This window comes from Bradyrhizobium sp. MOS003 (assembly GCF_003020125.1).
Lineage (GTDB): Bacteria > Pseudomonadota > Alphaproteobacteria > Rhizobiales > Xanthobacteraceae > Bradyrhizobium.
Genome location: NZ_PYFW01000004.1, coordinates 111663 through 168247, shown reverse-complemented (window position 1 = coordinate 168247; position 56585 = coordinate 111663). Strand labels below are relative to the sequence as shown.

Annotated in this window: 51 protein-coding genes, 1 tRNA gene and 1 pseudogene (2 of these 53 cut by a window edge); 27 read left to right on the top strand and 26 right to left on the bottom strand. The window is 64.4% G+C overall.

The window, feature by feature from the left end:
- The 3 genes in view from pxpB to C7G42_RS19645 are tightly spaced (at most 26 nt apart) and all read left to right on the top strand, a layout consistent with a single transcriptional unit that may run on beyond the window.
- Positions 1 to 130, top strand: the end of a protein-coding gene (gene pxpB, locus C7G42_RS19655; RefSeq protein WP_106950621.1) for a 5-oxoprolinase subunit PxpB. Its footprint begins 602 nt before the window's first position; the window shows 130 of its 732 coding nt (coding positions 603–732); its start codon lies off the left edge, out of view; its stop codon occupies positions 128 to 130.
- Positions 127 to 1164 carry a 5-oxoprolinase subunit C family protein gene (locus tag C7G42_RS19650; protein ID WP_106950620.1) on the top strand — a complete coding sequence of 346 codons (1038 nt, stop codon included), beginning with the start codon at positions 127 to 129 and terminating at the stop codon, positions 1162 to 1164. The genes pxpB and C7G42_RS19650 overlap by 4 nt, the downstream gene beginning before the upstream one ends.
- Before the next feature lie 26 nt (positions 1165 to 1190).
- The gene (locus tag C7G42_RS19645) at positions 1191 to 1961 is read left to right on the top strand and encodes a LamB/YcsF family protein (protein WP_106950619.1); all 771 of its coding nucleotides are present in this window, start codon (positions 1191 to 1193) and stop codon (positions 1959 to 1961) included.
- Positions 1962 to 2084: 123 nt separating this feature from the next.
- On the opposite strand, the gene C7G42_RS19640 is transcribed toward C7G42_RS19645, so the two are convergent.
- The 5 genes from C7G42_RS19640 to C7G42_RS19620 all read right to left on the bottom strand — a co-directional run bounded on the left by C7G42_RS19640 (position 2085) and on the right by C7G42_RS19620 (position 7915).
- Positions 2085 to 2237, bottom strand: coding sequence for a hypothetical protein (locus tag C7G42_RS19640; RefSeq protein WP_199581007.1), 153 nt, complete (start codon positions 2235 to 2237; stop codon positions 2085 to 2087).
- Positions 2238 to 2440: 203 nt separating this feature from the next.
- Positions 2441 to 4048, bottom strand: coding sequence for a sulfite reductase subunit alpha (locus C7G42_RS19635; protein ID WP_106950617.1), 1608 nt, complete (start codon positions 4046 to 4048; stop codon positions 2441 to 2443).
- Entirely contained in the window at positions 4045 to 5826 is a 1782-nt protein-coding gene (locus C7G42_RS19630) for a NirA family protein (RefSeq protein ID WP_106950616.1), read from the bottom strand. The genes C7G42_RS19635 and C7G42_RS19630 overlap by 4 nt, the downstream gene beginning before the upstream one ends.
- A 338-nt stretch (positions 5827 to 6164) precedes the next feature.
- Complete coding sequence (locus C7G42_RS19625) at positions 6165 to 7328, bottom strand: CmpA/NrtA family ABC transporter substrate-binding protein (RefSeq protein WP_106950615.1); 1164 nt, start codon at positions 7326 to 7328, stop codon at positions 6165 to 6167.
- Complete coding sequence (locus tag C7G42_RS19620; RefSeq protein WP_106950614.1) at positions 7325 to 7915, bottom strand: ANTAR domain-containing response regulator; 591 nt, start codon at positions 7913 to 7915, stop codon at positions 7325 to 7327. Before C7G42_RS19620 ends, C7G42_RS19625 begins: the two co-directional genes overlap by 4 nt.
- 111 nt (positions 7916 to 8026) lie before the next feature.
- Between C7G42_RS19620 and rimO the strand changes: the two genes are divergently transcribed.
- Positions 8027 to 9352, top strand: a complete 1326-nt coding sequence (rimO, locus tag C7G42_RS19615; protein WP_106950613.1) for a 30S ribosomal protein S12 methylthiotransferase RimO — start codon at positions 8027 to 8029, stop codon at positions 9350 to 9352.
- An 11-nt stretch (positions 9353 to 9363) separates the two neighbouring features.
- On the opposite strand, the gene C7G42_RS19610 is transcribed toward rimO, so the two are convergent.
- The 3 genes from C7G42_RS19610 to C7G42_RS19600 form a co-directional block, all read right to left on the bottom strand.
- The gene (locus C7G42_RS19610; RefSeq protein WP_106950612.1) at positions 9364 to 9783 is read right to left on the bottom strand and encodes a carboxymuconolactone decarboxylase family protein; all 420 of its coding nucleotides are present in this window, start codon (positions 9781 to 9783) and stop codon (positions 9364 to 9366) included.
- On the bottom strand, positions 9716 to 10147 hold the full coding sequence (locus C7G42_RS19605; RefSeq protein WP_106950611.1) for a MerR family transcriptional regulator: 432 nt from the start codon (positions 10145 to 10147) through the stop codon (positions 9716 to 9718). Before C7G42_RS19605 ends, C7G42_RS19610 begins: the two co-directional genes overlap by 68 nt.
- A 139-nt stretch (positions 10148 to 10286) precedes the next feature.
- Positions 10287 to 11234, bottom strand: a complete 948-nt coding sequence (locus C7G42_RS19600; RefSeq protein ID WP_106950610.1) for a hypothetical protein — start codon at positions 11232 to 11234, stop codon at positions 10287 to 10289.
- A gap of 222 nt (positions 11235 to 11456) precedes the next feature.
- Here C7G42_RS19600 and C7G42_RS19595 point away from each other — a divergent pair, with 222 nt between their 5' ends.
- A complete protein-coding gene (locus C7G42_RS19595) occupies positions 11457 to 12098 on the top strand; it encodes a hypothetical protein (protein ID WP_106950609.1) in 642 nt (213 codons plus the stop codon).
- 271 nt (positions 12099 to 12369) lie between these two features.
- Entirely contained in the window at positions 12370 to 13560 is a 1191-nt protein-coding gene (locus C7G42_RS19590) for an acetylornithine transaminase (RefSeq protein ID WP_106950608.1), read from the top strand.
- Positions 13561 to 13713: 153 nt separating this feature from the next.
- On the opposite strand, the gene C7G42_RS19585 is transcribed toward C7G42_RS19590, so the two are convergent.
- The 3 genes from C7G42_RS19585 to pcsA all read right to left on the bottom strand — a co-directional run bounded on the left by C7G42_RS19585 (position 13714) and on the right by pcsA (position 16219).
- Positions 13714 to 14688, bottom strand: a complete 975-nt coding sequence (locus C7G42_RS19585; RefSeq protein WP_106950607.1) for a quinone oxidoreductase family protein — start codon at positions 14686 to 14688, stop codon at positions 13714 to 13716.
- A 74-nt stretch (positions 14689 to 14762) separates the two neighbouring features.
- Entirely contained in the window at positions 14763 to 15497 is a 735-nt protein-coding gene (locus C7G42_RS19580; protein ID WP_106950606.1) for a TerC family protein, read from the bottom strand.
- Complete coding sequence (gene pcsA / locus C7G42_RS19575) at positions 15494 to 16219, bottom strand: phosphatidylcholine synthase (protein ID WP_245427836.1); 726 nt, start codon at positions 16217 to 16219, stop codon at positions 15494 to 15496. The genes C7G42_RS19580 and pcsA overlap by 4 nt, the downstream gene beginning before the upstream one ends.
- Positions 16220 to 16348: 129 nt before the next feature.
- On the opposite strand from pcsA, the gene C7G42_RS19570 reads away from it, so the two are divergent.
- Entirely contained in the window at positions 16349 to 17533 is a 1185-nt protein-coding gene (locus tag C7G42_RS19570) for a UbiH/UbiF family hydroxylase (protein ID WP_106950604.1), read from the top strand.
- Between the two features lie 6 nt (positions 17534 to 17539).
- Here the strand turns inward: C7G42_RS19570 and C7G42_RS19565 are convergent, their stop codons facing one another.
- Entirely contained in the window at positions 17540 to 18493 is a 954-nt protein-coding gene (locus C7G42_RS19565; protein ID WP_106950603.1) for an AEC family transporter, read from the bottom strand.
- A gap of 106 nt (positions 18494 to 18599) precedes the next feature.
- On the opposite strand from C7G42_RS19565, the gene hspQ reads away from it, so the two are divergent.
- A complete protein-coding gene (gene hspQ / locus C7G42_RS19560) occupies positions 18600 to 18932 on the top strand; it encodes a heat shock protein HspQ (RefSeq protein WP_106950602.1) in 333 nt (110 codons plus the stop codon).
- Between the two features lie 78 nt (positions 18933 to 19010).
- On the opposite strand, the gene C7G42_RS19555 is transcribed toward hspQ, so the two are convergent.
- Positions 19011 to 19829, bottom strand: coding sequence for an invasion associated locus B family protein (locus C7G42_RS19555; protein WP_106950601.1), 819 nt, complete (start codon positions 19827 to 19829; stop codon positions 19011 to 19013).
- Positions 19830 to 20090: 261 nt separating this feature from the next.
- Here C7G42_RS19555 and C7G42_RS19550 point away from each other — a divergent pair, with 261 nt between their 5' ends.
- From C7G42_RS19550 to C7G42_RS19540, 3 genes are all read left to right on the top strand, one after another.
- Positions 20091 to 21935, top strand: coding sequence for an extracellular solute-binding protein (locus C7G42_RS19550; protein WP_199581059.1), 1845 nt, complete (start codon positions 20091 to 20093; stop codon positions 21933 to 21935).
- A gap of 4 nt (positions 21936 to 21939) precedes the next feature.
- Positions 21940 to 23442 (top strand): class I adenylate-forming enzyme family protein, encoded by a 1503-nt coding sequence (locus C7G42_RS19545; protein WP_106950600.1) that lies wholly within the window; start codon positions 21940 to 21942, stop codon positions 23440 to 23442.
- A gap of 86 nt (positions 23443 to 23528) precedes the next feature.
- Positions 23529 to 24752, top strand: coding sequence for a hypothetical protein (locus C7G42_RS19540; protein ID WP_106950599.1), 1224 nt, complete (start codon positions 23529 to 23531; stop codon positions 24750 to 24752).
- Positions 24753 to 24790: 38 nt separating this feature from the next.
- Here the strand turns inward: C7G42_RS19540 and C7G42_RS19535 are convergent, their stop codons facing one another.
- From C7G42_RS19535 to C7G42_RS19515, 5 genes are all read right to left on the bottom strand, one after another.
- Complete coding sequence (locus C7G42_RS19535; RefSeq protein WP_106950598.1) at positions 24791 to 25027, bottom strand: hypothetical protein; 237 nt, start codon at positions 25025 to 25027, stop codon at positions 24791 to 24793.
- Positions 25028 to 25045: 18 nt separating this feature from the next.
- On the bottom strand, positions 25046 to 25246 hold the full coding sequence (locus tag C7G42_RS19530; RefSeq protein WP_106950597.1) for a hypothetical protein: 201 nt from the start codon (positions 25244 to 25246) through the stop codon (positions 25046 to 25048).
- 160 nt (positions 25247 to 25406) lie between these two features.
- Entirely contained in the window at positions 25407 to 25616 is a 210-nt protein-coding gene (locus C7G42_RS19525) for a cold-shock protein (protein ID WP_158537604.1), read from the bottom strand.
- A 249-nt stretch (positions 25617 to 25865) separates the two neighbouring features.
- Entirely contained in the window at positions 25866 to 29384 is a 3519-nt protein-coding gene (gene mfd / locus C7G42_RS19520; RefSeq protein WP_106950596.1) for a transcription-repair coupling factor, read from the bottom strand.
- Entirely contained in the window at positions 29381 to 29671 is a 291-nt protein-coding gene (locus C7G42_RS19515) for an FAD assembly factor SdhE (protein WP_106950595.1), read from the bottom strand. Before C7G42_RS19515 ends, mfd begins: the two co-directional genes overlap by 4 nt.
- A gap of 192 nt (positions 29672 to 29863) precedes the next feature.
- Here C7G42_RS19515 and recG point away from each other — a divergent pair, with 192 nt between their 5' ends.
- Positions 29864 to 31972, top strand: a complete 2109-nt coding sequence (gene recG, locus C7G42_RS19510) for an ATP-dependent DNA helicase RecG (protein ID WP_106951054.1) — start codon at positions 29864 to 29866, stop codon at positions 31970 to 31972.
- 16 nt (positions 31973 to 31988) lie between these two features.
- Here the strand turns inward: recG and C7G42_RS19505 are convergent, their stop codons facing one another.
- From C7G42_RS19505 to glmS, 5 genes are all read right to left on the bottom strand, one after another.
- Entirely contained in the window at positions 31989 to 33002 is a 1014-nt protein-coding gene (locus tag C7G42_RS19505) for a hypothetical protein (protein ID WP_147250263.1), read from the bottom strand.
- A 44-nt stretch (positions 33003 to 33046) separates the two neighbouring features.
- Positions 33047 to 33982 (bottom strand): 2-dehydropantoate 2-reductase, encoded by a 936-nt coding sequence (gene panE / locus C7G42_RS19500; RefSeq protein WP_106950593.1) that lies wholly within the window; start codon positions 33980 to 33982, stop codon positions 33047 to 33049.
- A 61-nt stretch (positions 33983 to 34043) separates the two neighbouring features.
- Positions 34044 to 34901: an NAD(P)-dependent oxidoreductase gene (locus C7G42_RS19495; protein ID WP_106950592.1), complete on the bottom strand. Its 858-nt coding sequence runs from the start codon at positions 34899 to 34901 to the stop codon at positions 34044 to 34046.
- A 106-nt stretch (positions 34902 to 35007) separates the two neighbouring features.
- Positions 35008 to 35778: a DUF502 domain-containing protein gene (locus C7G42_RS19490; RefSeq protein ID WP_106950591.1), complete on the bottom strand. Its 771-nt coding sequence runs from the start codon at positions 35776 to 35778 to the stop codon at positions 35008 to 35010.
- Positions 35779 to 35867: 89 nt separating this feature from the next.
- Positions 35868 to 37694, bottom strand: coding sequence for a glutamine--fructose-6-phosphate transaminase (isomerizing) (gene glmS, locus C7G42_RS19485; protein WP_106950590.1), 1827 nt, complete (start codon positions 37692 to 37694; stop codon positions 35868 to 35870).
- A 216-nt stretch (positions 37695 to 37910) separates the two neighbouring features.
- On the opposite strand from glmS, the gene C7G42_RS19480 reads away from it, so the two are divergent.
- Positions 37911 to 38141 (top strand): hypothetical protein, encoded by a 231-nt coding sequence (locus C7G42_RS19480; protein WP_106951053.1) that lies wholly within the window; start codon positions 37911 to 37913, stop codon positions 38139 to 38141.
- A 5-nt stretch (positions 38142 to 38146) separates the two neighbouring features.
- Here the strand turns inward: C7G42_RS19480 and glmU are convergent, their stop codons facing one another.
- On the bottom strand, positions 38147 to 39502 hold the full coding sequence (glmU, locus tag C7G42_RS19475; protein WP_106950589.1) for a bifunctional UDP-N-acetylglucosamine diphosphorylase/glucosamine-1-phosphate N-acetyltransferase GlmU: 1356 nt from the start codon (positions 39500 to 39502) through the stop codon (positions 38147 to 38149).
- Between the two features lie 171 nt (positions 39503 to 39673).
- Between glmU and C7G42_RS19470 the strand changes: the two genes are divergently transcribed.
- From C7G42_RS19470 to C7G42_RS19465, 3 genes are all read left to right on the top strand, one after another.
- Entirely contained in the window at positions 39674 to 41032 is a 1359-nt protein-coding gene (locus C7G42_RS19470) for a hypothetical protein (RefSeq protein ID WP_106950588.1), read from the top strand.
- 205 nt (positions 41033 to 41237) lie between these two features.
- On the top strand, positions 41238 to 41393 hold the full coding sequence (locus C7G42_RS35340; RefSeq protein WP_199581006.1) for a hypothetical protein: 156 nt from the start codon (positions 41238 to 41240) through the stop codon (positions 41391 to 41393).
- 80 nt (positions 41394 to 41473) lie between these two features.
- Entirely contained in the window at positions 41474 to 41854 is a 381-nt protein-coding gene (locus C7G42_RS19465) for a hypothetical protein (protein WP_094973989.1), read from the top strand.
- On the opposite strand, the gene C7G42_RS19460 is transcribed toward C7G42_RS19465, so the two are convergent.
- A complete protein-coding gene (locus C7G42_RS19460; protein WP_245427832.1) occupies positions 41814 to 43373 on the bottom strand; it encodes a glycoside hydrolase family 17 protein in 1560 nt (519 codons plus the stop codon). The genes C7G42_RS19465 and C7G42_RS19460 overlap by 41 nt on opposite strands.
- A 329-nt stretch (positions 43374 to 43702) precedes the next feature.
- On the opposite strand from C7G42_RS19460, the gene C7G42_RS19455 reads away from it, so the two are divergent.
- The 3 genes from C7G42_RS19455 (at position 43703) to C7G42_RS19445 (ending at position 47690) form a co-directional block, all read left to right on the top strand.
- Positions 43703 to 44299 carry a beta-1-3, beta-1-6-glucan biosynthesis protein gene (locus tag C7G42_RS19455; protein WP_106950586.1) on the top strand — a complete coding sequence of 199 codons (597 nt, stop codon included), beginning with the start codon at positions 43703 to 43705 and terminating at the stop codon, positions 44297 to 44299.
- A gap of 217 nt (positions 44300 to 44516) precedes the next feature.
- Positions 44517 to 47192 (top strand): glycosyltransferase, encoded by a 2676-nt coding sequence (locus tag C7G42_RS19450; RefSeq protein ID WP_106950585.1) that lies wholly within the window; start codon positions 44517 to 44519, stop codon positions 47190 to 47192.
- Positions 47193 to 47614: 422 nt separating this feature from the next.
- Positions 47615 to 47690 (top strand) — tRNA-Lys (locus C7G42_RS19445).
- 905 nt (positions 47691 to 48595) lie between these two features.
- On the opposite strand, the gene C7G42_RS19440 is transcribed toward C7G42_RS19445, so the two are convergent.
- Positions 48596 to 49333: an IclR family transcriptional regulator gene (locus C7G42_RS19440; protein ID WP_245427830.1), complete on the bottom strand. Its 738-nt coding sequence runs from the start codon at positions 49331 to 49333 to the stop codon at positions 48596 to 48598.
- Between the two features lie 456 nt (positions 49334 to 49789).
- Between C7G42_RS19440 and C7G42_RS36130 the strand changes: the two are divergent.
- From C7G42_RS36130 to C7G42_RS19405, 8 genes and pseudogenes are all read left to right on the top strand, one after another.
- A pseudogene (locus C7G42_RS36130) lies at positions 49790 to 50098 on the top strand (amidohydrolase family protein); the annotation flags it as partial.
- Between the two features lie 19 nt (positions 50099 to 50117).
- Positions 50118 to 50636 (top strand): amidohydrolase family protein, encoded by a 519-nt coding sequence (locus tag C7G42_RS35865; protein ID WP_245427826.1) that lies wholly within the window; start codon positions 50118 to 50120, stop codon positions 50634 to 50636.
- A gap of 16 nt (positions 50637 to 50652) precedes the next feature.
- The gene (locus C7G42_RS19430; protein WP_106950583.1) at positions 50653 to 51864 is read left to right on the top strand and encodes a CaiB/BaiF CoA transferase family protein; all 1212 of its coding nucleotides are present in this window, start codon (positions 50653 to 50655) and stop codon (positions 51862 to 51864) included.
- Positions 51865 to 51915: 51 nt separating this feature from the next.
- Positions 51916 to 53088: an NADH:flavin oxidoreductase/NADH oxidase gene (locus tag C7G42_RS19425; protein ID WP_106950582.1), complete on the top strand. Its 1173-nt coding sequence runs from the start codon at positions 51916 to 51918 to the stop codon at positions 53086 to 53088.
- A 75-nt stretch (positions 53089 to 53163) separates the two neighbouring features.
- Entirely contained in the window at positions 53164 to 54375 is a 1212-nt protein-coding gene (locus C7G42_RS19420; RefSeq protein WP_106950581.1) for an ABC transporter substrate-binding protein, read from the top strand.
- Positions 54376 to 54555: 180 nt separating this feature from the next.
- Complete coding sequence (locus C7G42_RS19415) at positions 54556 to 54879, top strand: hypothetical protein (RefSeq protein WP_106950580.1); 324 nt, start codon at positions 54556 to 54558, stop codon at positions 54877 to 54879.
- A 150-nt stretch (positions 54880 to 55029) separates the two neighbouring features.
- On the top strand, positions 55030 to 56199 hold the full coding sequence (locus tag C7G42_RS19410; protein ID WP_106950579.1) for an NADH:flavin oxidoreductase/NADH oxidase: 1170 nt from the start codon (positions 55030 to 55032) through the stop codon (positions 56197 to 56199).
- A 107-nt stretch (positions 56200 to 56306) separates the two neighbouring features.
- On the top strand, positions 56307 to 56585 hold the 5' portion of the coding sequence (locus C7G42_RS19405; RefSeq protein ID WP_106950578.1) for a PaaI family thioesterase. Its footprint extends 177 nt past the window's final position; the window shows 279 of its 456 coding nt (coding positions 1–279); it begins with the start codon at positions 56307 to 56309; its stop codon lies beyond the right edge, outside the window.

The window sequence follows — 56585 nt, the reverse complement described above, 5'->3', positions numbered from 1 at the left end:
CCGGAATCCAACCTTCCTCACCGAACCCGGTGATCGCGTGACGTTTTTCGCCATCGACCACAAGGCGTTCGAAGAGCTGGATCGCGCTGCGGAAGCCGGCGAGATCGTCGCCGAGCAGGTGATCGCATGAGCCGGATCGTCGTCGCCAGCATCGGCCCGGCAAGCTCCGTGCAGGACGGCGGACGCCACGGTGCGCAGCGCTACGGCCTGACGGTCAGCGGCGCCATGGATCGGCTGTCGCTGGCCGCGGCGAATGCGCTGGTCGGCAACGAACCGTTCGCGGCCGCAGTCGAGATCGGCCCGTTCGCCGCCGCCTTCACCGCGCGGGATGGCGCCGTGCGCGTGGCGATATCAGGCGCGCCACGCAATGCGGACGTCGCCGGCAACCCGGTCGCGATGGATGCATCGGTGACCTTGAAGGACGGCGAGACGCTGACGCTGGGCTTTGCCCGCGGCGGCGCGTTCACCTATCTCGCGATCGAAGGCGCCATCAAGGGCGAGATGGTGTTCGGCAGCCTCGCGGTGAATGCCCGCGCCGGCCTTGGCAGCCCCTACCCGCGCCCGCTCCAGGCCGGCGACGAATTCAGCGTCGATGCCGCAAGCGGTGCGCCGGAGCTTCGGATCGAACTGCCCAAGCCGGCGAGCGGCCCGATCCGTGTTCTGCTGGGCCCGCAGGACGACGAGTTCGACGACGCCAACAAGGCGCTGTTCCTCGACAGCGAGTGGAAGATCTCGGCGACCTCCGATCGCATGGGCTATCGGCTCGAGGGCCCTGCCATCAAGCATCTGCACGGCCACAACATCGTCTCCGACGGTACCGTCAATGGCAGCATCCAGGTGCCCGGCAACGGCGCGCCGATCGCGCTGATGATGGACCGCGGCACCTCCGGCGGCTATCCCAAGATCGCAACGGTGATCACGGCCGATGTCGGCCGTCTCGCCCAGACCTCGGCGGGAACCGCGTTCCGCTTCAAGGCGGTCAGCATGGCCGAGGCGCAGGACGAGGCCAGGAAGTTCGCGCAACTGATCCGCAACCTGCCCGATCGCCTGCGCCCCGCCGACGGCGTCGCGCTCAACATCGAGGCGCTCGGCGATGCCAACGTCGCCGGCTATGCGGTGAGCGCCGTGGATGCCGGGACCTGGCAGGTGACGGCGGAGCCGTAAACGACACGACGACCGGAGAGCAACCCATGAAGACGATCGATCTCAATTGCGACCTCGGCGAAGGTTTTGGCGCGTGGGAGATGGGCAACGACGCCGCCATGATCGAACTTGCCAGCTCGGTCAATGTTGCCTGCGGCTTCCATGCCGGCGACCCCGACATCATGCGCCGGACGGTGGAACTGGCGAAGGCGCGCGGCGTCTCGGTCGGCGCCCACCCCGGATATCGCGACCTGCACGGTTTCGGCCGGCATCCGATCGCCGGTCTGAAGGCGTCCGAGATCGAGAACCTCGTCGCCTACCAGATCGGAGCGCTGCAGGCGATCGCGACCGCGGCCGGCCACAAGGTCACACATGTGAAGGCGCATGGCGCGCTGTCGAACGTCGCCTGCGAGGACGACATGACGGCGAAGGCGATCGCTGCCGGCATCAGGGCGGTCGACCCCAATCTCATTTTTGTCGTGCTCGCCAATTCGAAGCTGGTGAAGGCCGGTGAAGACGCCAACCTGCCGATGGTGCACGAGGTGTTCGCCGACCGCGCCTATGAGGACGACGGCAACCTCGTCTCGCGCAAGAAGCCCGGCGCGGTGCTGCATGATGCCAAGGCGATCGCCGACCGCGTGGTGCGCATGGTGCAGGACGGTGCGGTGGTCTCGGTGACCGGCAACGTGATCAAGATGCGCACGGATACCGTGTGTATTCACGGCGACACCCACGGCGCCGTCGAGATCGCGCGGACCTTGCGTCAGGCGTTGAAGGATGCGGAGATCGAAGTCGCGCCGTTCAAGCGCGGCGCGTGATTAACACTCGGTGGCCGTAGGGTGGGCAAAGGCGCGCATAGCGCCGTGCCCACGATCTCTGCATGATTGAGACAGGCGGTGGGCACGCTTCGCTTTGCCTACCCTACGAGACCGAGCAAGACGCTAGAACGGGTGCACCGACAGCGTGCCGAACACGATGGCCGCGATCACCGCAAAGGCGCTGTAGAGACCGACGTGGTGCATGCTCGCCACGGTCCGCCGCGAGAGCGAGCGCGCATAGAAGTGCAGCCTGGCTTCCGCCGATAGTTCGCGCATGGTCGATCTCCAACGCCCCATTTGCGGGATTATGAGGGATCAACCAGGGCGGGAGGCAAGATGCCGGAGGAAATAGCAATGCCGCTCCTCCGACGTGGCCGCCTCGCAGCGGTAAATTCTCTCCAGTCACGGGTTCGGAGAATCTTATTCGTTCAAATCCGAAGCAGTTGGAACCGGCAGATGACGGTCGAGCGACAGCAGCTTTAGTACACGTCCGCCTGGAAGCGGCCGGTCTTCTTGAGTTCGGCCACGAAGCTGACGGCCTCATCCGTCGAACGCGCGCCGAACTGCGCGACGATATCGACCAGCGCGCGCTCGACGTCCTTGGCCATACGCTTGGCATCGCCGCAGATGTAGAGATGCGCGCCTTCGGCGAGCCAGGTCCACAATTCGCGGCCGACCTCGCGCATGCGGTCCTGCACGTAGAACTTCTTCTCGCCGTCGCGTGACCAGGCCAGCGACAACCGGGTCAATTGCCCCGAGGTCTTCATCGCGTTCAGTTCTTCCTGGTAGAAGAAGTCGCAATCGCTGCGTTGATGGCCGAAGAACAGCCAGTTCTTGCCGGGCGCGCCGGTCGCTTTGCGGTCGAGCAGGAAGGCGCGGAACGGCGCGATGCCGGTGCCGGGGCCGATCATGATGATCGGCGTCTTCGGATCCTGCGGCAGGCCGAAATTATGCGCCTTCTGCACATAGACCTTGAGCTTCTCGCCGTCGGCGATCCGCTCGCCGAGGAAGGTCGAGGCGACGCCGATCCGCTTGCGCTTGCCGATCACGTAGCGCACGGAATCGACCGTCAGCGAAAGTTTTCCCGGCGTCGCATTGTGCGAGGAGGAGATCGAATAGAGCCGCGGCTGCAGCGGCTCCAGCGCCTCCACAAAGGCCTCCGGATGCGGCCGCGTGCCGGAAAACTTCTGCAGCGCCGCCATGACGTCGAGTGTGGCGGCATCGCCGTCGGGATCCTCGCCCTGCGCCAGCGCCCGCGCCTTCTCGCGCGCCGCGCCGCCGGTGATGAAGGAGATCAATTCGAACAATGTGTCGGGTGCCGGCGACAGCGAGACGTCGTCGATCAGCACTTCGCGCAACGTCTTGCCGTTGACTTTGGTGGTGTGGGAGGCGCCGAGCAGCGCGATGATCTGGTCGACGAGACCAACATCGTTGCGCGCGAATACGCCAAAGGAATCGCCGACGACGTAGTCGAGCTTGCTCTCGGAGAGATCGAACTCGACGTGATAGGTTTCCTTCTCGGACTTGCCCTTGTTGAGCAGACGGCGCGACAGAAAGGTCGCGGTCACGGGATTGTCGCGCGAGCGGCCCGGCTCTGCGATCGTCACGGTCACCGCCGGCGCGGTCACTGCGTTCGTCTTGTCAGACGCCTTGGCCGCCGGGGCCTTGTCGAGCTCCTCGTACAGCGACTTCAGCATCCGCGCGGTTTCCTTGCCGCCGGGAACGCAGAGATTGAGCCGCGCTTCGCTCTTGCCCGCGATCGCTTCCGAATAGTCGTGGCAATTGTAGCCGCACTGGCCGCAATCCTGCTGCGCCATCGCCGCCATCATCTTGCGGCGCACGGGACGCCCTTCGGCGAGCTTCATCCGGTCGGCGATCGGCATGGTCTGGTCATGCCACGGGGCCTCGCCGTCGTCACCGTCGCCGGCTTGCATGACGGCGGCGCCCTGCTCCGCCGACAAGGGCGTTGCCACGTCGGGCGACAGCAGCCCGGCAAAGAAGCCGTTCAGCCAGGAGCGCTGCGCATCGGAGAACGGTGCGCTGGCGGGAATGATATCGAGCTTCGGCGGGGGGGTAATCTGGTTCATGCGGACACCTGTGCATCGGCAAGCTTGCGCAGCGTCTCGCCGTTATGGCGGCGCGCAAAGGAGAGGAAGGTTTCGTCGGACGAAGAGCGGTGGGCGATATAGGCCTTGAGCAGTCCCTCGACCGTCTTCGGCGCATCTTCCGCCTTGAGGTCGTGGTAGACCTCCTGCCCGACATCGGCGTCGGGACCGAACCCGCCGCCGGTGAAGAGGTGATAACCTTCCACCGTGTCCTCGTCGTTGACAGGCACGCGCGCGCCGATCAGCCCGATATCGCTGATGTAATGCTGCGCGCAGGAATGGTGGCAACCGGTGACGTGGATGTTGACCGGCTTGTCCATGGCGACGCGCGGCTCGCACCAGTCGGCGATCTCGGCCGCGCTGCGCTTGGTGTTGGACGCCGCGAAACGGCAACCCGCATTGCCGGTGCAGGCGATCAGGCCGGCGCGGATGTGCGAGGCCTCGACCGCGAGCCCGATCTGCTTGATCGCCGCGATAGCGAGTTCGACGTTCTCGTCGCGCACCCCTGATATCAGCAGGTTCTGCCAGACCGTCAGGCGGATCTCGCCGTCGCCGAGGTCGCGCGAGACTTTGGCGAGGCCGCGCATCTGATCGCAGGTGAGCTTGCCCAGCGGCAGCGACACGCCGATCCAGTTGAGGCCGTCCTGCTTCTGCTTGTGCACGCCGACATGCGCCATGCGATCCGCGGCAGGCCGCGGCGCGAACGCTTCCTCCGGCACGCGCGTGAATGGCGTCTTCAGCCGCTCCTCGACGAGCTTGAGAAAGCCGTCATGGCCCATGGCATCGAGTACATATTTCAACCGCGCCTTGTTGCGGTTGGTGCGGTCGCCGTGGTCGATGAACACGCGCACGATGGCGTCGGCAACGGCGGTCGCCTGCTCCGGCTTGACGATGATGCCGGAATATCTCGCAAAGTCCTTGTGACCGGTGATGCCGCCGAGGCCGAGGCGGAACCAGACACCAGGCTCGACGCCGAACCCGTCCCTTACCTCATAGGCCGTGAAGGCGATGTCGTTGGTCTCTTCCAGCACCGCGATCCTGCCGGCACCGTCGAAAGCGACGTTGAACTTGCGCGGCAAGCCGTAGAGCGAGCGATCGTTGAGGATGTGGTAGTGCCATTCGCGCGCATAGGACCGCGTGTCGATGATCTCCTGCGGATCGATGCCAGCGGTGGGCGTTCCCGTGACGTTGCGGATGTTGTCGGCGCCGGAGCCGCGCGAGCACAGGCCGAGCTCCTGGATGCCCTCGAGCAGCTTCACGGCATGTTTCGGCGGGATCTCGCGCAACTGAAGATTGGCACGCGTTGTGACGTGGCTATACGGGCCGCACAGCTCGTCGGCGAGATCGGCAAGGCCCGACAGCTGCCAATGCTTCATGATGCCGTTCGGAATCCGCAGGCGGCTCATGTAGGAGTCCTGCGTCGGCGCGACATAGAAGATGCCGTAATAGCGCCAGCGGAAATTGTCCGCCTGGCTCGGCGGCGTGTTGTCCTGCGCCTGCTGGCGCAGCCGCGGATAGGCGTCGAAGGGATGCTCGTCGCGCTTGATCTTCTCCTGGTCGGCGAGCTTTTTGCCCGACGCGATCACCTTGTCCTGCGCCTTGATGTGCACGGCATCGGGACCGACAGGCTCGGCGTTCGCCTTGCCGGCGCCGCCGCCGAGGCCGCGACCGACCCGGCTGATCTGCAGACCGGTCGTAAAACCTTCGAGATAGCGTTTCTGCTCGTCGGTAAAGTCGACTGAGAGCGTATCGATTTTCATGGTCGGTAACGAAGCTCCTGCGGCCACCTGGGTGGCATCGACGGATGTTGGCGCGACCCGCTAGGAACTGGGCTGACCCTTAAGAGCCGGCTTCGTTACCCCACGGTCCAATCAGCTTCGTTGCTGCGGGACTCGGCTCAGCAGGCACCTGTGCCAAGCTAGCCGCACTGCAACATTCAAGTTGCGTGCCAGCTTGGCCAAAATGGAAAATTCCGCTATTTCAAGTGATTAGGCGCCTAGCGCGCACATCCAGGGCAGAGCGCTTTCACGAAATTCGGGCAGCCAGATCAACCTTTAGGCAATGGATCGGGTTGCCTAAAGAATACGCGCGAGCCGAATCAGGCCTTCCAGCGCCCGACCTCGAAGGCCTCGAGGTGCCCTCGGATGTTGGCGGGATCGAAGGCAGGGCCGGCGAACGCCCCGAACGCGGCGGGAGGCTGCTCGGGCGGCCGGCGGCCGAGGGCCGCATCGTAGAGGTCGGATCTGAACACGGCCATCGCCGTCTTGACGCCCTCCGGGCTGAGCGCCGTCTGCCCCCAACGCACCATCTGCGCGTAGAGCCAGGCGGCCTGGACCGGATCGGGGCGCCCTGCCTCTTCGCGTCCGACCAGGAGGTAGCGGCCGCTTTCACGGAAGGTGCCATCCGGGGAAATCTTCAGGCGTCCCGTCAGGGTGCGCTGGATGACTTCGGCATCAACGCCGATCCGCTCGGGCTGCGCCAGGATGCGCGCCGCCTCGGTCCGGTTCTCGGGATCCTCGATGAACGCGGCGGCGTTCACTGCCGCGCGCACCAGCGCTGCGACCGTGTCGGGGTTCTTTTCGGCCCAGACCTGGCGAACCGCCAGCACCTTTTCCGCCGCGCGCACCAGAATGTCGGAAACGAAATGCAGGATGTGACCGATGCCGAGATCAACCGCGACCGAATTCCAGGGCGCGCCGACGCAGAACGCATCGACATGGCCGCTCTTGAGGCTGTCCACCATGTAGGGCGGCGGCAGCACCACGAGGCGCACGTCCTCGTCGGGATCGACGCCGCCTGCCGCCATCCAGAACCGCAATTGGTAATTGTGGGTCGAGAACGGAAAGGTCATGCCGAAGGTCAGCGGTTCGGTCCCCGCCTTGCGGCGCTTGGCAACCACTTTCGCGAGCGCTTTCGCCGTCACCATCGGATCGAAACGGTCGCCGTCGATCTCCTCCATCAGCGCGGCATGGAGCGCCGGCGACACCGTGATCGCGTTGCCGTTGATGCCGAGATTGAAGGGTGCTGCGATCGGCACCTTGACGTGACCGAGCCCGAGCGAGGACGCGATCGCCACCGGCGCGAGCAGATGCGCGGCGTCGAACAGGCCGATATTGAGCTTGTCGCGGACGTTCGACCAGGAGACTTCGCGCACCAGCTCGACGTCGAGCCCTTCGGCGGCGGCAAATCCCTTGTCGACCGCGACGATCAGGGCGGCGGCATCGACCAGCGGAATGAACCCGATGCGGAGGGGGACGGTCATTTCAGCATCTCCGACGCGGTGATGATCGACTGCGCGATCTCGCCGATTTTCTTCTTCTCGCGCATCGCGGTCGAGCGCAGCAGCACATAGGCCTCGTCCTCGGTGAGGCCCTTCACCTTCATCAGGATGCCCTTGGCCTTCTCAATGACCTTGCGGTCCTCGAGCTGCGACTTGGTGCGCTCCAACTCCTCCTGCAGTTTGGCGAACGCGTTGAAGCGGGACACGCAGAGGTCGAGAATCGGCTTGATGCGCTCCTTCTTCAGCCCGTCGACGATGTAGGCGGAAACCCCCGCCTCCACCGAGGCCTGGATCGAGGCTGAATCGCTCTGGTCGACGAACATCGCGATCGGCCGCTTCACGGCACGGCTAACCTGGAACATCGCCTCCAGCACGTCGCGGCTAGGGTTTTCCAGATCGATGAGGATGATTTCGGGGTCGACCGCATAAATACGGGCGAGCAGGCTCTGCATCTCGCTGATGTGCACGACTTGCGTGAATCCAGCCTCCCGCAACCCCTCCTGCAGGATCGCAGCCCGGATCGGGCTTTCGTCGACGATCACGATTTTGGGGGACTGTTCGGCGCTCATGGCTCACTCACCGCAGGTGATTCATCCATAGCACGCCGGATCGCCCTGCAAAGGGTTGTAATTATGGGCAATTGGGACTAGCTCAGGCCTGTCAATCAGGCAGATTTGGATATGGATCAGACGGCTGCGCCCAAGGTCAGCTTCGTGTCGCTCGGATGTCCCAAGGCATTGGTGGATTCCGAACGCATCATCACGCGCCTGCGCGCCGAGGGCTATGAGCTCGCCCGCAAGCATGACGGGGCCGACATCGTCATCGTCAACACTTGCGGCTTCCTCGACAGCGCCAAGCAGGAATCGCTGTCGGCGATCGGCGAGGCCATGGCCGAGAACGGCAAGGTGATCGTCACGGGTTGCATGGGCGCCGAACCCGAGCAGATCGAGCAGGCCTATCCCGGCGTGCTCTCGATCACCGGCCCGCAGCAATATGAGAGCGTGCTCGACGCCGTGCACCGCGCGCTGCCGCCGGCACACAATCCGCACGTGGACCTGGTGCCGCCGCAAGGCATCAAGCTGACACCGCGCCATTACGCGTATTTGAAGATCTCCGAGGGCTGCAACAACCGCTGCACCTTCTGCATCATCCCGAAGCTGCGCGGCGATCTGGTCTCGCGCCCGGCCAATGACGTGCTGCGCGAGGCCGAGCGCCTGGTCGCCGCCGGCGTCAAGGAATTGCTGGTGATCTCGCAGGATACTTCGGCCTATGGCGTCGATCTCAAATATGCGGAGAGCCCGTGGAAGGACCGCCAGGTCCGCGCCAGATTCCTCGACCTCGCGCGCGAGCTCGGCGAGCTCGGCGCCTGGGTCCGGCTGCAATACGTCTACCCCTACCCGCATGTCGACGAGGTCATCGCGCTGATGACGCAAGGCACGGTGCTGCCCTATCTCGACATCCCGTTCCAGCATGCGAGCCCCGACGTGCTGAAGGCGATGAAGCGCCCGGCGGCGCAGGACAAGACGCTTGCGCGCATCAAGCGCTGGCGCGAGGAATGTCCTGATCTCGCCCTGCGCTCGACCTTCATCGTCGGCTTCCCCGGCGAGACCGACGCGGATTTCGAGTATCTGCTCAACTGGCTGGATGAAGCCGAGATCGATCGGCTCGGCTGCTTCAAATACGAGCCGGTCGCGGGCGCGACGGCAAATGCGATCGAGAATCCGGTGCCGGAAGAGGTCAAGCAGGAGCGCTACAATGCGCTGATGGCCCGGCAGCAGAAGATCTCCGCGCGCAGGCTGAAGCGCAAGGTCGGCACCCGCCAGCAGATCATCATCGACGAGGTCGGCCCTACCGTGGCCAAGGGCCGCTCCAAAGCGGATGCGCCGGAGATCGACGGCGCGGTGTATCTGACGAGCCGTCGTCCCTTGCGCGTCGGCGAGATCGTCACCGCAAAGATCGAGCGCGCCGACCAGTACGATCTGCACGGCAGCGTCGCGGGGTTTTGACGGTCACGGCGTCATGTGCCGCTGCCCGATGCCTGCTGTCCGTCATGCGTGGCGAACACCTCCTTGGCTGCGAACAGCCCGTTCAGCGCAGCCGGGAAGCCCGCATAGACGGCCATCTGCATGATGACCTCCACGATCTCGTCGCGATACAGCCCGACGTTCAAACCCGCCTCGATATGCACTTTGAGCTGAGGCGCGGCATTTCCGAGCGCCGTCAGCGCGGCGATCGTCGCGATCTCCCGATCGCGCAGACCGAGGCCCGGGCGACAGTAGATGTCGCCGAACGGAAACTCGATCACGTATCGTGCGAAGTCCGGAGCGATGTCGGCGGGCGAGGCGATGACTTTCTCGCCTGCACTGCCGTCAATGCGTGACAGGGCCCGCTGGCCGCGATCGAAGCGGCTTTCGGCTTGTGTTTGGGCGTGCGTCATTTTTCTTCGTCCTCTGTTCGCCGCCGGCGTAGCCGGCGATCTTGGTATCAAGGACGAGCAGGCATTCCTGGAGTTCGGCGATCTGCGTGCGAACCTGTTCCCGGTGGACTTCCAGCATCTGCCGCCGGGCTGGCCCGGTGGCGTCGCCGTCGTCACGAAGCGCCGCGTAACGCAACATGTCCCGGATCGGCATTCCCGTGGTCTTGAGCCGACCGAGGAATTCGATCCAAGTGAGGATCGACGCGTCAAAATCACGTTGACCGGAGCGATCCCGGTCAGCGTATGGAAGCAGCCCGATGCGCTCGTAGTAGCGCAGCGTATGGGTCGACAAGCCGGTTCGTTTTGCAAGGTCGCCGATCTTCATATGTGCCCGTTCTCGTACTGACGCATGTACAGATACCCCTTCGAGCGCGCTCTAAGTCAAGAGGGATCGAAGCTGCAGTTCCGCGTGCTCTAGCAAGAGCTACGACGCACTGCTGGCGCGATAACGGAACGCCGAGACCTCAGGAGGTCGTCAGCCATTTCGGCACCCAGCGCTGCGGTCGCGGGGCGCGGACGAGATCGGCCTGCGCTTCGGACGATGTCGCCGGCTCGCCTTCGATGGTCGGGCGCACATCGTACTCGAAATTCGGCATGACGCGGCCGTCGGCATAGAGCCCGAAATTCATCGCGTACCACAGGCCGAGCTCGGGTTGGGCGAGGCGCATCTCCTCGCGCAAGTCGCGCAGCAGGGATTCGATCGAGGCGGCTTCCTCGAACGGCTGTGGTCCCTGCGCGAGCACACGCGCCTGATATTGCTTGCCGACGATCGCGATCTCGAAGCTCGTCCGGTCCCAGGGCTTCTTGCCCTTGGGCAGATGGGCGGCCAGCCGCCAGCCGAGTTCGGCCATCAGGCGATGATTGGCCCAATAGTCTTCACGGTCCCGGCTCCATTTTTCCATGAAGCCGCGGAAATCAGGCAGCTCCGACGAATTGTCGCCGGGCGTCGCCGGCTCGCCGAGCGGCCGCCCGGCCAGCCATCGCGCGAGCTCGACCGTCTGCGGCTCGACTTCATCATGCGGCTTGAGATCGCTCCAAGCCTTGTCGAATTGTTGCGATGTCAGTTTGGCGAGCAGGCCGTCGAGGCTCGGCGCCAGCAACTCGTAGTCGCCCTCGGAGCCCAGCCCCACGATCGGCGGATTGTCACGGTCGAGACCGGCACCATACCAGCCGCCGACAGCCGAGCCGTCCGGCAGCCGCATGAACAACGAAAACCTGTCCCGCAAGGGACTGCCGTCGGTGATCGGCGCGTGATCCGAGAACTGGCCCTGCAGCGAGAAGCAGCCGACGCTGCCCCATGCGCGCCCCTCGAGCCAGGAGGCAAAGTCGACGAGCAACGGCGGCGCTTCGATGCCCGGCGGAAATGCGCCGCGAATGCTGTCGAGGTCAATGGGATAAGGCGTATCGGGCAAGGCTGAAAACTGTCCGGTTGGTCCCGCCCCTCTTGGTCTGATCCGAGTTGCGTCCGGTTCGAACCAAGCCGCGTCGTTCGATCACAAACGCGCCAGCGGCGCGATGGTTTCCATGACGCGAGACCGAAGATGCGCTGCAATGTGACACTATAGTGCATTCACGCAGAGGTCACGGACGCGTCCTAGTTCTGCCGCGCCCTTCAACGCGAGCGAGTATTTTTGATGAGCCGCCTCTCGGACATGCTGCGCACGCAGCGCTTCGATGATTACCGCTTCTACCACCAGAGCACTGTCAACCGGACATTGCACCTGATCAGCGCCGTGATCTTCCTCGGCTGCTACGCGCTGCTGTTGGCAGATCCCGCGCTTGCCGGCATCGTCGGCTGGCTGGCGATGCTGACGCGGCAGACTGGGCATTTCTTCTTCGAGCCCAACGGCTACGACGCCGTCAACGACGTCAGCATCGATTATAAGGAGGCGGTGAAGGTCGGCTACAACCAGACCCGCAAGATCATCCTGCTGCTGGTCTGGGGCAGCGCGCCGATTATGCTGTACGCGTTCCCTGCCCTGTTCGGGCTGTTCGACCCGCCCGCCGCGCGGCTCGATTTCGTCCATCATATCGGCGCGCTCTGGCTCGCGATCGGCATCTGCGGCGGTCTCATTCGCATGATCCAGCTGTTCGTCACCCGCGACGTCACGACCGGCCTCGTCTGGGTGTTCAAGGTGCTGACCGATCCCTTCCACAACATCGCGCTGTACTGGACATCGCCCTTCAAACTGCTGCGCGGCGAGCTCTTGGACACAGGGATCGCGGATGCGGATTGGGGCAACGACGACGCCGAGCAAGCGTTGCACCTGACCTGACCGATACACGCCAGGGCTGTGTCTAGCTAAACACCCGCTTGACAAGCCCCGCCCTTCGCATGTATTGCCGCGGCCCATGATCAATTCCCGGACCCACCTGCGCACCGAAATGCTCCGTCGTCGCTCCCGCGACGATGAGAGGGTGCGCCATGTCCGACGACGCCGCTGAACCACTGAATTCAGCTGAAGTTTTCGAGAAGGCCGCACCCGCAAGGTGCGGCCTTTCTGCTTTTTGCGCCCGTTTTTCACCCCGCCTCCAGAGGAGTACGACATGACCACGCATCCGTATGACGCGCTGATGGACATCACCGCACGGCCCAAGGCCGTGTTCGTCCGCGGCGCGGGCTCCTACCTCTGGGACGACAGCCGCAAGCGCTATCTCGATTTCGTGCAGGGCTGGGCCGTGAACTGCCTCGGCCACTCCCCGTCCGTCGTCGCGGAAGCGCTTGCCGCGCAAGCCAACCGGCTGCTGACGCCAAGCCCGGCCTTCTACAACGAGCCGAGCCTGAAGCTGGCGCAAGCGCTGGTCGACAACAGCGCGTTCGACCAGGTATTCTTTGCCAACTCCGGCGCCGAGGCCAACGAAGGCGCGATCAAGCTCGCGCGCAAGTACGGCAGCCTGCACAGAGGCGGCGCGTTCGAGATCATCAGCTTCGAAGGCGGCTTCCACGGCCGAACGCTGGCGACGATGTCGGCCTCGGGCAAGAAGGCGTTCGAGCCGCTGTTCGAGCCGAAGGTCGCGGGCTTCAAGAAGGCGAAGTTGAACGACATCGCCTCGGTCGAGAAGCTGATCAACGACAACACCGTCGCGGTGATGCTCGAACCGATCCAGGGCGAGTCAGGCGTGTGGCCCGCGACCGATCAGTTCCTGCAGGAGCTGCGCGCGCTCACCAAGGCGCATGGCCTGCTGCTGATCTTCGACGAGATCCAGACCGGCATGGGACGGACCGGAAAGCTCTTCCACTACGAGCACACCGGGATTGCACCCGACATCATGACGCTCGGCAAGGGCATCGGCGGCGGCGTACCGCTCGCCGCCCTGCTCGCGACCGAACATGCCTCCTGTTTCGAGCACGGTGACCAGGGGGGCACGTTCAACGGCAACCCGCTGATGTGCGCGGCGGGGCTCGCCGTGCTCGAGGAGGTCAGCAAGCCCGACTTCCTGAAACAGGTCGCCGAGACTGGCCTGCTGCTCGAAAGCGAGCTGCAGAAGGTCTCGGCGCGGCATGGTCTCGGCGGCGTGCGGGGACGCGGGCTGCTGCTCGCGCTCGACCTCAAGCTGCCGATCGCGACCGGCATCGTCGCGCAGGCGTTCGAGGCAGGCGTGCTCCTGAACGCGCCGCAGCTCGACACGCTCCGCTTCATGCCGGCGCTGATCGTCACGAAGGCAGAGATCGCCGAGATGATCGATTGTCTCGACGGGATTTTGACGAAAGCGGGAGCGGCACGTCGGGTGGCGTAGAAGCAGTCTCGTGCCCCGGACGCAGCGCAGCGCCCCTTCGCGGTGCGCTGCAGAGCCGGGGCCCACTCTCCTCGCCGGGTGCCGTCTCTGGATCCCGGCTCTCCACAGCAGCGTTTCACGCTGCAGCGCGTCCGGGACACGAGAGGCTAGGACCTAAGGCTTCAGGATCGACGCGCCCGTGGTCTTGCGGCTTTCGAGATCGATATGGGCCTTGGCGGCGTCCTTCAGCGCGTAGGCGTGGTTGATGGGCACGTGCAGCTTGCCGTTGATGACGGCGGCGAACAGGGTGTCGGCGCCTTCGAGCAACTCCTTGCGCGTGCCGACGTAATCATTGAGCTTCGGCCGCGTCGCGAACAGCGAGCCGTGATTGTTGAGCTCGGCGATGGAGAACGGCGGCACGGGACCCGAGGCGTTGCCGAAGGAGACGAACATCCCGCGCGGCCTCAGGCACGACAGCGAGCCCGGAAAGGTCGCCTTGCCGACGCCGTCATAGACGACGTCGCAGCCTTCGTTGCGGCTGATCTGCTTGACGCGCGCGACGAAATCCTCCTCGTTGTAAAGGATGACGTGGTCGCAGCCATTGGCCTCGGCGAGCTCGGCCTTCTCGCGAGAGCCGACCGTGCCGATCACGTGGGCCCCCAGCGCCCTCGCCCATTGGCAGGCCAAAAGGCCGATTCCGCCGGCAGCGGCATGGATCAGCACGCGGTGATGCGGTTCGACTTTGAAAGTTTTGTGCAGGAGATACCAGACCGTCAGCCCCTTCAGCATCAGCACGGCACCCTGCTCGTGCGTGATGTGGTCGGGCAGCTTGACCAGCTTCTCCCAGGGAATGTTGCGCTCCGCGGTATAGGCGCCGAGATTGTGATAGTAGGCAACGCGGTCGCCAGGGTGAAAGTTGGTGACGCCCGGCCCGACCGCGACGACTTCGCCCGAGGCCTCGTTGCCGACGGTGAAGGGCAGCCCCGGCGCCTTGTAGAGACCGGTGCGATAATAGACGTCAATGAAGTTCAGGCCGACCGCATGCTGGCGGATGCGCACCTCGCCGGGGCCGGGCGCCGGGACATCGACGCTCTCATAGACCAGGGCTTCGGGGCCTCCGACCTTGTGCACACGGACCGCTTTGGTCATCTTCTGACCTCCTCTTCTCAAAGGCCAGCGAAAGACATCGCGCCCGCCTTGTCAACTCGATGCAGCTGGAACGCCTAAACCGGCGGCTTGCTGCTCTTCCTGCGGTTGCGCTTGGCCAGCACGTTGAAGAATTCGACCGCCGCCGAGAACGCAATTGCAAAATAGATGTAGCCGCGCGGAATGTGGAATTGCAGTCCGTCCGCGACCAGCGCGACGCCGATCAGCACCAGGAACGCCAGCGCCAGCATTTTCGTGGTCGGATGCTCCGCGACGAAGCGCGCCACCGGGCCTGACGAGATGTACATGATCAGGCAGGCGATCACGACCGCCGCGACCATGATCTCGATATCCTCAGCCATTCCGATCGCGGTGATGATCGAATCCAGCGAGAACACGATGTCGATGACGATGATCTGGACGATCACCCAGAAGAAGGCATTGCCCCCCGATTTCCGATCACCTTCGCCGTCATCGGCCTCGACCTCGGCGTGGATCTCGTGTGTCGCCTTGGCGATCAGGAACAGGCCGCCACCGATCAGGATCAGGTCGCGCCAAGAGAAGCCGTAACCCGCAAACGAGAACACCGGTGCGGTCAGGCCGATCAGCCAGACCAGCAGGCTGAGCAGGATGATGCGGAAGATCAGCGCCAGCGCGAGCCCGATCTGGCGGGCGCGATGTGCCTGCTTTTCGGGAATGCGCGAAACGATCACGGAGATGAAAATGACGTTGTCGATGCCGAGCACGATTTCGAGCGCCGTCAACGTCAGCAGCGCCGCCCAGGCTTCGGGGCTGGTTAACAGATGCATCATGCGAACGACCGCAGCAGCCGGATCACGGCGTCGCTGAAGCTGATCCAGAGCGCGATCGCACAGAGTGCGACGGTGACGCCGGCGCCGACGCGGAAATCCATGTCCAGCACGTAGAGGCCGAGCAGCGCCCAGACCGCGATCAGCGACATCGTCAGCCAGCGCAGCCGCACGACGCGGACCGGATGCAGCACGTGGAACGGCACGAAGGTCAGCACGACGAGCGCCGCCACCAGCAGCGTCGACCACAGCGCCGGCCAGTGCAGCAGGAACAGATAGAAAGCCGCCGCATTCCACAGCGCCGGGAAGCCGCGGAAATGGTTGTCGTCCGCCTTCATGCGCAGATCGGCGAAATATAGTGCGCTGGTGACGATGATGGCGACGCCGAGCAAGGGCGCCGCGACCGGCAGCAGCAGGCCGCTGGCGACGATCGCGTAGGCCGGCACGAAGACATAGGTGACGAAGTCGACCACGAGATCGAGCACGTCGCCCGACCAGTTCGGCTGCACGTTCTTGACGTCGAGCCGGCGCGCAATCGGCCCGTCGATCGCGTCGATGATCAGGGCCACGCCCAGCCATTGAAACATCGCCGCCCAGTGCTCGCGCACGGCCTCCAGCATCGCCAATAGTGCGATCGCAGCGCCGAATGCGGTGAAGATGTGCACCGAGAACGCTGCGGCGCGGATCGCCGGTTTCGGCTTCAGGGAATCCTGCTGGGTATCCATGGCTTCTGCTATCAGAATGGGGCCGGTTTGCACATAAGCCACTGCGACGCTCCGTCGCGCAACTCGTCATAAATCCATGGAAAAATAGGTGGACTTGAATTTGCCGTGGAGCATGTCAATTGTTGTTCCATGACAGACGCATCGACACTCCATGACGCGGCCGTGATCGGCGGCGGACCGGCGGGACTTGCTGCGGCGATCGCGCTGGCGCAGGCGGGCGCCCGTACCGCTCTGGTGGCGCGGCGCGTGCCGTATGCCGACAACCGCACCACCGCGCTGCTCGGCGCCTCCATCGACCTGCTGGAAACGCTCGACGTCTGGTCCCGTTGCAAGGACAAGGCCGCCGCGCTGGAGGTCATGCGCCTCGTCGACGACACCGGCCGGCTGTTCCGCAGCCCCGAGGTTCGCTTCTCCTGCCACGAAATCGCGCTCGACGCCTTCGGCTACAACATCGACAACCGCTCGCTGATGCTGGCGCTTGAAGAGCGTGCGGCTGAATTGCCCAATCTCGTCCGCTTCGACGACGAGGCCGAAAGCGTCGTCATCGAAGCCGACGACGTCGCAATCCGCACGGCGTCTGCGCAGTTTCTCGCGGCTCGCCTCGTGGTCGGCGCCGACGGCCGGCATTCGCTGTGCCGGGAGGCTGCCGGCATCGAGGTGACGCGGCGCGAGCTGACGCAGACAGCGCTGACGTTCAACGTCGGTCACACGCGGCCGCATCGCAACATCTCGACCGAGTTCCACACGCCGCATGGTCCCTGCGTGTTCGTGCCCCTGCCCGGCGACCGCTCCAGCGTCGTCTGGGTCTCGGCGCCTGCCGAGGCCGAACGGCTCCGTGGCCTCAGCGACGCCGACCTGTCGGCCGCGATCGAGAAGCAGTCGCATTCGATCCTGGGACGCATGACGGTCGAGCCCGGCCGCAACCTGTTCCCGCTCGCGATCGAACGTCCGAAATCCTTCGGCCGCGACCGCATCGCTCTGGTCGGCGAAGCCGCGCATGTGGTTCCGCCGATCGGGGCCCAAGGCCTCAATCTCGGCCTGCGCGATGCCGCCGATATCGCACGGCTCGCGGGCGAAGCCATTGCCGCTGGCGAGGATCCGGGCGCGAACGAGGTGCTCAGGCGCTACGACCGCGCACGTCGCCCGGACATCCTGAGCCGCACCTTTGCGATCGACATCGCCAACCGCTCGCTGCTCAACGATTTCCTGCCGCTGCAGCCGGTCCGCGCCGTCGGCATGCACCTGCTCGGCGCCATCGGCCCGCTCAGGCGATTTGCCATGCGGGAGGGGCTGACACCGACCTGGCGAAGGTAGAGCCGCTCACGGAAATACCAGCCGGCCGCTCTGAAGCAGCCACATCACGCTGATCAGCGTGACCACCGACGCAAACGTCCCCAGCAGCACCGCCACGGAAGCAGGTTCGATCCAGGCGTCGTTCTGCCGCGCGATGACGAACACGTTCAGCGCCGGCGGCAGCGAGGCCATCAGCACGGCGGTTGCCGCCCAGGGCTGCGCGAACGGGCCGAACGCGAGCATCAGACCGAATGCCGCGAGCGGATGGAACAGCAGCTTGATCGCGATCACACCGGGCACCTCCCATGGCACACGGTCGAACGGCCGCAGCGCCACGGTCACGCCGAGCACGAACAGCGCAGTCGGGGCCGCCGCGTTCTGCAGGAAGGTGATGATGCGATCGAGCGCGACGGGCATTTCGATGTGCAGCGATGCGAAGGCCGCGCCGAAACAGGCCGACATGATCAGCGGGTTGAGCACGATCTGCTTCAGCACGACGCCGAAGGCATGCACGATGGAGGGATGATCGCGGTCCGATAGCTCGATCAACAGCGGCACGATCGTGAACAGGAAGATGCTGTCGCAGCAGAAAATCAGCGCGGTCGGCGCCGACGCCTTCGATCCCAGCACCGCAAGCGCCAGCCCCGGCCCCATATAGCCGATGTTGCCGTAGCCGCCCGAGAGACCTGCAAGTGTCGCCTCACGCAGCGTCAGCCGTCCCAGAACCTTGCCGACCACCAGCGCCAGGGTGAACGCCGCAACCGTCGACAGCGTGGTCGCCACCAGGAACGGCGGGTTGTTCAATTCCGAAAACGGCGTCTTCGACATGATCGCAAACAGCAGGGCCGGCAGCGACACGTAGAGCAGAAAGAAGTTCATCCAGGCGAGGCCCGATTCCGGCAGGGACTTGACCTTGCCGCAGGCGAAGCCGACGAAGATCAAGCCGAAATAAGGTAATGCCAGATTGAGGATATCGACCATTGATGAAGCGTTTTCTGAAGAGTCGGGGGCTATCCGCCCCGTGAGTGAACGTTAATTCCAGATGAGGCCACTAGCATCGGCCACAATCCTGGTCTATCGACGGGGAATGATTAAAGCGCGGACCGCCAAATTCCAGATCGGACAGGTCGTACGCCACCGGATCTTCTCGTTCCGGGGTGTGATCTTCGACATCGATCCGGAATTCAACAACACCGAGGAATGGTGGCTGTCGATCCCCGAGGAGGTACGGCCCCACAAGGACCAGCCGTTCTACCACCTGCTCGCTGAGAACGCGGATTCGGAATACGTCGCCTATGTTTCGGAGCAGAACCTTCTGCCTGACGAGTCCGGCGAGCCGGTCCGGCATTCCCAGGTCGCCGAGATCTTCATCAAGGACAAGACCGGCGGCTATCGCCCCCGCAATCCCTCGCTGAACTGAGTTTTCTCTACCGGCAACCAGCCAACAAAAAAGGCGCTCGATTTGAGCGCCTTTCTCATGTCGGGGATCTGGTCCCGATTATTTCTGACCCGCTGGAGCGGCGCCGGGGGCGCCACCGCTTTGCTGCTGCTTCTTCTGCAGCTCTTCGGCCTTCTTCTGAAGCTCTTCCTGAAGCTTCTTCTGGTTTTCCTCGAACACCTTCGGATCGGTCGGCGGACCGTCATAGGCCTTCTGGAATTCGCCGGCGAGCGGCAGCGGCAGGGTCAGCGGCGCGCCGTTGGCGTTGATCGCCTGGACGACGAGATTCTGGCCCTTCTTCATGCTGTTGATGAGCTCGGGGGTCGCCTCGTAATCGGACATGCAGCCGTTCTGGAAGCAGATCACATAGGGCTGCTGCAGCGGCGCGTTGCTGTCCACGATGATCCGGGTGCCGTGCACGAGCTGCATGCCGAGCGGCAGCGTCACGCGCAGGATCTTCTTGGGCTCGCCTTCCGGCTCGATGATGACGGCAGCGATGACCGGTTGGCCCGATTCGATGCGGCCGTCCTTGCCGGTGAAGCAGACCTGCTTGGCGTTGGCATCCTGGCCCTTGAGGCAGAACTTGGTCCAAGGGGCGTAGATCAACTGGATCTGCTGATCAGCCGGCTGGGCCGCGCCCTGCTGCGCCGGAGCGCCTGCCGCGGGAGCCTGCTGGGCGGGGGCCTGAGCGGCCGGCGCCGGAGCCTTGGGGGCAGCCTTGGGAGCCGCTTTCGGGGCCGGAGCCGCCTTGGGCGCACCGGGGGCCGGCGCCGGGGTCTGGGCCTCGGCGGCAAACGGAACGGCCAACGCCGTCGCCGTCAACAGGGCGAGAAGTTGCCCACGCGGCCGGACGGACGCGGCCAAGTAACGGAAATTCATTGCGGAAAACCCTTTCTGAACGGGAAGCGCCCGAACCGCTCCGAAGCGCCGAACCTAGCCGCCTTGGGCGCGGCTCTCTCCCCGTCAATTGAGGCAGTTAAGTGACGGGCTCGGCGCTCTTGCGCGATTGGGTGCCTTCTTAACGTGGCCGACGAAAAGATCAATGCCGACAACCGTCTTTGGCCACATCCGCAGCTGCGTCCGGTGAAATTCCCTGTGATAGGATTCAAGCCCAGCCGGTCCTCGAATCAACGTGTGCCGATGTTCAAGTTCCAGCGCCTTTTCGAGGGCCCCGGTCTCCGCCTGTGCGTCGTTGCCTCTGTGCTCGCGGTTGGGCTGTCCGCCATCGGCGCGCGGGCCGAGGAAGCCCATGCCATCGCCATGCACGGCAAGCCGGCCATGCCGGCCGATTTCACCCACATGCCCTATGCCAATCCCGATGCCCCCAAGGGCGGCCGCCTAACCTGGGGTGTCCTCGGCACCTTCGACAGCCTCAATCCCTTCATCGTGAGGGGATTGGCCGCGCAGCAGATGCGCGGCTACGTCATCGAGAGCCTGCTTGCGCGCGGCAATGACGAGCCGTTCACGCTCTATGGCCTGCTCGCCAGGAGCGTCGAGACCAACGACGAACGGAGCTTCGTCACGTTCCGCCTCGATCCGCGCGCCCGCTTCTCCGACGGCAAGCCGGTCACGGCCGAAGACGTGCTGTTCTCCTGGCAGCTGCTGCGCGATCACGGCCGCCCCAACCACCGGCAGTACTACGCCAAAGTCGCCAGGGCCGAAGCTCCCGATCCCCTCACCGTCCGCTTCGACCTCGCAGGCGCCAACGACCGCGAGCTGCCGCTGATCCTCGGCCTGATGCCGATCCTGCCCAAGCACGCGGTCGACGTCGCGACCTTCGAGGAGACGACGCTGACGAGCCCGATCGGCTCCGGCCCCTATCGGGTCACGGCCGTGAAGCCCGGGGCCAGCGTCACACTCACCCGTGATCCCGACTATTGGGGCCGCGACCTCGCCATCAACCGCGGGCTCTACAATTTCGACGAGATCCGGCTCGACTATTTTCGCGAGGCCAACGGCCAGTTCGAGGCCTTCAAGCGCGGCCTCTACGATTTCCGAATCGAGCACGAGCCGCTGCGCTGGCACGACGGCTATGATTTCCCGGCTGCCAGAAGCGGCGAGGTGATCCGCGACACCGTCAAGCCGGGCCTGCCGCAGCCATCCGAGTTCCTGGTGTTCAACACCCGCCGTCCTCTATTCGCCGACATCCGCGTCCGCCAGGCGCTGACGCTGCTGTTCGATTTTGAGCTGGTCAACCGCAACTACTTCTTCGGGCTCTATTCGCGCGTGGCCGGCTATTTCGCCGGCTCCGACCTGTCGGCCTATGGCCGGCCTGCGGACGCGCGCGAGCGCGAGCTGCTGAAGCCCTTCGCAGCGCAAATTCGACCCGATATCATGGACGGCAGCTACCGCTTGCCGGTGACCGACGGCTCAGGGCGCGACCGCACCAAGCTGCGCGCGGCGCTGAAGTTGTTGTCCGACGCCGGCTACGATCTCGACGGCACGGTGCTGCGCAACCGCGCGACCAAAGCGCCCTTCGCTTTCGAGATCCTGGTCACGACCCGCGACCAGGAACGGATCGCGCTCGCATTCCAGCGCGACCTCAAGCGCGCCGGCATCGAGCCGAGCGTGCGAACCGTCGATCCCGTGCAGTTTGACCAGCGCCGGCTCGCTTACGAATTCGACATGATCCAGAACCGCTGGGACCAGTCGCTGTCGCCCGGCAACGAGCAATCTTTCTATTGGGGCAGCGCTGCGGCCGACAATCCGGGGACCCGCAATTACATGGGCGCCAGGGACGGCGCGGTCGATGCCATGATCGCCGCCCTGCTTGAGGCCCGTGAACATACGGATTTCGTCTCGTCGGTGCGGGCGCTCGACCGCGCCCTGATCGCGGGCTTCTACACAATCCCCCTGTTTAACGTATCCGAGCAATGGATCGCGCGGTGGAATCGGATAGAACGACCCAAGACCACCTCGCTCTCGGGCTATTTGCCGGAGACCTGGTGGTCGAAGGGGCAGCCGCAAGCTCATCAAGCAAAGTGACGCCGTGAACCAGCCAGCCATATCGCCGACGCTCGACACGTTGTTTCAGCGCACGCTGATACGGCAGCCGCACGCGCTCGCTCTGCTCGATCCCCTCAACAAGCCCCGCGTGACCGGGCACGAGCCGCGGCGGATGACCTATGCCGAGGCCGACACGGCCATCGAGGCGCTGTCGGCCTATTTCGTCGAATCGGGCCTGCCGGCCAATTCCGTCATCGCGATCCAATTGCCTGCGACGGTCGAGTTCGTGCTCACCGTGCTCGCCGCCCATCGCGCCGGCCTCGTCGTCGCGGTGCTGCCGCTGCTGTGGCGGCATGCGGAACTGACCGCGGCGCTGAACCGCACCGCGGCGCGCGCCATCGTCACCATGAGCACGGTCGACGGCGTCAGCTATGCCGATCTGGCTATGCATGCGGCCGCTGAAGCCTTCTCGATCCGTCACGTTTGCGGCTTCGGCACCGATCTGCCCGAAGGCATGGCTTCGCTCGATGACGTGCTGGCCCGCCCGCCCGGCACCACACGCGCCGTGATCCAGGACGGTCGCAAGGCGGCGATGATCTCCTTCGACGTCACCGCGGAAGGCTTTCGCCCGGTGCCGCGACCGCATTTCAGCCTGATCGCCGGCGGCCTTGCGATGTCGCTGGAAGCAGACATCAGGCAGGGCGCGACCGTGATGGCGGCGTTCACGCCGATGTCGTTCGCAGGCCTCGCCTCCTCGCTTGCGGTGTGGTTGCTCTCCGGCGGTGCGCTGGCGCTGCATCATCCGTTCGAGAACGAGGTGCTGGAGCGGCAGATCAACGAGCATGAATGCGAGGTGCTGATCGCGCCTGCACAGCTCGCCTTGCGCCTCGGCGATTCCGATCTGGCGGGGCGGATGCCGTCTTTGCGCAACGTCATCGGCCTGTGGCGCGCGCCCGAGCAGGTGGCAACGAGCGATGCCTGGATCGCGCCGCATGCGCCGCTGACCGACGTCTACCTGTTCGGCGAGGCCGGGCTGTTCGGCGCCCGCCGCGGCGAGGACGGCATGCCGGTTGCGGTGATGCCCGGGCCGCACGGCGCCCCGCGCGAGCAATCCGGCTCGTCCATTGCCGGCGAGATCCTGCTGACGCCAAAGGGCACGCTCGGCCTGCGCGGCGCGATGGTGCCGATCGCGGCCTATGCGCCGCCGCAGCCGGTCGGCGACACGCTGATCGCGCAGCCGCCGCGGGACTATGTCGACACCGGCTATGCCGCACGGCTCGACCGCCCCAGCGGTGCGATCTGCATTACCGCACCCCCCTCCGGCATCATGGCCGTCGGCGGCTACCGCTTCCTCTCCAACGACCTCCAGGAATGGGCCCGCCGGCTCGGCCAGGGCGCCCTGCTCACCGCGCTGCCCGACCGGCTTTCCGGCCACCGGCTGGCCGGACGCGCCCAGGACAACACCCGGGCCCGCGAGGCGCTCAGCGAGCTCGGGCTTAACCCCCTGATGGTCGAGGCTTTTCGCGACCGCTCCGGCCCGGTCTAGGCGCAGTTTCGCCTGGTATGTTGACGCCGCATTAAGGCGGCCAAACTAGATTGCACGGCATCTGTCGCGTGATCAGAGTTTGTCGAATGTCCCAGGCGGGCCCGATCCTGTTTGTGTCAAATGCCGAGCGGCCGCCCTTCATTGCGGCGCTGGACGAGGCCCGGCTCTTTCCCGTCGTCGACACCGACTGGGCCAGCGCAGCGCGCGCGGTCGAGCAGGTCCAGCCGGCCGTGGTTCTCGCCCAAATATCCGGCGGTCACGAGCCGCATATCGCGCCGCTCGCAAGGAAGATCGCCGATCAGTCGCCCTACCTTCCCTTCGTGGCCCTCGATGCTTCGGGCGCGCTGCCTCCCAACGCCCTGCCCTTTTCCTCTCGCGGCGGCAATTCCGACCGCCTGATCGCACGGCTTCGCGCCGCGCTGCGCGTCCGCACGCTTCATGCCACGGTGCTGCGCCGGCTGCCTGAGGTGAAAGTCGCGCTGCCGGAGGCCGATCCCGCCCGCGATGCCACCGTGCTCCTGATCGGCCGCGGCGCGGCTTACCCTGCGCTCTCTGTCGCGTTCGGCGAGCGCGCCGGTGTCATCGGTGCGCTCTCGATCGAAGCCGCGGCCAAACATCTCAACACCCGCGACCTCGACGGCGTCGTGCTTGCCGAAGGTTTTACCGCGCGCGTCACCGACGCCTTTCTCACGGTGCTCGCCGAGGACACCCGCTTCCGCAGCCTGCCCGTGGTCGTCACCGCGCACCAGCTGACGCAGACCTACGACCTGCCGAATCTGGAGCTGATCCCGGGCGAGCCGGCCAAGGTCGCCGCCAACGCGCTGCCCTTGATCCGCCAGCACGCGATGGAAGCACAGCTGAGTCGGACGCTGCGCTCGATCGATGCCGGCGGCTGGCTCGATCCGCGCAGCGGCCTGCTCACGGTGGAAGCCTTTGCCCGCGATTTTGCCAAGGCGGTGGAGCAGACACTGGCCCGCGGCGGCGGCCTCTCGGTCGCGCGTTTCGCTTTCGATCCCGGCAATTCGCGCGCCCAGCTCGATGCTGCGCGCATCCTGAGCCGGCTGATGCGGCAGATGGATTTTGGCGCGGCCCAGAAGGACGGCTCCGTCATCGTCGTGTTCGCGGAGACCGACTTCCGCACGGCGCACATGATCGCTCGCCGTTTGTCGGCGGTGATGCGGCACACCTCGAACGGCAAGCACGAGATGCGCAGCGATCCTGTCGTCTCGGTGGATTCGCTCTCGCCGTCGGACACGGCGCGGTCACTGCTCGGGCGTCTTTCGGCCGACGCGTCGCGGGCGGCGTCGTAGGCGTACGCCAGCGTTCGCTGCCGTCGGAGCTCGACTGCTCACACCATCATGAGCTTGATCTGGCCGTCCTCAACGGTTCCCGTCGCGAGAGCGTCGCGCGCCATCTTCTCGACAGCCGGCCAATTCGCCAGAAGGTATCTCTGCGCCTGCACTTTGGTGGGGAAATGTGTTTGCAGAAGACAACTCTGCCGCGCGTTCCCATTCGCGATCTGAAAGGACACTGCCTGGGGCCCCTCACTAAGCTCTTGCTCGGTGGGCTGGGGAAGCTTGCGCATGCTGTTCCTTCTCGTGGCTCAGCGAACCGGTGCGGCGTCCCCGGACGCCAGATCGGCGGGAGCCGTCCCGGCAGCGATCCTCCTGGATTTCGACAGCCGCTGCGGCTCAAGGCCTGGCTGCGTATTGCGGACCGCCTCGGTCAGCATCAGGCGGAGCTCCGCCTTGGTCTTGGGTGCTTGTCGCGTGGTCGACTTCTGCCAATTGCTCATGGAGTCCATATGGGGATCTTTGCGCGAAATGCGACCACTGGCGTGCTCATTCGCGATGGGCGGCAGCGGGTGCAAAAAACCCGCGGCCGATGAACGGTCGCGGGTCCAGAAATCAGAAGCTCTGCCAGTCCATCCGTGGTCAAAGCAACGTCATGGCGATTGCGACAGCCTATACGGCGCGCAGATCCTCAGCAGCAGACTTGCCGGTCTTGCGGTCTGCAACGATCTCGAATGAAACCTTCTGCCCTTCGTTGAGGGTATTCATGCCGGCGCGTTCAACGGCGCTGATATGAACGAACACATCCTGGCTTCCCTGGTCCGGCTGAATGAAGCCAAAACCCTTTTGGCTGTTAAACCACTTCACAGTTCCCGTCGTCATGGGGTCGTCCTTTAAGATAGATAAGCGTTTGGCCGCGCTCAAAAGCGCGGTCGGTGTCGTCGAGATCTGGAGGGAGGGTCGTCAGTCAGGCGCGCTTGAAAGCGGCGAGGCCAAGTCATTCGGCCGAAACTCGATGAATCCAATATGGCTACTGCTCGGTCATTCTGCAAGTAGCCATAAGTCGTTGTTTTGGGATCCAGAGGCTGCGCATCGTTTCGCGCTGCGCGGCCTCTGAAAGCACGATAATCCCTACGCCGCCTTCTTGCTCTCAGCGAGCTGCGCCAACTGGCGCATGATCTCCGTGGTGCCAGCCAGACGCTCTTCCGGCGTCTCCCAGTCCTGCAGGAACACCACCTTCATGTCGGGCCGCACCTTGGCGGCCTGGCCGTAGCTGCGGATGAACGACACCAGGCGGTCAGGATGCGCGAAGGAATTGTCGCGGAAGGCGATGACGGCGCCCTTCGGTCCGGCATCGATCTTCCCGACATTGGCGCGGCGACAGAACGCCTTGATCGCGGCGACCTTGAAGAGGTAGCGGACCTCGTCCGGCAGCACGCCGAAGCGATCGCGCATCTCGGCACCGAAGTTCTCGATCTCCTCCTCGCTGTCGAGATCGGCCAGACGCCGGTACAGCGACAGCCGCACCGAGAGATCGCCGACGTAATCCTCCGGAATGAGCACGGGCATGCCGATGGTGATCGACGGCGACCAGCGGTCGGCGGCTGGCTCGGACACGCCGGCCTTGAGGTTGACGATCGCCTCCTCCAGCATCGATTGATAGAGCTCGAAGCCGACCTCCTTGATGTGGCCCGACTGCTCCTCGCCGAGCAAATTGCCGGCGCCACGGATGTCGAGGTCGTGCGAGGCGAGCTGGAAGCCCGCGCCCAGCGTCTCCAGCGATTGCAGCACGGTGAGCCGGCGCTCGGCCTGCGCGGTGATCTTCTGCTGCGCCGGCAGCGTGAACAGCGCATAGGCCCGCAGCTTGGAACGACCGACACGGCCGCGCAGCTGATAGAGCTGTGCAAGGCCGAACATATCGGCGCGGTGCACGATCAGCGTGTTGGCGTTGGGGATGTCGAGACCAGACTCGACGATCGTGGTCGACAGCAGGATGTCGAACTTGCCGTCGTAGAACGCCGTCATGATGTCCTCGATCACGGCGGGCGGCATCTGCCCGTGCGCGACCGCGACCTTCATCTCCGGCACGTTCTTGTCGAGGAAGTCCTTGACCTCGGCGAGGTCGTCGATGCGCGGCACCACGTAGAACGCCTGGCCGCCGCGGTAACGCTCACGCAGCAGCGCCTCACGGATCATCAGCATATCGTGTGGGGCGACGAAGGTGCGCACCGCTAGGCGGTCGACCGGGGGCGAGGCGATGATCGAGAGCTCGCGGACGCCGGTCAGCGCCAGTTGCAGCGTGCGCGGAATCGGGGTCGCCGACAGTGTCAGCACGTGCACTTCGGCGCGAAGCGCCTTCAGCCGCTCCTTGTGGGTGACGCCGAAGTGCTGCTCCTCATCGACGATGACGAGGCCGAGGTCGCGGAACTTGATCGCCTTGCCGAGCAGCGCGTGGGTGCCGACGACGATGTCGACGGAGCCATCGGCGATGCCCTTCTTGACCAAATTGAGTTCCTTGGTCGGCACCAGGCGCGAAGCCTGCGCCACGTTCACGGGAAAGCCCTTGAAGCGCTCGGTGAAAGTCCTGTGATGCTGGCGTGCCAGTAGCGTGGTCGGCACCACGACCGCAACCTGTTTGCCTTCGAGCGCAACGGCAAAGGCGGCGCGCAGCGCCACCTCGGTCTTGCCGAAGCCGACGTCGCCGCAGATCAGCCGATCCATCGGACGACCGAGCTCGAGGTCTTTCAACGTGGATTCAATCGCCCCTAACTGGTCCTCGGTCTCGTCATAGGGGAAGCGTGCGCAGAACTCGTCATAGATGCCCTGCTGCACCGGTAGCTTGGGCGCCTCGTGCAGATGGCGCGCGGCGGCAATCTTGATCAGCTCGCCCGCGATTTCGCGGATGCGGTTCTTGAGTTTTGCCTTGCGGGTCTGCCAGCCGGAGCCGCCCAAACGATCCAGCTCGACCGTGGTCTGGTCGGAGCCGTAGCGCGAGAGAAGCTCGATGTTCTCGACCGGCAGGAACAGTTTTGCCTCGGCGGCATAATGCAGCTCGAGGCAGTCATGCGGCGCGCCGGCGACGTCCAGCGTCTGCAGGCCGACGAAGCGGCCGATGCCGTGATCGGCGTGGACGACGATGTCGCCAGCGGTGAGACTCGTGATCTCCGAGATGAAATTGTCGAGCTTGCGACTGGCCTTGCGCGTCCGCACCAGCCGGTCGCCCAGAATGTCCTGCTCGCTGATCAGCGCGATCTCGTCGGTTTCGAAACCGCTCTCGAGGCCGAGCACGGCGAGCATGGTCTCGTTGCGCGGGGTCGCCTGCACCGTCCGCCAGGCGTTGACGCTCGTGGTGTGAGTCAGCTTGTGGTCGCGCAGCATCGAGGTCATGCGATCGCGCGAGCCTTCGCTCCAGAGTGCGATCACGACCTTCTTGCGGTTCGCCTGCAGGCCCATGACATGCGCGACGACGGACTCGAACACGTTGACCGTGCTGTCGTTGCGCTCAGGCGCAAAGTCGCGGCCCTTGCGGGCGCCGGCATCAACGACCAAAGTGCCGTCGGCAGGCACGGCGAACTGCGTGAGCCGCGCCAGCGGGATGTCGGCGAGGCGCTTGGCCCACTCGTCCTCGGTCAGATAGAGCCGGTCAGGCGGGAGCGGCTTATAGATAGCGCCGCCGCCGGGATGCTCCATAGCGTCGCGGCGGGCCTCGTAATAGTCCTGGATCTGCTTGAAGCGCTCGCGGACGGCGTCCTCTGCCTGCGGCTCGATGGCGACGGCTGCGCCTTGCAGATAGTCGAACAGCGTGTCCATCCGTTCCTGGAATAGCGGCAGCCAATGCTCCATGCCGGGATGGCGGCGGCCTTCGCTGACGGCCTCGTACAGCGCATCGTCGCGCTCGGGCGCACCGAATTCGGCGACATAGCCCATGCGGAAACGGCGGATGGTGTCGGTGACGAGCTGAAATTCCGAGATCGGCACGAGGTCGAGCGCGCGCATGTCGAGCAGCGTGCGCTGGGTCTCGGCATCGAAGGTGCGGATCGATTCCAGGCTGTCGCCGAAGAAATCGAAGCGCACCGGCTGATCGAGGCCGGCCGGGAACAGGTCGAGAATGCCGCCGCGCACGGCATATTCGCCGGGCTCGCGCACGGTCGAGGAGCGGTTGTAGCCGTTGTGCTCGAGCCAGGCGACGATGGTGTCCATCGGCACGACGTTGCCGGGCGCAACCGACAGCGCCTGCGCCGCGACGAGCTCGCGCGCGGGCACGCGCTGCACCACCGCGTTCACCGTGGTCAGCACGATCAGCGGTTTGTCGCTGCCGGTGAGCGAGGCCAGCCGCGCCAGCGTGGTCAGGCGTTGCGCCAGGATACCGCCATGCGGCGAGACGCGGTCATAGGGCTGGCAGTCCCAGGCCGGAAACTGGAGCACCGGCAGATCGGGCGCGAAGAATTGCAGCGCGCGTTCGAGCTGCTGCATCCGTGCCCCGTCGCGGCAGACCACGGCCAGACTGACGGCCGGCTTTTTCGGCCGCGCCGCGATGGCCCGGGCGAGATCGGAGACCACCAGGCCTTCGGCGCCTTCCGCGACATTGGCAAGCGTGACCGCGCGGCCGGGCGTGAGAAGCTCGGCCGGCGACTTCAACCCAGGTTTCATAGATTGCCGTCCGTGATCGGGAACGCCTTGATGCGGGCAAACAGCGCGCCGGTGAGAGCAGCTGGCAGCACCTTGTCGCCGGTGATGGCGGCATAGAGGTCGGGATCGGACTCTTCGAGCAGGGTCTCGAGTTCGGTCAGCTCCGCGTCGGACAAATTGCCGATCTCGGCATCGGCAAAGCGGCCGAGGATCAGGTCCATCTCGCGCGTGCCGCGGTGCCAGCATCGGAACAGCAGCCGCTTGCGGCGATTGTCCAGCCCGTCACTCGATCGTGTCGTTCCCGTCATGTCTCAAATCCAGTCAAACGCCGAAAGCCCGGACGTGCCGGGCCGGGGTGATATAGCCATTGGGGCCGGCCGTGTCAGCACTTTAGTTGTTGCAATTGGTTGGGTCTGTCATTGCCGGGCTTGACCCGGCAATCCATCGTCATTGAAAGATGGATGCGCGGGTCAAGCCCGCGCATGACCAATGTTGCAAGAATGCGCCCAAGTCTGCTCAATCCGCTGTTTGCTCCCGTGACCAGCCTGCCCGGCGTCGGTCCGAAACAGGACAAGCTGCTGCAGTACCTGCTCAGCCGCAGCGAGACGCCGCGGCTGGTCGATCTTTTGTTGCATCTGCCGAGCCAGGTCATCGACCGCCGCGCCCGGCCGAAGATCCGCGACGCGGCCGTCGGAACCATGGTGACGCTGGAGGTCACCGTCGATCGCCACCGCCCGCCGCCGCAGCGCAGCGCGCGCGCGCCGTATCTGGTCTACGCTAGCGACGACACCGGCGACGTCGTGCTGACCTTCTTCCGCGCCAAGCCTGGCTATGTCGAAAAGCTGCTGCCAATTGGAGAGAAGCGCTACGTCTCCGGCACGCTGCAGATGTACGACGGCATCCCGCAGATGGTGCATCCCGATCGCGTGCTGGACGAGGAAGCGATCTCGAAGCTGTCGGGCATCGATCCGGTCTATCCGCTGACGGAGGGCCTCGCGCTCGGCTCGCTGCGCCGCGCAGTCGCGCAGGCGTTGCTCAAGCTACCGGCCCTGCCGGAATGGATCAGCCCGGAGGTGATGCGCCGCTGCAATTTTCCTGCGATCGCCGAGGCGCTCAACCGCGTCCATCAGCCGGCCGAGCTGACGGACATCCTGCCCGATCAGCCGTTCTGGTCGCGCCTGGCCTTTGACGAACTGCTCGCCGGCCAGCTCGCGCTCGCGCTGATCCGGGCGCAGCTGCGCCGGCCGGCCGGCGTGCGCAATGCCGGCGACGGTCACCTGCGCAACAAGATCATCGACGCCCTGCCCTATGCATTGACGGTGTCCCAGCGCGACGCGGTCGCAGCGATCGCCAGCGATCTGCAACAGCCCATACGCATGCTGAGACTGCTGCAGGGCGATGTCGGCTCCGGCAAGACCGTGGTCGCGTTGCTGGCCGCGGCAGCCGTCACGGAAGTGGGCAAGCAGGCGGCGCTGATGGCGCCGACCGAAATCCTGGCGCGCCAGCACATCAAGACCATCGCCCCTCTCGCCGAACGGGCCGGCATGCGGGTGGCGATCCTCACCGGGCGCGAGAAAGGCAAGGAGCGGCGTGAATTGCTGGCGCAGCTCGAAGCCGGCGAGATCGACCTGCTCGTCGGCACCCATGCGCTGATCCAGGACGATGTGATCTTTCACGACCTCGCCCTCGCCATCGTCGACGAGCAGCACCGCTTTGGCGTCCGCGAGCGGCTCGCGCTGACATCCAAGGGCGAGGCGGTCGACGTGCTGGTGCTGAGCGCGACGCCGATCCCGCGCACGCTGGTGCTGACCTATTTCGGCGACATGGACATCTCCGAGCTGCGCGAAAAGCCCGCCGGCCGCCAGCCGATCGAAACCCGCACCATCTCGATCAGCCGCCTCGCCGAGGTCACGGACAGCATCGGCCGGGCCCTGGAGGCCGGCAAGCTGGTCTACTGGATCTGCCCGCTGGTGGAAGAGTCGGAGGCCGAAGGCACCGAGCACCTCACCAACGCGACCAAGCGTTTCGAGAGCCTGCAGAAACGGTTCGGCGAGCGCGTCGGCCTCGTCCACGGCCAGATGAAAGGAGCCGAGAAGGACCGCGTGATGGGCCAGTTCGCCGCCCACGAGATCGGCCTCCTGGTCGCGACCACCGTGGTCGAGGTCGGCGTCGACGTGCCGGCGGCGACCATCATGGTGATCGAGAATGCCGAGCGCTTCGGCCTTGCTCAGTTGCACCAGTTGCGCGGCCGGATCGGACGCGGCTCGGAGGCCTCGACCTGCCTGCTGCTCTACTCGGAACCGCTCGGCGAGATGTCGAAGGCGCGGCTGAAGGTGATCCGCGAGACCACCGACGGTTTTCGCATCGCCGAGGAGGATTTGAAGCTGCGCGGCGAAGGGGACGTGCTGGGCGTGCGCCAGAGCGGCCTGCCCGGCTACCGCATCGCGCGCTCGGAGGTCCACGGCCAGCTCATCACCCAGGCGAGAGACGAGGTGCTACGGATCCTCAAGGACGATCCCAAGCTGAAGGGCGAGCGCGGCGAGGCGCTGCGGTGCCTGCTCTATCTGTACGAACGGGACGAAGCGATCCCGCTGATCGGGGCGGGCTAATTTGGTCTCCAAATGCCTACTCGGTGCGAAGCTCATTTACGTGCTGGATGATGAAACTGCACTTCGTTGCGACGCGAGGGGCGCCGTCTTGGGCCTCGTAGGTGCGCAAAGCATGTACAATCATCGAGCGATCGCCACACCCCTTCAGCTTGGGATCGAGATTGGTCAAGATCCTCGCTTGACCTTGACGTGGAATGAAGCTTACCAGCGCATCAATCGCAACGAGACTGAGCGGACGGCCGCTTGCAAGCCAACTCTGAACCCGACTCCAATTTAGATCGGAAACGGATGCAAGCTGCCCCCAGGAAGCAGTGACGTCCTGGCGCGGGAGGCGGGCCTCGATCCAATCCAGCACTGCGGGCGCGCCGAACCATGAGAGTGCTGACATCTGCTTTTCCAGATCGCGCCCTTGGACTGTCTTTAAAGCGTCGATTGTCTTGTGAAGCCCCTCGGCGGCTGGCAAGCACTTTGCGGCCGCCTCGGCCCAGATGAACAGTGATCTGTCTCGCCAAGCTCTCTCAAATTGCGCGCGCACCCATGGCGCAGCCGGGCTACCGACGACATTCGCACAAAGCTGGACCATCGTCTCCCACACCTGCCGATTACCCGCATCCGCGCGATCCTCAATTGCTGCGAGAACCGTGCCGGTCGCGAATGGCCTGAACGCTTCAAATTCTTCCTTTCCGAGGCGCCACCGCGTGACGCAGAAATCGATCAGCCGCTCGAGCGAGCCGGAGCACATTTCCAGTGTGGGCGCACGCATGTCGTCAGTTGCGTAGTCGTCCACGTCCGGTTGGGAAGCCTCTCCGTTCTGATCGTAGAAATCGTCATGCAGTAGGAACTTGGTCCAACCATGTAAGGCAGCAAGGTTGAACCATTCGATCGGCCGGAGCGCATAGTGTCGCAGACGATCCGCACATTCGTGACATAGACTATACGGTTGCCGGGGATCATCGTCGCGAACGTCTTCAACAGCCGGTGCTTGACGACAGGCTTGGCAAATCCAATTAACTCCAGTTTCCTTGGTCATGAACCCTTGGGGTAATAGGTGCGTGTTTCGGTCGGGTTGTCGGACTATTGGCCAGGCATGGCCCTTCGTCGCCCAACCTCGTAGGCCGCAACATGCGCGCGGGCCAGATCCAATAGCGGCGTCTCGATGCCGAGCTTACGGGCCCGGTCTGCCATATCGCCGAGGATATGCTCGGACTCGGTCATCGAGCCGCGCTCGATGTCGCGCAGCATCGAGGCCTTGAGCGGCGAGTCGAGGGTCGTGAACAGCTTGCGGTCGAACTCGATGAACGGCGCACGCGGCTCATATCCCGAAGCGGTCGCAACGGCGCAGCATTCAGCAAACAGGCGAAAAATGGACTGCTCGCCGTTGGGCACGGCCAGGATATCTCCGATGCTTGCGCGCATCAGGCAGGTGATGCCGGCAAGCGTCGAGAGCTGGACGAACTTCTCCCACATGTCCTGCATGATTGCTTCGCTGGCACGCACGTCGATCCCGGGGACCTGGAGCAGCATCTCAAGCGCGAGCACACGCTCGCTCAGTGCGCCCTCGATCTCGCCGAAGACGATGGTCTGGTTGGCCATGAAGTGAACGACCCGCCCCTCTCCATCGAGCCCGGCACTGACGTTTGCGAGCCCGCCGAGAACGTGTGCGGCGCCGAACCTGACGGTCAGAGCGTCGATATGTTTCAGGCCATTAAGAATGGGAAGAACCATCGTGTTCGGGCCGATGGCGGGCGCAAACTGGCTCATCACGTCATCGAGCGAGTAGGCTTTCACGCCGACGAGCACGACATCGAACGGCTCCCTGAGATCGCCGATCGCAAGAAGCTTCGGCTGCACGGCAAAGTCACCGTGCGGGCTGACGACCTGGAGTCCGTTCCGCCGCAATTGCTCCGCCCGCTTCTCGCGCACAAGAAAGCTCACGTCTCGGCCTGCTCGCACGAGGCAAGCACCGTAATAGCCGCCCAGCGCGCCCGCGCCGATCACCAGCATTCTCATTCGAACTCCCACGACAGAAGAACAGCGCCCGCAAGATCAATAACAGATGGGTTCGGCGACGTCAGGATTTCGTCCGCGCGATCCCCGCGGCGAAGGCCTTCATCAGCTCCGCATCCACCGCCTCGCCCTTCGCATCCTCGGCGAGATGCTCGAACCACCGCGCAAAACCCTCGTAGATCTGGCTGGCGGGATGGTCGAGCCCGAGAAAGCCGGAAATCTCCCGCATCTCGGCAACCCAGCGATAGGCCTTCGGAATCATGTCAGGCAGCGCGACCTCGAGCCGCGCCAGGATGGCGGGCTGGCTCAGCGCCAGTTCGTCACGCAACGCGTCAGCAGCGCCTGCTTTGGTCGCCGCGATCACCATCGCCGAGCCGATTCCGGCGAGGCCCTTGACGATGCCTGCGTAGGACATTTTCAGAGCGGACGCCGCGCCGACCGGGCCTTCGACGATGCGGATGTCGAGGCCGAAATCCTTCAGCACCGCGACGTCCCTGGCGTGCTCGCCGGACATGTAGAAGGCCGGGCTCTTGGCCCCAGGCTGCGGCGGAAAGCCGATGATGCCACCATCGACGAACGGCGCCTGCGCCGAGCCGATGATCTCCTGGATTCCACGCACGGTATCGACATTGACCGCGTTGCAATCGACCACGACTGGCTTCTTCTCGCGCCTGACGATCAGGGCCGCCAGCCGCTTGGCCAGCGCAACCGCTTCGCCCGGCGGCACGATCGAGAGGATAATGTCGGCGTCCGCGATCGCAGCGTCATCGACGCCAATCATGCCGGCGTCTGCTGCGCGCTTGCGCGTCGCCTCGCTCCGACCTTCCAGCGACGTCAACACCCGCGCGCCATGCTCACTGAGACGGCGGGCCACCGCGCTGCCCATGGCGCCGGGCGCGAGGATCGCAATGGTTTTGGACATCGTGCACTCCAGGTCGAATTCCGAGCGAGGCGCTCAATTCAACCGGAACTCTAGCAGAGGATGCCAACGCCTGCGTAACCGACCGCCATCACGCAGAGGAATGGCCTTATTCCGCCTTCGCAGGCTCGGGCCGCAGCGTGGAGGCGTTGGCGATGCGCGCGGCATTCGCCATGCCCGCGAGCGCCGCCGCTTTCTTCGGGTCGGGCGCCGAGCCGGGCTGCACCACGCCGGCCGACATGATCAGCGTCGCGGCATCCTCGGTGCTGAGGTCGACCTCGATGATCTTGCTCTTTGGCACGTAGAAGAAGAAGCCGGTGGTCGGGTTCGGCGAGCACGGCAGGAATACCGAGACGTGCTCCTCCTGCCCCGGCAGGTTGCGCGCAATATCTTCGTTCGGCGATTGCGAGATCAGCACGATCGACCACATGCCCGGCGAGGGAAACTCGACCAGGCCGACCTTGCGGAAGCTCGAGCCTTTGCCCGAGAACAGCGTCTCGAACACCTGCTTCAGGCCACGGTAGATGGCGCGCACCGCGGGGATGCGGCCGAGCAAGGTCTCGCCGACATCGACCAGCGTCCGGCCGATCAAGTTCGCCGCGAGGAAGCCGAGCAGCGTCAGCATGAAGACTGCGACAATCAGCCCCCACCCGGGGATCACGTACGGCAGATAGGTTTCGGGCCGATAGGCCAGCGGCACGAACGGCCGCACCACGCCGTCGACCCAGGTGACGAACCACCAGACCAGATACAGGGTGATCGCGATCGGACCGGTGACGACCAGGCCCGTCAGAAAGTAGTTTCGGAAGCGACCCATCAGGCCGATATGCGGTTCCGGGGCGGCATTCAAAGGCGCAGGCGTGTCGTCGCGGGCGGTCATTCGGGTTCCAGGTCGGTCGCTGCAGTCAAGCTAGGGTCTTCTAGCAGGTTTTGGAAGACTACCTAGCGTTCCGGCCGGATCCCTTCTGCCTATTCCACGGTCACCGATTTCGCGAGGTTGCGCGGCTGGTCGACGTCGGTCCCCATCACGACAGCCGTGTGATAGGCGAGCAGTTGCACGGGGACGGCATAGACCATCGGCGTGAAGGCCGCCGCCATGTCGGGCATGACGATGGTGACGAGGGACTCCACGGTCGCCTCTTCCGCGCCCTTTGCATCCGTCATCAGGATGATGTTGCCGCCGCGGGCGGCGACCTCCTGCATGTTGGACACCGTCTTTTCGAACACGCGGTCGTAAGGCGCGATCACGACGACAGGCATGGTCTCGTCGATCAGCGCGATCGGCCCGTGCTTGAGCTCGCCGGCGGCATAGCCCTCGGCGTGGATGTAGGAGATCTCCTTCAGCTTCAGCGCACCTTCGAGCGCAAGCGGGAAGCTGGTGCCGCGGCCGAGATAAAGCACGTCGCGGGACCTGGCGATCCTGTGCGCGAGCTTTTCGATCTGCGGCTCGGTGGTGAGCGCATCCGCCATCAGGCGCGGGACCTCGACGAGGCCGTGGACCAGCTTCGTCTCGTCCTCCTCGGACAATTCGCCGCGGGCCTTACCGGCCGCGATCGCAAGGTTCGCCAGCACCATGAGCTGACAGGTGAAGGCCTTGGTCGAGGCAACGCCGATCTCGGGGCCGGCCAGCGTCTGCAGCACGATCTCGCTCTCGCGGGCGATCGTCGAGGTCGGCACGTTGACGACAGCGATCGTGTGCACGCCTTCGGCCTTGGCATAGCGCAGCGCCGCCAGCGTGTCGGCGGTCTCGCCCGACTGCGAGATGAAGATGGCGAGATCGCCCTTGCGCAAGGGCGCTTCGCGGTAGCGGAATTCGGAGGCCACGTCGACCTCGACCGGCACGCGCGCAAAGCGCTCGAACCAGTATTTGGCGACGTAGCCGGCATAGCTCGCGGTGCCGCACGCCGTGATGTTGATGCGCTGGATGTCCTTGAAGTCGAAGGGAAGCTTGACCGGCAGCGCGACGCGCTCGGTCGCCATGTCGACGTAGCGCGCCAGGGTGTGGCCGACCACTTCCGGCTGCTCGTGGATCTCCTTCGCCATGAAGTGGCGGTAGTTCGCCTTGTCGACCAGCGAGGTCGAGGCGGCATGCTTGATCTTGTCGCGCTGGACGGCATTGCCGTCCTTGTCGAAGATATCAGCGCTCTTGCGGGTCAGCACCACCCAGTCGCCGTCTTCGAGATAGCTGATCGTGTCGGTGAACGGGCCTAGCGCGATGGCATCCGAGCCCAGATACATCTCGCCGTCGCCATAGCCGATCGCCAGCGGCGGTCCGTTGCGGGCGCCGATCAGGAGGTCGTCGTCGCCGGCGAAGATGAAGCCGAGGGCGAAGGCGCCGCGCAGGCGCCCCAGCGCCAGCCTGACCGCTTCGACCGGCTTGTTGCCGCGGGTGAGGAGATCGTCGACGAGATGCAGCACGATCTCGGTGTCGGTCTCGGTGTGGAACACCGTGCCCTTCTTCTCGAGTTCCTCGCGCAGCTCGCGGAAATTCTCGATGATGCCGTTGTGGACCACGGCGACGCGCTCGGTCGCGTGAGGATGGGCGTTGTTGACGGTCGGCTTGCCGTGGGTGGCCCAGCGGGTGTGGCCGATGCCGGTCGTGCCCTGGAGCGGTTCGGCGCGCAGCCGCGCCTCCAGATTCTTCAGCTTGCCTTCGGCGCGACGGCGCTCGAGGTGCTTGCCTTCGAGCGTGGCGACGCCAGCCGAGTCGTAACCGCGATATTCAAGACGTTTGAGCGAATCCACCAGCTGCTCTGCAACCGGCTCGCGCCCGAGAATGCCGACAATCCCGCACATGCGGATCACTATCCCCCAAATCGTCGAAAAATCGCCTAAACGACGCGCTCGGTTTTTAGCGAATTTGCTAAGAAAACAGATACTCAATAATTATTGCTGATTGAGACAGCTCAGCGTCGGCCTGCTCGACTGCGTCGGATTGCCGGCGTTAAACCGCGTCGATTAACTCCTTGTCAATCAAATTGACCAACGATTCCCCCTCAGGGAGTTATGGCCATGAAGGGCTCATCCGACCGCAAAGGCTTGTCTTCGACGCTCGTGCGCGCCAGCGATAGCACGGGTACGCATCTCGCGCATTGGCCGCCGCCCCAGCGCGCCATGGAGCGGGGCAAGGAAAGCAAACCTGCCCTCGTCACGCAGACCGCCATCGAACCGGCAAAGCGCGCCAGGCCGCGCGGTTGGCGCCTGGCGCGCGCGATGTTCTCGGACGTCGCCGACGACGACTAGCCCCGTTATTTCTCAGTCTTGCTGCCGCCCGTCTTCAACTCGCGATAGCGCGCGGCGCCGCCTTCGCGGATGGTCTGCTGGCCGCGCTCCAGCGCCATGGCATCGTCAGGCACGTCTTTCGTGATCACCGAGCCTGAGCCGATATAGGCCCCGTTGCCGATCTTCACGGGGGCGACCAGCGAGGAATTGGTGCCGACGAAGGCCCCCTGCCCGATGACGGTCTTGTGCTTCTTGAAGCCGTCGTAGTTGCAGGTGATGGTGCCGGCGCCGATGTTGGAATTGGCGCCGACGGTGGCATCGCCGATGTAGGAGAGATGGTTGACCTTGACGCCGGCCTCCAGCGTCGCCGCCTTGGTCTCCACGAAATTGCCGATGCGCGCGCCGTCGCCGAGCGAGGTGCCGGGCCGCAGGCGCGCATAGGGCCCGATCGAAACGTTCTTGCCCAGCGTCGTCTGCACGATGTGCGAAAAGGAATGGATCACGGTGCCGTCGGCGATCGACACGCCGGGGCCGATCACCACGAATGGCTCGATGGTGACGTCCTTGCCGAACACGGTGTCGGCGGAGAAATGAACGGTCTCTGGCGCGATCAGCGTGACGCCGGCCTCCATCGCAGCTTTCCGCAAGCGCGCCTGCATCACGGCTTCGGCTTCGGCGAGTTGCGCCTTGGTGTTGATGCCGCGCACTTCGTCCTCGCTGGTCTCGATCACCACGGACTCCCACCCCTGCTCGCGGACGATGCCGACGGCGTCGGTCAGATAATATTCGCCCTTGGAATTCGCATTGCCGATCTTGTCGAGGATCGCGAGCGCCCGGCGACCGTCGATCGCCATCACGCCGGCGTTGCACAAATCGATCTTGCGCTCTTCGGCGCTCGCATCGGCCTGCTCGCGGATCGCCACCAGGCGTTCGCCCTCGACGATGAAGCGGCCATACCCCGTTGGATCGGCGGCGCGGAAGCCGAGCGCGGCAAGCGCGGCGCCCCCGGCGAGCGGCGCGCGCAGCCGCGCAAAGGTCTCGGCCGAAATCAGCGGCGTATCGCCGAAGGCAATCAGGAGATCGTCCACGCCGCGTGCGATCGCCTCCCGTGCCGCCAGCACCGCATGCGCGGTGCCGAGCCGCTCGGCCTGCACCAAGGTGAGCGCGTCGGGCCTGAAGCGCCTTGCCTCTTCCGCAACAGCCTGGTGGTCGGGACCGATCACGACCGCGAGCGAGGTGCCGGTTCCCTTGGGTGCCGCCGCAAGCACGTGGGCAAGCAACGTCTGGTGGGCCACCGGATGCAGCACTTTCGGCAAGCGTGAGCGCATGCGCGTGCCTTCGCCGGCGGCGAGCACGATCGTAAGGCTGGAACGGACGGTCATCGAAATCCTGTCAGATACGGCCGCATCAACTGGCGCGGCGGGCGGGCCGCCCTCAAAAGCTCTCGCCTTGCTACCCCCGCAAACGCCCGGAATACAAGTGCGACGGGGTTTTCCTGTTAATGTTCCCTGATTGATTCGGGGAAGCCGGACAGGGCTGGGCACTTAACGTTCATGGCAAAGGATTCCGACCCACTGGCGGATGCCTTCGGCACCAAGGAGACCGGCGGGCTGTTCTCCGGGCTTGTAGCCGAGGAAAGCGCGTTTGACCGCCGCATGATGTGGCGGCTGGGCTCATGGGGCGTGGCGGCCGTGGGCGCCGTCGTCATCGCGGTATTGGCCAATCAGGCCCAGCTCGGCTGGCGGCGCGACCAGGTTGCGTCCGCCGATCTCGCGCGCCAGGCGGAGCGGCTCCAGGTGCTGACCAAGGAGAGCCAGAACGAGGCCCGCCGGCTCGCGGCCGCCATCGAGACGCTGAACACGGATCGCGACCGGCTCTATTCCCGCGTCACCGTCGTGGAGCAAGGGCTCGATTCCGTCACCGGCGCCATCGCCAGGCAGCCCACCACACCGCCGCAGGCTGGGAAGCCGCAGGACGCCGCGCCCGCGGCCCCCAGCGTCGCGCCGGTCGCCTCGACCCCCGCCGGCGACAAGCCGCGGACCGAGGCCGCCAAGGACGCGCACAAGGAAACGGGCAAGGAGACTGCAAAGGAGCCGTCGAGCCTGCCGCCGCAGACTGCCGCCGCAGCCTCGCTCGCGCACCAGCCCCTGGCAACGAATTCTGCGCTGCCGACGATTCCACTGGTGCCCTCCAAGTCGATCATGGCGCCGCCCGACCCGGCCGCGTCGAAATTGACTCTGCCCGAGCCGAGCGAGAAGGCCGCCGAGAAGAAGGCCGAGCCGGCGCCCGCCCCGACCGAAGTCGTCGCGATAGCCGCGAAGGCGCCCGAGGCAGCCGAGAATGATTCCCCCGCCATCGCGATTCAGCAGACGCGTTTCGCGATCGACCTCGGCGGCGCCAATTCAGTCGACGGCCTGCGCGCGCTTTGGCGCAGCCTGAGCAAATCCAATCCGGAGATCGCAGCGCTGCGGCCGATCATCATGATCAAGGAAGGCACCACCGGGCTCGGCATGCAGCTCCGCTTGGGGGCCGGCCCGCTGGTCAACGCCGCCGCTGCCGCAAAATTCTGCGCGAGCCTCGCCGAGAGCGACCGTCACTGCGAGACCACTGTCTTCGACGGCCAGCGCCTGTCGCTGCGTGGCGGCCAAGACAAGGGCCAGGAGAAGGGACAAGAGAAGTCCCAGGACAGAGTTTTGGAGAAGAACTCCGAGAAGAACCAGGACGCGGTCCCGCAAGCCGAAACCGCGCCCGTCGCAAAACCCGAAAAGCCGGACAAGCGCCGCCGCGGCTATTCCTCCAAGCGCTCGTCGAAGCGCGAGGAGCCCGCGCCCCCGCCTGCAGCGCAGCCCGCGCCGGCCAAGCCGGAGACCGCGTCGGCGGCATCGACATTGACGTCGTTCTTCCGCCGCTAGTCTCCGCCCCGGCGCAAGCTGCTTGCACGCGGCGATCAGACGCTTGGACCTGAGTTGCCCTTTCGCAGCGGGCTTGCGTTGATTCTACGGCGCGCGATAAGCGTCGCCCCCGCCGGCTTGGACTGAAATAGCGGGCATACCAAATGATACGGAAGAGGTCGGCGTAAAACGGCAGTATCCGCGACGGATTTGATTCGGAGCGGAGATGACGGACGCCAAGTTTCTGCGGGAGCAACTCGCGCTGATCCGGGAACTGGCAGAGAAGGCGGATCCCTACATCAGGAAGCGACTGCTCGCATTGGCCGAGACATACGAGCGACGGCTCGCGGACCAGAAGCGGGCGACGCAAAGCCGGCTTTGACGGCTCCTCGCGCGAGCCGGATCAATGGAAATATCACCCGCCCTGTTGCCTGCCCGCGCCATCGCGACCATATTGCCGCCATGACAAAAAAGCCCTTCCGCCTCTCGCCCTACCAGGTCCAGTTCCTGATCGTCGTCGGCTTCGCCTCGGTCGGCTATGCGCTCTATTTGCGCTACCTTGCGATCGAGCTGTCGCAGGTCGCGCTCGCCTGCGACGCCGGGCTGCAGACGCTGCTCTGCAAGGCGCGGTCGGTCTCGACGGTGCTGTTCAAGAATTCGGTGTTCGGCATCGTCGCGCTGGTGGTTGCGACTCTGAACCTGATGCGGCCGTCGATCGTGCTGCTCACCGTCGGCATCGTCGCCGCCGGCCTCGGCATCGTGCTCTACAACGTCGTGCTGTCGGGCCTGGCGATCGGCCTGTTCATCCTTGGGTTTGCTCGGCCCGCGCCCGCCACAGCGTGAGCGCGAACAACAGATAGATCGTGCAGGTCCACAGCGACTGCCAATTGTCGCGACCCTCGTTGAACAGCACGAAGACGGCCGACAGCGCCAGTACCCCCGCGAACACCGATTCCGCGATCGGACGCTGGCCGATCTGCGGCCGGTTCAGCATCAACAGCGCGAACGGCACCACCGCCATCGTCAGCGCGGCGTAGGGGAAATCCTTGTAGCGCGGGTCGAACACGAAACCGAGCGCCGTGTCGGCCGCGATCACCGCCGTCACCGCGAGCGTCAGGCCGAGCACGGCGGTGAGCTTCGACCATTTGCGGCCCTCGCGCGGGCCGAGCAGATCGAGGAAGGTCGGAAGGCTGCGGCCGATCACCATCGCCTGCGCGCAGAAGATCGGCGACAGGATCCCGGCCGCGAGCAGCGCGCCCCAGAGCAGCCAGCCGCCGATGCCGTAGCTCTCGTAATACATCTTGTCGGCGCCGATCCCGAGCAGGCTGCCGGCCGTCGTCGCCGAGATGGCGACCCCGAGCCAGGCCGAGAAGCGCGGCGTCCACGGCCGACGGCGCAGCGTGATCATCGCCACCGCGAACACCAGCACGCACAGACCCATGCCCGCGCCCATGTACCATTTCCAGAGCGGGAAATTGCTGATGGGCTGGCCCGGCGGATATTTCAGGGTCCGGCGCACCGAATCGTACAGGCCCCAATAGCCGCCGACGGTGCCCTCCAGCTTGCGCTTCCACGGCTGATCGTAGGACTCGATCAGATTGACGCGGAATTTCTGCGCCTTCGCCAGAGCCAGGATTTCCGAGACCACCCGCGCCTGGTTGGCGCGTGACGGCAGCGCGCCGTCGCGCATGCGCCCCTCGCTCGGCCAACCGGTCTCGCCGATCAGGATTTCCTTGCCGGGAAACGCCACCGCCATGCGCTCGCGGATCGCCTCGACATGGGCGGAGGCGAACTTCGCCTTGACCGGAAAGTCTTCCCAATAAGGCAGGATGTGGATGGTGACGAAGTCGACGGCGTCATAGACCTCGCGGTTCTTCAGCCAGAACTCCCAGACGTCGGCATAGGTGACGGGCACGCTGACCTGCGTCTTGACCGAGCGGATGATCGCGACGAGATCCGCCGTCGTCATCTCACCGCGCAGCAGCACCTCGTTGCCGACGATGACCGCGGTGATGATGCCGGGGAATTCCTTGGTGAGGCGAACGGCGAGCGCGGCCTGCTCGAAATTCTTGGCTCGGTTGCTGGAGAGCCAGATGCCCTGCAGCACCTTCAGCCCGCCGACCTTGGCGGCGATCGCCGGCACCTGGTCGAGCCCGTTCTCCATCGAATAGGTACGGACGCAGTCGGTGATTTCCCTGAGCTGGCGCAAATCCTGCTCGATCTGCTCGGCCTCGATATGGGTCCACGCCTCCAGCGGCGTCTGCTCGCCGCGGAACGGCGCGTAGGAGACGCATTGCACCTTCTCGGCGGGATCGATCGGGGCACGCGCGAGCGTGATCGGCGTCGCCAACCACCACCACACGGCAGCAATCGCACCCAGTGAAACGATCAGAAGCGCCAGTGGCGTACGAAGAGAAATCGGTTCCGTCCTCCGCGAAGGGTCCGTCGATTACCTGCTTGCACGCCGTCTGCCAAGGGGGTGTCCCGATGCCGATCCGCTCCACCCCTGCGGGAATCCGGCCGCAGCCGTTCGACCGTCACCTAGCATCGTGACTTTGCTGGACAAAATTCCAAATTCAGGTCATGGACTCCGAAAGACTTTTCCGCCGCATTGGAGACCCATTTGGACGCCATCACCGGCGCGTCCGCGGGATCCTGACGCGGACGGGCAGCGGATACATTGGGGAATTCATGCGGCAACGGGTGTTCGAGTCACGAAATGCGGTCCTGCGGCAGTTCGCCGCCACGCTGGCCGTCTCCTGCCTTCTCGTTCTCGCCGGTCTCGGTGGCGCTTCCGCCCAGAGCGGCACGCCCGCCCCCGAGCAGGGCAAGGCCGCGGCCCAGCCCGCTGACGCCGCTGCCAAGGACGCCGCCCAGAACCAGCGCCGCACCGACGAGTTCGCCGAGGCTGCCCAGGTCATCAACGGCCCGGCCGGCAACCCGGAATGCGTCTGGCTCGGCCGGCGCGTGGTGCGGCTGATGTGGCGGGATGACCTCGATACCGCGTTCCGCCATCTCGACCTTTACGACCGCTTCGGCTGCCCCGGCGGCCACATCCAGGCCGCGTTCCGCTGCTTGACCCGCTTCGGCGGCCAGATCGATCCCAAGGTCGCCGAGACCCTGGACAGCCGCGTGCACGCCTGCTGGATCAACCCGGCAGCCCAGCCGCAGCAGGCGGCGGCCGCGGCGTCACAACCCGCAGCACCGGCGTCAGGCAATCCGCCGGCACCGCAGCCCGCCGCAAGCCCCTCGCCGGCGGCGAGCCCGTCGCCCACGCCCCCGAAATAACCGCGATCGTTTCAGCTGTCGTTCAGGAACGGTCGGCGATAGAGACGATTGGCACTGCCGCGCGTTTTCTGGAAAAGGCCATGCCCTTATAAGGACATGAGACCATGACAGTTGTGAAACCGCGCGGCAGAGGTATGCTCCCTTTGCCGCGGACTTGGTCGGATCTCGGGGTCGGATCCGCTTCCCTGCCCCCTCAGCCCCTTTTGGTTTAGCCGCGATGCGCGTTGTCGCCGCCGTTTTGTTACTCGTGTCCGCGCTTCACGCCGGCCTCTGGGGAGTTCTGCGCGACAAGGAACCCGCGCCGGATTTCAAGGGGCTCCTGCCCAGCGTCTCGTACGCGCCGTTCGAAGGCTCGGCCCACCCCGACATCGACAACATCCCGTCCGTCGAGAAAATCCGCGCCGACCTGAAGACGCTGTCGACCATGACGCGCGCCATCCGCCTCTACTCGTCCACCGGCGGTGTGGAACTGGTGCCGCCGATCGCGGCCGAGTTCGGCATCAAGGTCACCGTCGGCGCCTGGATCGACAAGGACAAGGATCGCAACGAGCGCGAGATCAAGGCGGCGATCGAGCTTGCCCGCAAGAACAGCAACGTCGTCGGCGTCGTCGTCGGCAACGAGGTGATCTACCGCGGCGAGCAGAAGGTCGAAGACCTCATCGACATGATCAAGAAGGTGAAGGGCTCGGTCCGCGTGCCCGTCACCACCGGCGAGATCTGGAACATCTGGCGCGACAATCCCGACCTCGGCTCCAGCGTCGATTTCATCGCCGCCCACGTGCTGCCTTACTGGGAAAACTTCCGCTCGGACCAGGCGGTCGACCAGGCCGTTGATCGCTACAATCTCCTGCGCAACCTGTTTCCCGGCAAGCGCATCGTGATCGCCGAGTTCGGCTGGCCGAGCCAGGGCTACAATTTGCGCAACGCCGACCCGGGTCCGTTCCAGCAGGCGCTGATCCTGCGTAACTTCGTCAACCGCGCCGAAGCCATCGGCATGGAATACAACATCGTCGAGGCCATCGATCAGCCCTGGAAGTTCTTCGAAGGTGGCGTCGGTCCGTATTGGGGCATCCTCAACGCCAGCCGCGAGCCGAAATTCGCCTGGACCGGTCCGGTCGAGAATCCTGATTATTGGAAGCTGATGGGCATCGCGCTGCTGGTCGGCGTCCTGCTGTCGCTGCCGATCCTGCGGATTGAAAAGCCGACCGTGAAGCAGGCCTTCCTGCTGTCGGCGAGCGCCAACGGCGTCGGCGCCTGGGCCGCGATCGTGTTCGAATTCTGGAACAGCCACTACTTCATCTTCGGCTCGGCCTTCGCGCTGACTCTCGGCATGATCCTGCTCGTTCCGCTTGTCCTCATTGCGATGGCGCGCATCGACGAGATCGCAGCCGTCGCCTTCGGCCGGCCGCCGCAGCGGCTGATCACGAAGGACAAGCCGGTCGCAAACGTTCCCGAAACCTACTGCCCGAAAGTCTCGATCCACATCCCGGCCTATTTCGAGCCGGTCGACATGCTCAAGCAGACGCTGGATGCGCTGGCGCGGCTGAACTATCCCAACTACGAATGCGTGGTCATCATCAACAACACGCCGGACCCCACGTTCTGGCAGCCGATCCAGGATCATTGCCGCGCGCTCGGTGAACGTTTCAAGTTCATCAACGCCGAGAAGGTGCAGGGCTTCAAGGCCGGCGCGCTGCGCATCGCGATGGACCGCACCGCGGTCGACGCCGAGATCATCGGCATCCTCGACGCCGACTATGTCGTCGAGCCCGACTGGCTGAAGGACCTCGTGCCCGCCTTCGCCGACCCGAGCGTCGGCCTCGTGCAGGCGCCGCAGGAACACCGCGACGGCGATCTGTCGATCATGCACTACATCATGAACGGCGAATATGCCGGCTTCTTCGACATCGGCATGGTCCAGCGCAACGAGCTCAACGCCGTCATCGTGCACGGCACGATGTGCCTGATCCGCCGCGCCGCGATGGACATGGCCGGCGGCTGGTCGTCCGACACGATCTGCGAGGATTCAGATCTCGGCCTCGCCATCCAGGAGCTCGGCTGGACCACGCAATACACCAACACCCGCTACGGCGCGGGCCTGTTGCCGGACACCTACGAGGCTTTCAAGAAGCAGCGCCATCGCTGGGCCTATGGCGGCCTGCAGATCGTCAAGAAGCACTGGCGCCGCTTCCTGCCCGGCGCGAGCCGGCTGACCGCCGACCAGAAGCGCGAATACGGCCTCGGCTGGCTGAACTGGCTGGGCGCCGAAAGCCTCGGCGTGGTCGTGGCGCTGCTCAACCTCGTCTGGGTGCCGATCGTCGCCTTCGCCGACATCGCCATCCCCGACAAGATCCTGACGCTGCCGATCATCGGCGCCTTCGTGGTCTCGCTGGCGCACTTCCTGTCGATGTACCGCGCCCGCGTCGCCATCAAGCCCGGCCAGATGCTGGGCGCGATGATCGCGGCGATGAGCGTGCAATGGACGGTGTCGCGCGCGGTGGCGCAGGGCCTCATCACCGAGCACATCGCCTTCGCCCGCACGTCCAAGGGCGGCCTGAGCCGGATGTCGATCGAGTTCCAAGCGTTCTGGGAGGCCGTGATCGGCGCCCTCTTGCTGATTGGCTCCGGCGTCCTGATCGCCAGCAACAGCTTCCGCCAGATCACTGAGATCTACATCTTCGCCGGCGTGCTGGTGCTGCAGAGCCTGCCGTTCCTGGCCGCGGTTGCGATCGCCATCCTCGAGCTCAGCCGCATCAACTCGTTCCAGTTCTGGCACGACAGCGCGATCCGCACCGCCGAGCTGATCGGCCTGCGCCCGGTCGCACTCCCCCCCGTGGGTGCACCGCAAGCCGTGACGAACGAGGTGCGGCGGGAGACGAAGGTGACCGGCTGACCTCGCCTTGCGGCCATCCTTCGAGACGCCAGCCCCCGGCAGGCCCTCAGAATGAGATCGTGCGCGAGGCAAGGTCGTGGACCCTCATGATGAGGTGCCCGCCAAAGCAGGCGTCTCGAACCATGGAGGCCGAGCTCCTTCGGTACCCCTCGGCAGTTCAGCGTGGATGATGGCTCGACAATCAAGTTGAGAGCCCCGGCCTAACCAGCGGAGACAGCAAGCAAATCCCCGCGCCTGCCGCGAGTTTCGGCAACCACCCAAGCTATTGACCTCAGCGCCCCATCACCCTACACAGCGCGAGCCGAAAGCATGATCCGGAAACAGCCGGTTTTCCCCACGACGCCCACAAAGCGTAGCGGCAAGACATGCTTCTCGAATGTCCGAATAAGATGGCGATCTCTTCAAGCCATCAGCGGCCATGGGAGCGCGTAGCTCAGCCGGTAGAGCACGTGACTTTTAATCACGGGGTCCTGGGTTCGAGCCCCAGCGCGCTCACCACAAGCCTCTGTAGATTCTAGAATATTTTTTCCTACCAAGTCCAAACGGTTGGCAATTTGAGCAGTCAGTTGGCAATCGGAAAACCTGCGCGGTGAACTGGTTCTATGCCTGTTCTCACTCTGACTTCTGCCTCAATGCATTCCCGCGCGGCACGAGGACGATGACATGTCGCTACTAGTTAAGAGCCATTGCCTCACTTCGAGCCCGCATTCATGGGGCCAAAGGGTGAGTATGCCCAAGGGGCGTCGCACGATGCGCCGGCGAGCCCGTGACGGCACAACACATGGTCGTGCTTCAATGGAAATTTCCTGCTATCCGCTCGCTACGAGAGGGATTTTCACCGCCTCCTTGGAGTTGGCAAACCCCCTTTTTTCGTGCCCGTTATCGCGCGTTAGCTCGAAAAGATTGTCAACCGCAAACGTTGAAATCATTATGAAAAATGCCTTGAGCACATTTCTTTTAATCACGGGGTCCTGGGTTCGAGCCCCAGCGCGCTCACCACTTAAGTCACTGGTTGAATTTCAAAAGCCCGATTGATGGCGTTCGCGTCAGGCAGCCAAAATGACATGGGGACCCGTTGGGGACCCCTAGCACGCCGACAGCCGCTGACACTCTTTCACGGTGGAGAGAGCGGTTCGATTCCGCTAGGGAGCGCCAGCAAAATCAATCACGTACAGTCGCGCGCTGCCGCCGTGTCCGACACATGGCCAATAAATGCGCATGGACTCCTTGGCCCTGTGTTGTCGACCTCGCGCTTCCAGATCCTCCTCTTGGCAATTGGAGCGTCAGCGCCGACGGCAACACGCCCGACCCCAATCCTCTGCTTCCTTGATGCCCTCTCAGCTCATCGCCATACAGGCCGACAGATCATCTGCGGGCTGGGAGCAACTGCTGAACGTCCGATGTCACGGCAGGAACCGGGTGATGCCTTCGCGCATACAGGCGAGGATTTCATCCTGTCGCTCCTCCAGGCGAGAGACCGGGCCGCCTACGCCGAGGACAAGCTGGCGCCCGAAGTCACGCTTCGGCAGCAGGACTGCAATGACCCCCGCGTCCTGAACGATGATGTGTCTTGAAAACATATAGCCATCGCGCCGGATGCCGTTGACGATCTTCATCAGCGCATTCAGTTCGAAGTGCTCTTCCCTGGGGCAAACGGCATTGATGCGGCGCAGGAGCCGCTCGATCTCGACGTCGGTATGGCCGCTGAGCAACGTGCGCCCGATGCCACTGATCGCAAGCGGACGCACGTCGCCGGACTTCACTTCGAACCGGAGACGCTTGCTGGTTTGCAGGGCGTGAATGTATTGCGCATGCAGATCGGATTGCGTGCTGATGCTGACGAGTTCATCGAGTTTCCCGTGAACGAAGTCGACCAGCGCCAGGATGGCGCTATCGCCGAACAGCCCGGTGTCGAGCCATCGGCCCATCTGGGCGATGCGCATCGTCGGCATGTAGGTCCGATTGTAGCTGTCGTAGAAAAGGTATCCGAGCATCGCCATGCTCTTCAGCAACGCAGCGGCGCTGGACGTCGGATAGTCGCACTTCGCCGCGACCTCCTTCAGCGAAACCGGACGCTTCACATCCTCGAAGTATTCGAGGACCTCGAAGATCCGCTTGGCTGACTTGATGCTCGAATCCATCATTTACACATATGTGGAGATGACTTCGCCCGTGGAGCGGAGTGATGATCTGACGGAAGGGCGCCAAAGCTTGGCGCAAGCTAGGGCCTCAAGGCCGCTGATGCAACGATTTTCCACATATATAGAAATAGAACTACATATATGTAATATGATGGACTCGCAGGGTCCTCGCTCTTAGTGTGTTTCCCGGTCAGCAAGGCTGCGGCGCCGGAGCCGCTAAAAAAAACAAACCGCCACGACAAGTGGCGCATGCGTGCAGGGAGGCGTCCATGGAGACGGGAATGAATTGTTCTTCTGCGATCGACTGATGTCGACCAGCCGCAGCGCGGGCCTCCCGCCGCCGAGTTGAACCTCCGCGCGACCATTCTCCAAGATATCAAGCCGTCGTGTTGACGTTGGCCGGGCCGCCGCGCGCAGCGTCGGCAATGCCTCTCAAGACAGATCAGGGATTTGCGTATGGATTACCGATTGCCTGAAGGCAGCTGCGATTGTCATTTTCACATCTACGGCCCCTTCGATCGCTTTCCGCCGGGAGATGAGGGCCGCTTCACTGCCGCAAAGCCATTTACGATCGAAGACGCCTTTGCCATCTGGGGCAAGCTCGGCATCACGCGCGGTGTCATCGTCCACGCGGTCGGATCGGGAGACGACAACGCCGTCACTTACGATGCGCTGCGCCGCTACCCTGACAGGCTTCGTGCCGTCGCAATCCTGCGGCCCGATGTCTCGGATCGGCGGCTCGATGAACTTACCGACGCTGGTTTCAAAGCGGGTGCGCGTCACCATGATCCGGCAGGATGGCAAGCCGGTCTCGACGCTCGGTACCAGCTACGACGATCTCGTCAAGCTCGCCCCTCGGATCGCGGAACGCGGCTGGCATGCGCAGCTGTGGATCGAGAGCTCAGATCTTGCCGCCGCCGCACCCGAGCTCGAGAAGCTGCCACTGAGCTACGTGATCGACCACATGTCACGTACCATGGCCGACAAGGGGCACGATCATCCGGATTTCCGCGCCTTCACCGACCGGCTGAAGACGGGGCGTTACTGGACCAAGATCTCCGGTGCCGACCGAAACACGCGCGTCGGCCGCCCCTATGCGGACACAGCGCCCTTCATGCGCGCCATCGTCCAGGCAGCGCCGGACCAGGTCGTGTGGGTCAGCGATTGGCCGCACGTCGGCCACAGCGCCGAGACGATGCCCGATCTCCAGGACCTGCTCCGGCTGCTGCATGACTGCGTTCCCGACGAAGCCACCCGCTGCAAGATCCTGATCGCCAATCCGGCGCGGCTCTACAATTTCTGACAGGACTGAGGATACTTTGGAGAACAATAAAACACTGCCGCTCGACGGCGTGATCGTCATCGATCTTGGCCAAGTCTATCAGGGCCCGTATGCCGGTTTCCTGATGGCCCAGGCCGGCGCGACCGTCATCAAGGTGGAGCCGCCGAACGGCGAGCCGGTGCGTCATCGCGCCCGCATCAGCAAGGGCAACGCCGTCCCGTTCGCGATGCTGAATGCTAACAAGCGCAATATCAGCCTCAACCTGAAGTCGCCCGACGGCGTCAGGGTCCTGAAGGAGCTCGCGGCGAAGGCCGACGTGCTGATCGAGAACTACGCGCCCGGCGTGCTCGATCGACTGGGCGTCGGCTATGCTGCACTCAGCGCTGTTAATCCACGGCTGATCTACGGCTCGGCGACCGGTTACGGCCTGTCAGGTCCCAGCCGGGACAATCTGGCGATGGACCTTACCATCCAGGCCGTGTCTGGCATCATGAGCGTAACGGGATTTGCCGATGGCCCTCCGGTCAAGGCGGGTCCAGCCATCACCGATTTCATCAGCGGCGTGCATCTCTACGCCGGCATTCTTACCGCGCTGTACGATCGCGAGAAGAGCGGCCGCGGCCGGCTGGTCGAGATCGCGATGGTCGAGACCGTCTATCCGGCAATGGCCTCGAACCTGGCCGATGTCTTCAATCGCAAGGCAGCGGCTCCCCGCACCGGCAATCGTCACGGCGGGCTCGCCGAGGCACCCTACAATGTCTATCCGGCATCCGACGGCTATGTCGCCATCATTAGCGTCAACGAAGCTCACTGGGCCGGACTGACGCGCGCGATGGGGCGGCCGGAGCTGGCCGACGACGTCAGGTTCAAGACCGTGCTCGACCGCCTGAAGCACATCGATCTAACGGACCAGATCGTATCCGAGTGGTCCTCGCAGCTCGTGCGCGACGAGATCACCGAGCTTTGCCGTGTTAACAGGGTGCCCTGCGCCGCCGTTCGCGACCTGCGCGAAGTGACCGAGGACAAACACCTCCACGCCCGCGGCATGCTGCGCGAGATCGAGCATCCGGAATACGGCGACATCCTCGTTCATCGCAGCCCGCTGGTGCTGCACGATACGGCGGCGCCGGACTACGTCCCCTCCGCGCGTCTCGGTCAGCACAATGGCGAGGTCCTGTCGCAATATCTCGGCCTGTCCGAAGGCGAGATCGACGCGTTGCGCCGTGCCGGCGCCATCGCACAAGCATGACGAACATCGAGGCGCGAATGTCCCGGTCGGCGAATTCAGAGGAAGATCACAATGGTCAAGCTGTTTGAAAGCATTGCATTCCGCGGCGTCGAGTTGAGTAACCGGATCGTCGTCTCGCCGATGGGCATGTATTCGGCCGTGAACGGCTACGTCACCCCGTTCCATCTGGTCCACTACGGCAAGTTCGCCCAAGGCGGGGCCGGCCTCGTCTTCGTCGAGCAGACATCGGTTACCCGGAAGGGGCGCATCACCAACGGCGATCCCGGATTGTGGGAGGACGGCCAGATCGACGGCATGCGCCAGATCGTTCACGTCATCAAGTCCGGCGGTTCGAAAGCTGCGATCCAGATCAATCACGGCGGGCGCAAATCCAGCCAGCAGCGCGCATTCCGGGGCAACAGCCATCTGACAGACCGCGATATCGAGATGGGCGAAGAAACCTGGGTGCCGACGGGGCCATCGGATGTCCCGTTCTCTGATGGCTTCCAGACGCCTATCCCTCTCAGCAAGGACGGTCTTGTCGGCGTGCGCGATGCCTTCGTCGCCACGGCGCGCCGCGCCATGCTGGCGGGTTTCGATGTCATCGAACTCCACATGGCGCACGGCTATCTGCTGCAATCCTTCCTGTCGCCGCTTGCCAATTTCCGCACCGACGAATATGGCGGCAGCCTCGAAAACCGGATGCGCTTTCCGCTCGAGGTGACGCGCGCCGTGAGGGCTGCGCTTCCTTCATCCACCCCGCTGTTCGTGCGCATATCCGCGACCGACTGGATCGACGGCGGCTGGGAGATCGAAGACAGCGTCGTCTTCTCCCGCAAATTGAAGGAGCTGGGTGTCGACCTGGTCGACTGTTCAACGGGCGGCAATCTCCGCGCCGGGTCGACCAACGCCAACCTCGGCCGCGGTCCGGGATATCAAGTGCCTTTTGCCGAACGCATTCGCCACGAGGCCGACATCGCGACCGGCGCGGTCGGCATGATCCGAACCCCGGACTTCGCCGAAAAAGTCCTGCAGGACGGCCGGGCCGACCTCATCTTCCTGGCCCGCCAGATGCTCTACAATCCGTTCTGGGCGCTTCACGCTGCAGAGCATTTCGGATTGACCGGCAATTTCGAACAGTGGCCCGAACAATATGGCTGGTGGCTTGCCAAATGGGGCGGAGCGCTTCGCGCCAAGGGCGAAAGCCTTGATGGCATGGAGCGCTACCGTGAGGCGGCCGAATAAAGCCTCATGCGCGCCGATCTTGTCGCAAGATTGATCCTGACTTCAGAATTAGAAATTTCAAAGGGAGCGAAACAAATGAGAAGTGTGCTGGCAGCATCGATGGTTTTCCTGAGTCTTGCTTCGGCTCATGCGCAGGCGCCCGCGTCGAAGCCGGTCAAGCTCGGCGTGCTCAACGACCAGTCGGGCCAATATGCTGATGCCGCCGGGCCTGCGGCCGTCGAAGTCGCTAAAATGGCGATAGCCGATTTCGGCGGCAAGCTGCTCGGACAGCCGATCGAGCTCATTTTCGCCGATCATCAGAACAAGACCGATATTGCCTCAGGTATCGCCCGGCGATGGATAGACACCGAAAACGTCGACGTGATTCTCGATATCGGCAACTCCGCGGTCGCGCTCGCACTGGCCGACCTCGTCCGCGACAAGAACAAGATGATGATCGTGTCGTCGGCGGGCGCGTCGACGATCACCAACGAGAAGTGCTCTCCCAATACGTTCCAGTGGACATACAACACCGCCACGCTGGCACGCAGCACAGCGAAGGCGCTGATCGCCCAGGGCGGCAACGAATGGTTCTTCCTGACGGCCGATTATGCTTTCGGTCATGCATTTGAATCGGATGCATCGGCCGTGGTCAAAGCGAACGGCGGCAAGGTCGTCGGCTCCGTTCGCCACCCCTTCAACACCAGCGACTTCTCCTCGTTTCTGCTGCAGGCCCAGAGCTCCGGCGCCAACGTGCTGGCACTCGCCAATGCCAGCGGTGATACCTCCAACTCGCTGATGCAGGCTCACGAATTCGGCTTGCTCGGCCTCAAGAGCAAGATGAAGGTCGCGGCACTGCTGTTCCAGATCACGGATGCCAAATCGGTCGGCATGAAGAACATGCAAGGTCTGTACACGTCGGAAGCCTTCTACTGGGATCGAAACGATGCATCGCGCGCGTTCGGGAAGCGGTTCTTTGACAAGGTCGGCCGCATGCCGACCATGGTTCAAGCCGGGATGTACTCGGCGACCATGCACTATCTGAAGGCCGTCGAAGCCGCCGGCACGCTTGACAACGCCGCCGTGCTGGCAAAATTCCGTTCGATGCCCGTGAGCGACTTCTTCTCGGAGAAGGGCTACGTTCGCGATGATGGCATGCACATCCACGACTACTACCTGCTGCGGGCAAAGACGGTGGAGCAGTCCAAGGGGCCGTGGGACTTCTACGACGTCGTCGCAACGGTCCCGGCCGAAGACGCCAACATTCCCCGCGAACAGAGCAAGTGTTCGCTGATGAAGAAGTCCTGATCTCCAGGCTTCGTGAAGGATCTTTGAGCGGCAGCCCAGTGCTGCCGCTCAGGGCGCGGCTTCCACCGCTCGATCGGGCTGAAGTGGCCGGCCTGGCTTCCGGTCCCACAGAATTTATGCTTATCTCGCAACGAACCCGAATTGAGGATCTCGACGACACGATTCGGGAAAGGGTGGTCCATGACCGATCAGGCGCGAGAAGCTGTCGAGCTGCTGCTCAAGAACCGTCAATCGGACAATCGGCAATCCTATCTCGTACGCGGCCGCCGGTACGAACAACTCTCCGCCAACGATCTTTGCAAGCTCTGGGCGGAGCAGATGAACCGCTGGGCCGACGACTCGATCGCGTTCGACCAGAGAGCCCTCAACGATCTTGGGGTCGAGATGGGATTGCGGGAGATCGCACCGCCCCTCGAGCAGATCGCGGAAGCGAGGCAGAAGATTCTCGCGAAATCGGGAAAAGCGTTGGCGACAATTCTTGCAGACCATCCGGACACAGAATAGCGGAGGTCAACGGTCGCGTGAACGACGCCGTCCAGCCAACAAGGTATCGTCAGCCCCTCTTTTCACATCCATAGAAATGCGACGCCGTCCATGACGTGCATTGGCATATTTGAGCCAGCTCCCTAATCTGAAATCAACAAGGGAGGCCGAATGAACGAAACGCTGCTGTTCTCGCCACTACGTATCCGTGATGTGGAGCTCAAGAACCGGATCGTGGTCCCGCCGATGCTGCAATACGTTGCAGAGCGCGGCTTCCCGACCCCCTGGCACATCACCAACGCGGGCAAGTTCGCCGCAGGCGGCGCGGGCCTTGTCATCGTCGAGTCGACCAAGGTCGAGCGCCGCGGCTGCGGGACGGCCGGAGACCTCGGCATCTGGGACGACAAGTTCATCGCGCCGCTTCGCGACATCGCGAGCTTCATCAAGTCGAACGGCGCTGCAGCCGGCATCCAGCTTGGACACACCGGCCGGAAGGGAAAGGCCCGGCGTCCCTGGGAGGGAGATGGAACCCTCTCCGTCCAGGAGCTTGCAGCCGTCGACGACGTCGACGGCTGGGACCTGATCGGTCCGAGCGCGCTTGCGTTCGGCAACGGGTACTTCACGCCGCGCGCACTGGAGCGTCACGAGATTCCTGATGCGATCGACGCCTGGGGCAAGGCGGCGGCGCGCGCCGACCAGGCCGGCTTCGACGTCGTCGAGATGCATGCCGCCCATGGCTATCTGATCCATTCGTTCCTGTCGCCTGAGGCGAACCAGCGAACGGACGACTATGGCGGCAGCGAAGCCAACCGGATGAGATTTGCCATCGAGGTCGCCGAGTCCGTGCGCGCCAACTGGCCGGCGCCAAAGCCGCTGTTCGTCCGTCTTTCGATCGAAGACGAGGCGGGCTGGGGTCCGGCGGAGAACGCCAGGCTGGTCCGCATCCTTAAGACGAAGGGCGTCGACGTCATCGACTGCAGCACCGGCGGCCTCAACAGCAAGGTCCCCAACTTCTTCCGCCTCAACGAGTACGGTTATCAGGTCCAGTTTGCGGACTACATCCGCCGCGAGGCAGACATCATGACCATGGCGGTCGGCCTCATCATTCACGGCGATCAGGCCGAAGCGATCCTTCAGGACAAGAAAGCCGACCTCGTCGCTGTCGGCCGAGAGTTCATCCACAACCCGAACTGGGCGATGGACGCGGCACAGAAGCTCGGCGTCGATCCGACCTTCAGCGCGGTCCCGCCGCAAATGGGCTACTGGCTCGAAAAGCGGGCTCGCCGCGGCTTTGGCGGAAATCCCTCCACGTGGCAAAAGGGCATCGCTGCGGATAGCTGATCTTCACCGGGCGCTGTTGTGTGGCGACATTGCCTGTGCTGATTGTTCTTCGAGGCGTGCTGCGGCTCGCCTCGTGAACATCCAGCAACTGCGGGCAATCACCAGACATGTCGTACGAAGACTTGATCAAACAGACCGAGGCGCGACGGCCGGCGGCGTGGGAGTTGCTCGGCGTCGGCGCCGTTTCCTACGAACAGGCACGCGATCGTGCCGTGATCGAATGGCATGCCGAGCCTCGGCATTGCCATTCCACCGAAGGGCATCCGAAGGGCGGCATCGTACAGGGCGGAATCGTGACGGGCTGGCTCGATGCGGCCATGGCGACCGCGAGCCTGCTGCGCGGCGAATACCTGATCACAGTCGCGAGCCTCGAGATCAAGGTCGCA

Bases quoted from the DNA above. Each gene is read 5' to 3' on its own strand.
- C7G42_RS19650 (WP_106950620.1), top strand. From the start codon at position 127: ATGAGCCGGATCGTCGTCGCCAGCATCGGCCCGGCAAGCTCCGTGCAG.
- C7G42_RS19645 (WP_106950619.1), top strand. From the start codon at position 1,191: ATGAAGACGATCGATCTCAATTGCGACCTCGGCGAAGGTTTTGGCGCG.
- C7G42_RS19640 (WP_199581007.1), bottom strand. From the start codon at position 2,237: ATGCGCGAACTATCGGCGGAAGCCAGGCTGCACTTCTATGCGCGCTCG.
- C7G42_RS19635 (WP_106950617.1), bottom strand. From the start codon at position 4,048: ATGAACCAGATTACCCCCCCGCCGAAGCTCGATATCATTCCCGCCAGC.
- C7G42_RS19630 (WP_106950616.1), bottom strand. From the start codon at position 5,826: ATGAAAATCGATACGCTCTCAGTCGACTTTACCGACGAGCAGAAACGC.
- C7G42_RS19625 (WP_106950615.1), bottom strand. From the start codon at position 7,328: ATGACCGTCCCCCTCCGCATCGGGTTCATTCCGCTGGTCGATGCCGCC.
- C7G42_RS19620 (WP_106950614.1), bottom strand. From the start codon at position 7,915: ATGAGCGCCGAACAGTCCCCCAAAATCGTGATCGTCGACGAAAGCCCG.
- rimO (WP_106950613.1), top strand. From the start codon at position 8,027: ATGGATCAGACGGCTGCGCCCAAGGTCAGCTTCGTGTCGCTCGGATGT.
- C7G42_RS19610 (WP_106950612.1), bottom strand. From the start codon at position 9,783: ATGACGCACGCCCAAACACAAGCCGAAAGCCGCTTCGATCGCGGCCAG.
- C7G42_RS19605 (WP_106950611.1), bottom strand. From the start codon at position 10,147: ATGAAGATCGGCGACCTTGCAAAACGAACCGGCTTGTCGACCCATACG.
- C7G42_RS19595 (WP_106950609.1), top strand. From the start codon at position 11,457: ATGAGCCGCCTCTCGGACATGCTGCGCACGCAGCGCTTCGATGATTAC.
- C7G42_RS19590 (WP_106950608.1), top strand. From the start codon at position 12,370: ATGACCACGCATCCGTATGACGCGCTGATGGACATCACCGCACGGCCC.
- C7G42_RS19585 (WP_106950607.1), bottom strand. From the start codon at position 14,688: ATGACCAAAGCGGTCCGTGTGCACAAGGTCGGAGGCCCCGAAGCCCTG.
- C7G42_RS19580 (WP_106950606.1), bottom strand. From the start codon at position 15,497: ATGATGCATCTGTTAACCAGCCCCGAAGCCTGGGCGGCGCTGCTGACG.
- pcsA (WP_245427836.1), bottom strand. From the start codon at position 16,219: ATGGATACCCAGCAGGATTCCCTGAAGCCGAAACCGGCGATCCGCGCC.
- C7G42_RS19570 (WP_106950604.1), top strand. From the start codon at position 16,349: ATGACAGACGCATCGACACTCCATGACGCGGCCGTGATCGGCGGCGGA.
- C7G42_RS19565 (WP_106950603.1), bottom strand. From the start codon at position 18,493: ATGGTCGATATCCTCAATCTGGCATTACCTTATTTCGGCTTGATCTTC.
- hspQ (WP_106950602.1), top strand. From the start codon at position 18,600: ATGATTAAAGCGCGGACCGCCAAATTCCAGATCGGACAGGTCGTACGC.
- C7G42_RS19555 (WP_106950601.1), bottom strand. From the start codon at position 19,829: ATGAATTTCCGTTACTTGGCCGCGTCCGTCCGGCCGCGTGGGCAACTT.
- C7G42_RS19550 (WP_199581059.1), top strand. From the start codon at position 20,091: ATGTTCAAGTTCCAGCGCCTTTTCGAGGGCCCCGGTCTCCGCCTGTGC.
- C7G42_RS19540 (WP_106950599.1), top strand. From the start codon at position 23,529: ATGTCCCAGGCGGGCCCGATCCTGTTTGTGTCAAATGCCGAGCGGCCG.
- C7G42_RS19535 (WP_106950598.1), bottom strand. From the start codon at position 25,027: ATGCGCAAGCTTCCCCAGCCCACCGAGCAAGAGCTTAGTGAGGGGCCC.
- C7G42_RS19530 (WP_106950597.1), bottom strand. From the start codon at position 25,246: ATGGACTCCATGAGCAATTGGCAGAAGTCGACCACGCGACAAGCACCC.
- C7G42_RS19525 (WP_158537604.1), bottom strand. From the start codon at position 25,616: ATGACGACGGGAACTGTGAAGTGGTTTAACAGCCAAAAGGGTTTTGGC.
- mfd (WP_106950596.1), bottom strand. From the start codon at position 29,384: ATGAAACCTGGGTTGAAGTCGCCGGCCGAGCTTCTCACGCCCGGCCGC.
- C7G42_RS19515 (WP_106950595.1), bottom strand. From the start codon at position 29,671: ATGACGGGAACGACACGATCGAGTGACGGGCTGGACAATCGCCGCAAG.
- recG (WP_106951054.1), top strand. From the start codon at position 29,864: ATGCGCCCAAGTCTGCTCAATCCGCTGTTTGCTCCCGTGACCAGCCTG.
- C7G42_RS19505 (WP_147250263.1), bottom strand. From the start codon at position 33,002: ATGACCAAGGAAACTGGAGTTAATTGGATTTGCCAAGCCTGTCGTCAA.
- panE (WP_106950593.1), bottom strand. From the start codon at position 33,982: ATGAGAATGCTGGTGATCGGCGCGGGCGCGCTGGGCGGCTATTACGGT.
- C7G42_RS19495 (WP_106950592.1), bottom strand. From the start codon at position 34,901: ATGTCCAAAACCATTGCGATCCTCGCGCCCGGCGCCATGGGCAGCGCG.
- C7G42_RS19490 (WP_106950591.1), bottom strand. From the start codon at position 35,778: ATGACCGCCCGCGACGACACGCCTGCGCCTTTGAATGCCGCCCCGGAA.
- glmS (WP_106950590.1), bottom strand. From the start codon at position 37,694: ATGTGCGGGATTGTCGGCATTCTCGGGCGCGAGCCGGTTGCAGAGCAG.
- C7G42_RS19480 (WP_106951053.1), top strand. From the start codon at position 37,911: ATGAAGGGCTCATCCGACCGCAAAGGCTTGTCTTCGACGCTCGTGCGC.
- glmU (WP_106950589.1), bottom strand. From the start codon at position 39,502: ATGACCGTCCGTTCCAGCCTTACGATCGTGCTCGCCGCCGGCGAAGGC.
- C7G42_RS19470 (WP_106950588.1), top strand. From the start codon at position 39,674: ATGGCAAAGGATTCCGACCCACTGGCGGATGCCTTCGGCACCAAGGAG.
- C7G42_RS35340 (WP_199581006.1), top strand. From the start codon at position 41,238: ATGACGGACGCCAAGTTTCTGCGGGAGCAACTCGCGCTGATCCGGGAA.
- C7G42_RS19465 (WP_094973989.1), top strand. From the start codon at position 41,474: ATGACAAAAAAGCCCTTCCGCCTCTCGCCCTACCAGGTCCAGTTCCTG.
- C7G42_RS19455 (WP_106950586.1), top strand. From the start codon at position 43,703: ATGCGGCAACGGGTGTTCGAGTCACGAAATGCGGTCCTGCGGCAGTTC.
- C7G42_RS19450 (WP_106950585.1), top strand. From the start codon at position 44,517: ATGCGCGTTGTCGCCGCCGTTTTGTTACTCGTGTCCGCGCTTCACGCC.
- C7G42_RS19440 (WP_245427830.1), bottom strand. From the start codon at position 49,333: ATGGATTCGAGCATCAAGTCAGCCAAGCGGATCTTCGAGGTCCTCGAA.
- C7G42_RS35865 (WP_245427826.1), top strand. From the start codon at position 50,118: ATGATCCGGCAGGATGGCAAGCCGGTCTCGACGCTCGGTACCAGCTAC.
- C7G42_RS19425 (WP_106950582.1), top strand. From the start codon at position 51,916: ATGGTCAAGCTGTTTGAAAGCATTGCATTCCGCGGCGTCGAGTTGAGT.
- C7G42_RS19420 (WP_106950581.1), top strand. From the start codon at position 53,164: ATGAGAAGTGTGCTGGCAGCATCGATGGTTTTCCTGAGTCTTGCTTCG.
- C7G42_RS19415 (WP_106950580.1), top strand. From the start codon at position 54,556: ATGACCGATCAGGCGCGAGAAGCTGTCGAGCTGCTGCTCAAGAACCGT.
- C7G42_RS19410 (WP_106950579.1), top strand. From the start codon at position 55,030: ATGAACGAAACGCTGCTGTTCTCGCCACTACGTATCCGTGATGTGGAG.